We start from the raw sequence: 57,671 nt of genomic DNA, 5'->3' as shown, positions 1-57,671 counted from the left end.
CCCCTTATTACCTAAGCCTTGGTCACCTAAAGGTCATTAATGGCAGTGTATCTAAAATACTCGATGATAGGTTCAAAATGACGCCACCTTTTGGTCAACAAAAGTATGCGGTACCTAAGGGAATGGACATTAAAAATATGTCCTTGGAATACGGCATTATCAATGATTATGGTGGTTTAAGTGAAATTCAAACTGTTAACTTTTAGTATCTGTTTAACACTCTCTGCGGGAGCATGGACTGCTCCCGATACCGTTTCTCCCATCAATGACGAGAACGACTATCTTGGGTTTGCCGCGGGCTATCAGCCTACTAATGATTATTTTTCTCCTAACATCATATATGGAGTAAACATAACACCAGACTTGGTAGTTGAATCACGTCTTGGTTATAACAACACACAACTCGATAACAAACACCTGTTAGCTCGAATCTCCTTGTTTGGTCGCTCTCAACTCGATTCTGGCACTGCCCTACTATACGGACCATTCATTCAATATGAAGATGAAACGCATCCATTTAGAACCGGCTTTTCCAGTGTTATTAAACATCATTTAGACAGCGATGTGGCACTGTTTGGCGGTGTATCTGCGGTTATCAAAAAAGAATCGGATGTCAAAGTTCTTCCAGAATTTATATTGGGCATTACTTGGTCAATTCCTGGACCAGAGTCAACTCGCGCTAGACCTCTAGATCCCCGACCTGCTGTAATACAGCAGACATCTGAGAAAGTGGCAGTACAATCAACGCTCCCACCAGAAAGAGCCATTGTCGAAGCAACACATGTGTTCAAAGTAAACTCAAGCTATATAAGCAATGAAAAAGTGCTTAAAGAAAGTATCCAGTGTCTTCACCAACATCCAGATATGAGTATTCGAATTGTCAACAAGCACTCGATAGGCGGAACCGCGGCTTATAATAAATGGTTGGGGCAAAGAAGAGTAGAAAGATTGCGTGTTTTTTATACCGAAAATGGTATTGATAAACAAAGGATGGATATTAAGTCTTCATTTAAAGATCAAGATAAACTTGGCCAACCATTGGTACAGTTCTCGTATTTCGAAACAACCAAAGATAATTAGTACACTCTTCACTACCTCTATTCATACGTAACGTTAAAAGCCTACTTGATAGTAGGCTTTTAATTTCTCCTATGATGTTGGATTCCAAATGTCTTCACGTCAATTACCTGCTATCAGCCAATAATATCGTTGATTGTTTTAGATGATAGTATAAGCCAGACGTAATATGAGAATTAAATTCGATGTAGCCTAAGGATCATAATGACAGAAGATGTGATGATTGAAGCTCTAAAGACCATCAACAATCACTATCCGTGACTGTTGATGTAAGAAAGAAGAAACTAGTTATATCTAACCGTAATTTGCGTTTGAAAGCTAAAATTCCCGTATCCCGATGACGATCCCAATTGGAATTTAGCACGCATTGGAATAATGAAGTTGCTTCCTTGAGCATCGTTACTAAACTCGTACATTGTAGAGAACAACATCTGCGATTCCGCGCCAAGATTGTTGAAAATGTTCATTATCACCATCTGATTATTACCATTATATACCAATGTGCCTTTATCAGTACTAAGTGTCACATTAGTCATATTAACTGGCGTGACGGTTAACTGTACATTGTTTTGCATAACTGACTTATCTACACAATTAAGAGCTATATTAAAATAACTACTGACTTCATCTCGCACTCCTTTGACAAGCGCCGGAACTTCAACATTTGTAGGATGGGTTACATTGCAAGAAGCGTTATAAACCGGGATTGGGCCAGAATCAGGTATCGTGGTCGGGCTAAAATAGCCATAATCAATCGACGTGTTATATATAAAAGAAGCTAACCTAAATGGGTTTGCTAAGTTCAAAGTTACAGACGTTGCATCGCTAATCTCACCAGATTTGATGACATCAAACATTGGCTGACTAAAAGTCCCGCTTATATTTTGGTTATTTGTATAATCTGGCTTTTTGAACTGCTTGATTAGTAACTCATTATTGAAGCTTGCAACCATATGTACTAAGAATTTTGACTCCAAAACAATACCACTTACGTTACTTCTAAACCGTCCGTTACTGATAAAACTATTCCCAGCGCCTCTTGTCCCTACCTGAAGTACAACGCTATTGTTTGTAATAGAACTTGTCCTGCAGGAATAGTTAGCGGAAAATACTAGTTGTCCTAAGACCTCTCCATCCTTATATATATCATTGGAACTTGGTAAATTTACTCCGGTGTATGTGAGTTTCTGGTTTGAATAAGTACATTCTCCAAGACTAAGTGCAAAGACTTGATGGCCATATACTAATGGCATAAGAAAAAGTAATAACTTGATTATTTTCATAGAATCTAGGTCCGATTAAAGCCTCAGAATAGCCTTATATTATATATTCCGCGGACATAGGTTTAAGTGCGATTTTTCTTACTTGAGCGTCAGTATTTTCTCTACATTTAAACAATCAAAATGTCATGAATATTAAAAGGCTCCTAAAAATGTTAGGAGCCTATATTTCTGTTGTGCTTTAGCCCACGTGAGCTGGGTTATCAACTGACCGAGCCCAACAAACAAAACTACATTAGAAAGCGGTTTTAATCCCCAAACCTTAGTTGTAAACCACTAACCAACCAACCATTGGACCAAACGTTCAAACCTTTGACCTCCTGCCCCGCAAGCACTGGATGAAAAAGCACCCCAACTTGCTTAAAGAGTATGAGCCTCAAAATCCAGAGGAAATGCTAGTGAGTGATATCACTTACCTACAATCTGAGGAGGGGGTTCACTATCTATCATTGGTAACTTATGCGTTCAATCGAAAAATCATGGGATATGAGCTGAGCAAACAGATGTCGTACAGGCACTCGATATGGCCTTAAAGAATCGGAATATCATTGTTCGAGTATCCACCACTCTGACCGTGGCCTTCAGTATTGCTCAAGGGTTTATCAAGAAAAGCTGAAAGCGGGCGACATAAAATCGTCGATGACAGATGGATATGACTGCTATCAAAGTGCTTTAGCAGAAAGAGTGAATAGCATACTAAAGCAAGAGTTCTTACTTAATCGATGTAAGGAGCTCGAGGAGCTTAAATATCTCCTAAAAGAGTCAATCACTATCTATAACAGGATGAGGGCGCATCTCAGCCTCTGGATGAAAAAAGCCAACAGTGTCAGATGTTGGCTTGATGAAATACTGTCAACGTATTTTAGGTCGAGACATAATTATAGATTAAGGGGTGTAATTCATAATCATTTGAAGTATCGCTTGCTATAACATGCCTTAAAATAAACATTCTAAAGATTACGTATTACAAACTGTTGATCCCCTGAATTTGGTGAGCAGTCCCATAGAGTTAACGTTGGATTGCCTTCCGAATCTCGCCGATGCTGATCTACATCTAAACAACGACGTGCTCCACCTAATAAAGTTCGAATTGTCTTATCCGCCCCAAATTCCCACTTTTGGTTACTTCCACTATGACACTGATATGCAATCACAGGTTGACGATGCCCATTATGAGCCCCAAAAACATCCAAGCAGTAGTCAGTTCCTTCCACCTTAATTTGCTTTGTTACTCCATTATAAGTGAATGCCTGAGCACCACTTCCATGACAATTTCTCTCAATTATTAGATTATTCTTCGAACTTGCTCCACCTCTAAAATCAAAACAACCATTATAGAGGCTATTGTAGACCGAAATGGACTCGCTCTTGTTTATCGACACATTACCACTTTGCACCCACTGATTATTGATATAGGTAACGACTAAAGTTTCACCACGTTTAGGTGTGTAAGTTGTATCACCATTAACCACATTAAAGTGGTACGTAGATTTACGCTCAAACTTCAAACGGGTGAATTCTGGAACGCCCTCAGGAAGTACAAAGTTTCTAGTCCAATGCCCATCAGACGTGACCAGGTGTAGATCGCCCTTCTCAGTGATGAGTTTTTTTAATGCCAGGCTACTGTTTTCGAGACTGCGTAACAGCGTATTACCGTTGACTAGGTAAAAACTGTAGTTTTTATCTACGGAAATACTAAACGACTTTGCGCGATCATTTGGATAGACAGAGCCAGTCCAAAATCGTGCTTGGTTGTAAGTTCCGAGCTTACTGTTACCACTAAGGTCAGAGTATAAAGTAATCGTTAGACCCGGATGCATTGTGATGGTAGAGAGCGTACGCTGAAGTCCAGATTTCAGCGGGGTAAGTTCCTCGATTTTCTCTCCAACTTCTACACACTGGCTGATTGCTCGCTCGAATTCACCATAATGCAACGCATGGTGCTGAAAGAAACAACCATAAGTGTCATCTCTCTCAAGAAAAACGTGTTTACCCTTATCCCCAACTGTATTACCTAGGTAAGTAGCGGATTTATTCCATGTGTCGTTAATCGTTGAATTATGACCTGAAAAATTACCGACCGTTGCTCGGTACCCTGATTTGATAGTAAGGCTGCTCGAATCTACCAATCCATAATTTGCCATTAAGTGTGGAAACTTCGGAGAGGTCATATCCTTAGAATGGTTTATCTCTTCTTCATCGAAGCACTTCTTGTTGCCCTTATAATTGGGGTGCTGATACAAGCATAGGACAGATTCTTCAGGCTCCGGTTCTACAGGAGAACTATCAATTTCATAACTTGGTGTACATGATTCAATGTAAGTCGGCTCATCTAAATAGAAACCACCGACCGAACACGCTTTAATGGTCTTCATATTAGACTCAATAGACGGCAGCGTGAGGAAAATTGAAGGTTGGCTGTAGCTGATCATATTCATTACCACATGACCATGTTGATCGAGTTGTTCGGTGTAGTGAAAACCAAACCTTCCACTAATAATATCGAAGTTACTTATCGAGGTAGCAGGTTCCTCATATTTTAACGAATCATTATCGAGTACGCGCACCGTTAGATTAGCGGTATTTCCCGCAGTGAACTTAGGCGACGAAGCTGACCTTAACGCATGGCTAGTCGACCATGATTTCGAACAGGTTGCTGTTTGTTCACTTGACACACAAAAACGTATATCTTTCATCGAACTGTTGGGAATTAAATAAGGTTTCGTGGAAATAGTTTTTCCTTCTTTGTTCACCCATTTAAGTTCAATAAGCTTATCGCCGACATAGTTTGTTGCAAGCTCATTATTTATTCTACCTAACAATATTTCACTGTCTTCAACTTTACTTTCAATATCAACTGACATTGCGTAAGCACTTCCTAAAGGGCCAATTGCACCCAAGAGGAACAATAACGATGTTTTATTCATCATTAACTCCAATTTTGGTTTTATTATTTCCAAAGCTTTTAAAAAATCAGACGTAAATCTTTTATTTAGACTCATCTTTAACAATACAACTTAGATATCCGTTATAGACCTCGCTCGGGGCAATTTGGGTTGTATTGGTGCCTGAGATAGATACTGTTTCAGCCCAAGTAATTCCAGAAAAGGTAAACGGACCGTTAGTCGTTGTAGTATTGGTCCAATAATTAGTCATTCCAGGCCAGGTATCATCAAATATCGATGTGTTTTGAGCGAGAGACTTTAGTTCACTACTTGTTGGTGGGGTGGCGTTTGGCGAAATGTATTTACAGTAGCTTTCAACAAGATTGATACCTGTATTGGTCAAACGTGGTGATGCTACATACGTTTTACTTCCAACGGTTTCCTGCAGGTAGTTTTGACCAGGGAACAACAGAGTGAATTGCTCTTTTGTTGGCGGCTGTACCCAATTACCAAGGTTTTCCGGCCTTTCTGTTACAAGTCTAGTACTGCAAGACGAAGGTTCGATTGTCGGACTCGCCCCATGGGAAGATAAGCCAAAAGTGCAAAGACTAACCAAAGGTACCAATGAAAGGTTCAACTGTGAGATTGTTGTGTTATAACTTGTAGATTGATTGGAGGTATTATGAGTAAAACCTGGCAAACGAGAGGTTGACTGAAGTACTGTAGTATCAGACTTCAGTGTATAAAATAGATCTGTGACATATGGAGAGCCAGATGGTAATTCATCTATACTTGCTGCTCCAATGTAATCAACACTTAATTTGATTTTTACCGAGGTATCTTCGTCATTGATAATCTCTTCATTGGTTATAGTATTATTCACCTCCCAGTAATCATTAATATCGGTAATAGCTGCTCTGCTGCTTCGCTGCTGAACATTGTTATCACCAAATTTAGTAATTATCTTTAACGTATTTGAACAGTTAAAATCACCTTCTTCAATCAAACAGAGTTTTATGTCTTTATTTGCATCACTCTCACTTGGAGTATAAGCCACTCCCTTAGATTTGATTTTATCATCGACCATCCAAACATAGTCATTAATACTACCATCTTCTTTATAGTGATAGATTAAGTCTGAATTATCTGACGCAATAATAGGAAATCCTACAGTTGTAAACTCACCTCCTCTTGTTACTGATTCAATTTCAAGCCCATAAACTAAAGACGAACTTACTAAACTACCAAATACTAATATGTAGTTTCTCATACTTACCTCATATTTAAGATTCAATGTAAATCGAAACGACTTACATATCCAAGCTTAAACACAAGAAAATAACAAACCATCCTATTATTAGGTGTTAATTATTATTAGCTTAAAACAGAGATCAATATCACTTAATTGGCTTTAATATTTAAGTAGTAACTCTATTTATCAGATGTAGCTGACGATAAGAACAGACGCACTTTCGACTGTGCGCTCATTAAAGACTTCGATTTTTTCAGCTGTATACTCAACACAGTTATTTGATTTCTTTTGTTTCTTGACGGAGAAATCCCTTACATTTAACGCACAAGGTTCCTGCATGATCTTTCCTCTAAAGGTAATTTGGCCGTTAACAGGTTTGCTGTTCACTTTCGAAGCCTCGTCAATTGGATTATTTAACGTACTTTCTGACAGCGCAGATGTAGAGGTTAAAAGCAAAAACAATGATAAATACTTCATTTCTTACACTCCTTATATTTTTCCTACACCTATTATTTAGCAAACATTCTCACGTAAGCAAGTTATTTCTTACACATAAATAGATTAATAAATATTATTTTTCTCACAATTCACTAAGTAATTATTTAATATGAATATTTTTTGAGAGGAAATTAGTACTTATGTAGGAAGCAGATTACTGAAGTAATCTGCTTTAAAGAGATTGGATAGTAATGAAGAGAGTCGCCTTCCTAGGTATTAAAATGGCACTTCCACCTGCATCATCATGTCACCTTGATAGTCTTGATGCCAACGGTAGTCCAAGCGTAAACGTGGTTCTTTGCCTTTTTCACCAAAGCCAAAACCGAAATGAAGCCCCTGTGCCATCAGCCATTCTTGCATCGACATTTCGTCTTTATGGCGAGCGATTTCCTCAGGTACCCATAAACCAATACCAACAAAACTATTTTCTATGCTACCTGTTAGCACAGGTTCGGATTCTTGCGTAAGAAGCCATTGATCCCAATAAGAATCTTGTAGAGAGTTGATGGGAGGTTCGTCTTCTATTAAACCACCAAGCGTAATAACTTGGTTGCCAATATAGTTGAAGGGCTTAGAAATAAGCGAGCAGAAAGACTCTTCCTCCGTCGCTTTTAACACAACAGATTTGTTCGTTTTACTCTCACAAAATGCGAATGCGAGAGGACTATTCACCACTACCACTAAAGCAATACAACTCCATCTTGCTTTCATTTTTTTATTTTTCGTCCTTGTTATAATCTTTATCAATATAGCTTATGTGCGACCAAATGTTGAGCGACGCTAAGCGTCGTTAAGTGATCTACATTCAAACCTTGTGACAAACTATATCGTATCGTCGTCGAGCGGATCTTCACTTTTTCAGGGCAAGCGAGAATGGACCACCGCTCAACAATGTCTTGCGCTTTATAAAACTTACTAAAGCTGAAGAAATTGTCGGGACCAACAACAAAAGTTAGTTCAGCTTCTGGGTACCTTTTTTCTAACGCCTCTAATACAGCAAAAGTTGTCACCGAGGTACCTGGTTCGTAAAGAGACTCTTCAATGTTGGAACGTTCAACATTGGCTTGTCCAATGTCGGAGATAAACATGTCCACTAACTGACAACGTATGCTGTAATCGAGCATACTTTTTCCCCATGCATGAGAGATACTAGGAACTAATAATACTTTGTCAAAATGATTCAGAGATTGAATAACACTCTTATGGCCAAAGCTAGGGGGATTAAAAGCGCTACCAAATATCGCTATTTTTGTCATATGTATCTCAATAAATCGTCTCTCTGCATAGATTGACCCTAACTGTAACTTTTTTTCAGCGATTTTCGTAGGTATCATACGAGAAAATATTTTTTGCTTGCAGGAAAAGGGATCCCACATGGAACAACTAATTCGAGACGAAATGCGCGTGCTTCCGTCTATTGACCCACGCTTTGAGATTGAGCGCCGCGTTGCTTTTATCAAGTCAAAACTTCAGCAATCTGGCTGCAAATCGATCGTCCTGGGTATCAGTGGTGGTGTTGACTCAACAACTTGTGGTCGCCTTGCTCAACTTGCAGTGAATGAACTGAATGCAGAAAGCAATTCTAGCGACTATCAGTTTATCGCTGTTCGCCTACCTTATGGTGAACAAAAAGATGAAGACGAAGCACAACTAGCCTTATCTTTCATTGAACCAACTCATTCTGTTTCTGTGAACATTAAAGCGGGTGTTGACGGTTTGCACGCCGCTTCACATATTGCGCTAGAAGGCACAGGTCTACTTCCAGAAGAAAGCGCAAAAGTCGACTTCGTAAAAGGTAACGTAAAAGCTCGTGCTCGCATGGTTGCTCAGTATGAAATCGCAGGATACGTGGGTGGTTTAGTGCTAGGTACAGACCACTCGGCAGAAAACATTACTGGTTTCTACACCAAATTTGGCGACGGCGCTTGTGACCTTGCCCCGTTATTTGGCCTGAGCAAACGCCAAGTTCGTGAAGTAGCAGATACCCTTGGCGCGCCAGAGCAACTCGTTAAGAAAACACCAACTGCAGATCTGGAAGAACTCGCACCACAAAAAGCGGACGAAGATGCGCTCAACCTGACTTATGATCAGATTGACGATTTCCTCGAAGGTAAGCCTGTATCACAAGAAGTCAGCGATCGCCTCGTTGCCATTTATAAAGCAACACAGCATAAACGCGAGCCAATCCCAACGATCTACGACTAAGTTGATTTCCTTCATAGAGCCAGCAATTATTTGCTGGCTTTTTTTAACCCTGTGATTTACCTCTCTGAAATCAGATCTTGCCATCGCTCAACTTTTAATCAGCTTAAAGATGTGCCATTGTTATAACAGCACTAGTGATCACAAGTGCCGTTGGCGCCCAGAGTCACTTGTGCGAATGCCCAAGCGAAAACTATTGTTCACCAATAAAAGGGGTTGCTATGTTAGGCGAAGATCACTCTCTTCTGAAGGAATTTCCAGAGCATCAAGACGTTATTCATGCCCTTGCGGCAAGCGATGAAGGCTTTGCAGCTGACACGAAAAACTACAACGCGCTGGATAAAGAAATTCGTGTGTTAGAACTGAACGGTTCTCCTATCGAAGATACCGAAATGCATCAACTGAAACACAATAGAGCGGTACTAAAAGATTCGTTGCATCAACGTATAGTGAGTGCTTCAAAGTAGGCAATAAATAGAAAGTCGGTGCCAGTTGGACACTGGCACCAAACAGCCTCTCAATTCTTTATTTAACTGACAATATCCACATCTGTCTGTGGCACTGCACAACAGGCTAAAATCTTTCCTTCTGCAATTTCACTGTCTTGAATCGCCGGTACATCAGGTTGATGAACTAGGCCCGACTCTACCGTAACCTTACACGCGCCACAAAACCCCGCGCGGCAACTGTGAGCAACTGCAAGACCGGCTTTTTCTGCTTGCTCTAGAATCGTTTGCTGATTGTTCCCCTCAAACACCGTACCATCTAAACTAATTTGCACGGTTTTGACCACTTGTTCCGTTGCAGTAGCGACCCCAAAAGCCTCTTGGTGATAGTGATCTTCAGATAGTCCTTTCTTCAACATCAAGTTTTTGGCTTTTTGCATAAAACCGTCAGGTCCACAAACGAAAACTTGTCTCTCTGTCAGGTCGGCAATTTGTTTTAGATGAGACAAACTAAAACGTCCTTTTAACCCCTGCCAATCCTCTGATGGTTGTGTCAGTGCCAATATCACCGTGAGATTTTTATTTTGCTTCTCTAGGCTTTTCAACTCATTCGCAAACGGGATATCAGCGTAAGTTGAACATTGATGGTAGAACACCACATCTCGTATATCGTTTTGGTCGGTAAGGTCGCGTAGCATCGACATCATCGGAGTTACGCCACTTCCTGCAGATAGTAATAACAGCGGCTCATGTTCAGAGTTGGCAATATGGAATGAACCGTTAGGCTTATCAGCAATCAAGGTGTCACCTACTTGAAAATGGTCAAACAGCCAATTCGATACTTCTCCACCATCAACTCGTTTCACCGATATCGCTAAGCGCCCAGGACGACTTGGACTTGATGATAAGGTATACAAGCGCTTCACCGCTTTACCATCCATATTGAGTTCTATCGGTAGATGTTGGCCTGCTTTGTAGCTTGGCATTGCACCTTTCTGAGGCTCTAACCAAAAAGTTTCAAAATTCCTCGCGACATGCTCTCGCTCGACACAAACGAATTCTTGTTTATTCGCATCCAGATCCTCGTAGTACTCTTTGTCTTTGTATTCCAGTACTTCGATAGCATCACCAGTGCGAATCATGCCCTCATTCTTTGCCACAAGGTTTTGACCAAAGAACACGCCACCGCGTTCATTGGCACGGAAGCGTGAGAAGGTCGTTAGCGGTTCTTTACTGGCTCTGAATTCTGCTTTTTCGACATCAACCGTAGTTAGAATGCAACGCTCACATGGCTTTACAGCTTCAAACTCCACATCACCGATCTTAATTCTCTTCCATGAGTCCTCGATAAATGGCTCGTCTGAGTCAACCACTAAGTTGGTTCTGAATTGCTCCATACTATGTACTTCACTGCTTCGCTTATTCAATTCCGCTAGTGAACCGGAGCTAATGATGAGTAAAGGATAGCCGTCTGCAAAGCTCACATTATGACCCAGCTTTTCTCTTACCCGATTTGATTGCTCGCCAGTGAAAAGTAGCTCAACCCTTTGATTCAATACTTCACTGAACCAATCATCCGCTTCATCTGTTGTCGTGTAAGCAGAGAAACTGTCCGCCCATACCGTAGCGGCCGTATCCTGCATTTTAAATGTACTGTATTGCAGCTTTAAAGGAGGCAGTCCAGGGTAAGTGAAGATAATACCTGTTGGTAGAAGGCTGGATGACACTTTTACCATGTTAGGGTATTTGCGTGCGGTCACCATTGAACCATCCGCCAATGCCACCATAAAACGACGGTCAAAACAAAGCCCTTGTTTTTCGACCCATGAAGAGGAAAGAGAAATACCTCCAACTGACTTAACTGGATAGATATTGATTTGGGAAAGCAGAGTAGATTTTGCCACGACTGAGCCCTTTTTGTTATGTCCATTTGCAGAGCTCAATGTTAACGCCTTTTTGCACATTGTCCCAGAAACATAGTGAAATCTAAGTCGTTTTCCTCTATCATCCTGTCGCCTAAACGTAAGCGATTGCATTCACATTTTTCGCTGCCGTTTAGGCTCCGTTTCAAGAAGAATCTAACTTGGTGGGAGCCCAAATGACTACATTGACTATTACTCGTCCTGACGACTGGCACGTTCACCTTCGCGATGGCGAAGTACTAAAAGATACCGTTCGTGACATCAGTCGCTACAACGGCCGCGCATTGATCATGCCTAACACTATCCCACCGGTCACTGACACTGAAATGGCGCTAGCGTATAAAGCGCGCATCATGGCCGAAAAACCATCTGAGCAGTTTGAGCCTCTAATGGCGCTGTACCTAACTGACAACACCTCTCAAGAAGAAATTCGTAAAGCCAAAGCGGCAGGTGTGGTAGCAGCAAAGCTGTACCCAGCAGGTGCAACAACAAACTCAGATTCTGGCGTGACTTCAGCAAAGAACATCTACTCTGTTTTAGAGACAATGGAAGAAGTTGGAATGCTACTTTTGGTCCACGGTGAAGTGACGACTCACGACGTTGACATCTTCGACCGTGAAAAAGAGTTCCTCGATACGGTACTGGCTCCAATCGTTAACGACTTCCCTAACCTTAAGATTGTTCTTGAACATATTACGACAGCCGATGCCGCTCAGTTTGTTAAAAATGCTAACGACAACGTAGCAGCAACAATTACCGCACACCACTTGATGTATAACCGCAACCATATGCTTGTTGGCGGTATCAAGCCACACTTCTACTGCCTACCAATTCTAAAACGCGGTACGCATCAACAAGCGTTAGTAGAAGCGGCAACCAGCGGAAGTAAGAAGTTCTTCTTAGGTACTGACTCTGCACCACACGCTAAAGGCAAAAAAGAAGCCGCTTGTGGCTGTGCTGGCTCATACACCGCTCACGCAGCAGTAGAGCTATACGCAGAAGTATTCGAGCAAGAAGGCAAACTAGAGAATTTAGAAGCGTTCGCAAGCCACAACGGCCCAGACTTCTATGGACTACCACGTAACACAGACACTATCACGCTAGAGAAATTTGAATGGAACGTGCCAGAAACCATGCCATTCGGTAATGATATTGTTGTACCTATCCGTGGCGGTGAAACGGTCAACTGGCAAGTGAAGTAATTTTTACTAATGTACTAATCGTCAAGGCTCCCATTCTCAATGGGAGCCTTTTTTATTGATTAGGGAACGTTACTGAATGGGCAGAGACGTCATCCCAAAATGAATCGCTACTGGCAAAATTAAAGCTTGAATGAACAAGATAAAACTAACATTGCGGCTTTTTACTCGCACCAAAATCGGTGACAGTGCAAACAGCAGCAAACAGATTGCCGTTAAGGTGGAGTTGTCCAAATAGAGCCACAACACTAAATATCCACTTAACAAAGTGAGCGCTATGTTGGAGAATGCAAGCTTACGAGCTAAGGCGAGAATAAACATCACGCCAATAATTAAAAAGAGTGTCGTCATTTATTTTTTTGCAAATGATAATTATTACCATTTAATTCTAACGCTCTAGAACAAACTGTGCAACCTATTGATTTAAATCTATGACTAAAACTATTGCTATCGCCACTCCCTGTAAAGCCGCCTGTAAAAATGAAGGTGGCATGTGTTCTGGTTGCTTTCGTACCATGGACGAGTTGTCCGCATGGCGTTTAATGGAAGAAGAAGAACGCGATGACAAAATGCAGCAGTTAACAGGTTCTACAACCACACACGTTTGCCCCAAATGTGGAGAACCCGCTTATTGTGACATCTCGGCTGGCCACGATACCTGTTGGTGTTTTGAACTGGACAAGCGCGATACGTCTTCCATCGAAAAATCCAATCTGTGTTTGTGCCGAAAATGCCTCTCAACCCTACCTATTGAATAGACCCCCAAACGGGGTACTCAACTTCGCACCGTTAATGTTGCATTATTGTTAATTCCAAAATAGAGTAAATGCACAAACTTAATAAGGGATAACAATATGGAATTGTTGCTTAAGGACTACTCTGTCGTTACGGAGATCCCTGTCGCTTGGGGCGAAATGGATGCACTTAATCACGTCAATAACGTAGTGTATTTTCGATACTTTGAAACCGCGCGACTCGACTACTTCAGTCACATTAATCTAATGGAAGACATGGCAGTCACGAATATAGGCCCGGTACTTGGGGAAACCTATTGCCGCTATAAACTGCCTGTAACCTACCCCGATACATTACTTGTCGGATCTCGAATTACTGAGGTACAAGAAGACCGCTTTAAGATGGAATATCAAGTGGTCAGCAAGAAGCTTGGCAAAGTCACCACGACGGGGACAGCTACGATCGTCATGTTTGATTTCACCACCAATCAAAAAGCCCTGATTTCTGACAAACTCATGTCAGCGATTGAACAAGCAAACCGCGATTAAACGCCATCAAACGAACCGTTTGGACCGCTAGCTCAGTGGTCCGAAAATGATTTGTCACAATCTTCACACCATGCTCGTTGCACGTTAAACCTTGCAAAGCTATTCTTGCAGCACAAATAATATCGAGAATGGAAACCATGAAGAATCAGTTTCACTACCCTATCGGTACCCCAGGACAAAAATGGACTGAAGAAGAAGTTATCCAATGGCGCGAATCGACTACTGTAAAGCGTCTGTACAGCGAAGATGTACTCCCAAAGATCGCAGCGCTAAAAGATGCCTTCAATGTTGAGCAATATGGTGCGCTCTCGTATGATGTTGATCGATTTCCACTGTTCGTAATAAAAACCAAATCTTGGGATTCGCAGAAGCCTACGGTTCTTGTTACTGGTGGTGTTCATGGTTATGAGACTTCTGGCGTCCACGGTGCGCTTCAGTTCGCCAAAGAAAACGCCTCTCACTACGAGTCTCTGTTCAACATCGTTATCGCACCATGTGTCAGTCCTTGGGGCTATGAAACGATCAATCGTTGGAATCCTAATGCTGTCGACCCTAATCGTTCTTTTTACATAGATTCACCAGCAGAAGAGTCTGCGAACCTCATGGCGATGGTCGCATCGTTAGATACCTGTGTTTGGGCACATATCGATTTACATGAAACAACGGACACAGATGAAAGCGAGTTTCGACCAGCACTAGCAGCACGCGATGGTCTCGACTACATCGAGGACAATGTTCCTGACGGTTTCTATCTTGTCGGCAATACCGAGAATCCCGCAGATGAATTTCAAGCGACGATCATCCAACATGTAGAAAAAGTGACTCATATTGCCCCGCCAGACCAAAATGGCAATATTATTGGTTCTAATGTCGTTCAGCATGGCGTCATCAATTACCCGCTGAAAAAGCTCAGCCTTTGCACCGGCATGACGGATTGTGAGTACTCAACCACAACTGAAGTTTATCCAGACAGTCCAAAAGTCACCTCACAAGAGTGCAACGATGCTCAAGTGGCGTCTGTCATTGGGGCTTTGGAATATTTAAAGACGCATATGTAGTAATCTTCACTCGCGACTCTATAACCCAAGCCATGGCTTGGGTTTTCTATATTCGCGCTTATAACCAGCAAATTTACAAAACCATTGTTAAAAAGCCGCCAAAATAACCACTTAGTGTTTTCTATCTCCTAAAATAACGTTAGGCTATTTATCGTTACACCATAATAAGAATGAAAAATCTCACAAGGAAGTCTAACTCGTATGACATATCGCCGTATTATAAGTGTCATCGCTGCTATATCGTGCTCACTCACTGCAGTGGTGGCGCAAGGAGCGACACCAACTAACGTCAAGTCGCGTATTGACCGACAAGAAACTCCAGACAGAATTCGAGAATCCATGGTACTGCCTTACCTATTTAGTACAGAAACCATGGGGCTTAACGTCGGTGTCGGTGGCATGATAAAAGGTATCCACCAAGACCAGATGACCATAGGTGGCACTGTCTTTGGAGGTGAAACCAGTTATGCGCTTGCTGGAGGTGTTTGGAACTACATGATTCCGGGGACCGAACGTGTGTTCTTGAGCGCCTACGGCATGTTTGGGTATTACCCAAAACAACGTGCTTATACTTCAGGTAATGCCTATTACACCCCTCCTCGTCCCGGTAGCAATGGTTCGTCTAACTTGGATTATCTGGAAGCCGATGGCGCATCTAACTGGTTTGATATCAAGATGGAGTATGTGCTTCCTATTGGTGTAACCAGAGACAAAGGCCTCGTTGATTATGAGATCCGCAACGGTTTGTTAGTCTCAGAGCCTTCTGGCGGTAAAGAATGGAATCCATTGACCAGCGGCTCAACTATCTTTGTAGCTCGCCAGTTTAATCGATACCAATCTTTTGAGTTTCAACAAGGTGATGTCGACGGTGCGATTCATGCGATGGAGTTTGGCATACTCTACGATAATACCGACTTTGCCCCTAACCCTTCCTACGGTAGCCGACAATACATCGCAACTTCTCACGATTGGGGCTGGTTTGAGTCTAAAAAACAGTGGTCGTTCAACGAACTTGATATGAGTAAATACTTTTCGCTCGGCAAGTCTGACTGGGCATCACAACGAATCATCGCTATGAACTTCTGGACCGGTTATTCACCTACTTGGGAAGTAACGGATAACCCTAATGGCACTCAGTCTATAAAAGGAAATGCGCCTTATAATGAAGGTGCAACATTAGGTGGCTTTACTCGTATGCGCGGTTACGACAATAACCGATTCCACGACAAAGCCGTGATTTATGGCTCTGCAGAATATCGTTATACGTTAGCCTATAACCCTATCAAAGATATCTCTTGGTTGAATTTCTTGAGAGTAGACTGGATCCAACTTGTAGGCTTTGTTGAGGTAGGTCGCGTAGGTTCTGCCTACACGGCGAACGAACTTCTTACTGATCTCAAGTACGATGGCGGCGCGTCAGTTCGTGCATTGATGGCAGGATTGGTGGTTCGTGCCGATTTAGCGAAGTCTCCAGAAAGCACTAACTTCTGGATCATGGTTGATCATCCATTCTAAATGTTCATTCCGATAGCCAACACTATAGTTGGCTATCGATCCATTGAATAAATGTCCGGATTTTTGGTCTTTCTTCATGACCATTTAGACATACCAAATCATAAGTTTGACTAGTGCTCATTGAAGGATAAGGGCAAACCAACTCGCCTCTCTCAATATAGTCTTTAACGAAATAATACCTCCCCATCGCCAAGCCAAGTGAGTTCAGCGCTCCGGTCAGGTCTAACCCTCTATGCCCAACACAGTAAAAGTGCCTAAAGATATTGAGATCATAGTCGTGATATTTAATCCAGCGCTCCCAGACATTTGACCCTAATGCATGAATAAGATTGACCTCTTTCAGTCCATCTAGGCCACGTTCAAAGAGCTTAAATCGCTGAGCGTATTCAGGCGAGCAAATGGGAATATAGCGCTCACCAAAGAGAGGTTTGACGAAGCAGTCCTTTGGTTTCTCATCGCCATAATAAAACGCAATATCGACTTGGTCGTTCTCAAAGTTCTGTTGCTCTTCGTGGACAAGAATATTTACATTAAAGTTGGGATAGCGTTGATTAAAATCTTTGAGTCTTGGCACTAACCAAGACGCGGCAAAATTTGGCGAACTGGCGATCGTGATCTCCCCACTCATATCCGTCGATTTAATTTCTTCGATCTCACCAAAAATGGAGTGCAACGATTTTGAAAGCGTTTGGTGAAACCGTTCACCTTCCTCTGTAAGCCCCAGTTTCCTTGTGCCGCGGGTGAATAAATTAAACCCAAGCGACTTCTCAAGCACCTTAATTCGATGGCTCACAGCTCCCTGAGTCAAGTGTAATTCCTTTGCTGCAAGGGTAAAACTCAGTGCTTTTGCTGCGACATGAAAGGTATGCAGATTTCTCAATAAGGTTTGTTCATTCGCCATAGCACGGCCTCTACTTATTAAAAATTTTAATCCATAGTACCTGAAAATTAGTTTGTTCGCATCGATAAATAAGTTTCAAATATCAGCCAGAAAACGAATAAACACCCTGTCGTCGCAAGCAAATACAGGGCAAAAGTTCCGTGGATAATAAACACAAAGAGGTTTAAATGAACATACTCGGCTATATGCAAAAAGTAGGTAAGGCATTAATGGTTCCAGTGGCCACCCTGCCTGCCGCAGCAATTTTAATGGGGGTTGGCTATTGGTTGGATCCAACCGGCTGGGGCGCAGACAGTACACTTGCTGCGTTTTTAATTAAGTCCGGCGGTGCGATCATCGACAACATGGCAGTGTTGTTTGCCGTTGGTGTGGCATTTGGGTTAAGTAAGGACAAGAATGGCTCTGCTGCATTGTCTGGTTTTATCTGCTTCTTAGTACTGACAACTCTTCTTTCTCCAGAAACTGTGCAGCAACTTAAAGGTATTAGCGCTGACGAAGTTCCAGCAGCCTTTGGCAAAATCTCTAACCAATTTGTTGGTATTATTGTCGGTATAGTCTCTGCAGAAATCTACAATCGCTACTCAGGCGTAACGCTACCTAAAGCGTTGGCATTCTTCAGTGGAAAGCGCCTCGTTCCTATTCTGACTTCTATTGCGGGTATGCTGTTAGCCTTCGTACTGCTTTATGTCTGGCCAGTAGTGTATGACGCTCTTATCGTGTTCGGCGTTAAACTTCAATCTATGGGTGCAGTAGGCGCAGGTCTATTTGGCTTCTTTAACCGATTAATGCTAACCGTTGGCATGCACCACGCCCTGTACCCTGTTTTCTGGTTTGATGTCGTTGGCATTAATGACATTCCTAATTTCTTAGGCGGTGCGCAGTCTATTGCTAACGGAACAGCTACGGTTGGTGTAACTGGCATGTATCAAGCGGGCTTCTTCCCAATCATGATGTTTGGTCTTCCTGGTGCTGCCTTAGCGATTTACCACTGTGCAGATAAGAAAAACAAATCGGCTGTGTTCTCTATCATGCTTGCTGCTGCAATGGCCTCTTTCTTTACAGGAATTACTGAGCCACTAGAGTTTAGCTTTATGTTCCTAGCTCCAGGCCTGTATTTACTTCACGCCGTACTGACTGGTATTTCACTATATATTGCTGCAAGTATGCAGTGGATCGCAGGATTTGGCTTCTCTGCTGGTTTTGTTGACCTTGTCCTGTCTAGTCAAAACCCGCTTGCCGTTCAGTGGTATATGCTTATTGTGCAGGGCTTAGTGTTCTTTGCCATTTACTACTGTGTGTTCCGTTTCGCTATCTTGAAGTTCAACTTAAAAACACCAGGTCGCGGTGAAGACATAGCTCCTGAGCAAGAAGCAACGACAGGCGGTGATAAAGGTATCGAAGGCTTAACTCACCAGTATATTGAAGCCCTAGGTGGCAGTGACAATATTACTGAAGTAGACAATTGTATTACTCGCCTGCGCCTATCAGTAAAAGACTCTGGCATTGTGGACAAAGAAAAACTTAAACAACTTGGTGCTGCAGGGGTTGTTCCAGTTGGTAAGAACGGCATTCAAGTCATCATAGGGCTAGGAAAGGTCGACAAAGTCGCCGAGCAGATGAAAGTCGCCTTAGCACAATGATAACTTGCTCTTAAAGTAAACCCTTTCTCAATTTGTTGAATCACCTTCAACAGAGAAAAATCGGCGGTATCACCTTACCGCCTCCCCCTCGAAGTGCAGAGTCGCTTAGTCACCGACTTTGCACTTCTTTTTATTCTGTTAACCTACTAATTTCTAATATAAATATCCTCAGGATATTCAGGCCCATCAAATTTCGACTATTTCTATAAAATCTGCGCTAGTTTGCGATTCAAGCCTACTGTTACTCTTCAGCTAACGATAAAAGCACCTCTAAAGTGGTAGTCCAAGCGCATCGCTATCCCCCCGCGGTGATGCCACTGTTTCTTAAGATGTGCGGTCAAAAATATTATTAATCATTGTACGAGGTAGAGCATGTCTAACGCTTTCTATATTCCATCATTAAACCTTATGGGTATCGGCTGTCTTGAAGAAGCTGTTAACGCCATCAAATCGCATAGCTTTACTAAAGCTCTCATCGTAACCGACAAGGTTTTAAACGAACTGGGCGCAGTAAGTAAACTTACTACTTTGCTTGATAATGCAAACGTGGCGGCGGTTGTGTTTGATGAGACTAAACCAAACCCTACTATCGAGAACGTTAACGATGGCTTAGCACTACTAAAAAACAATCAGTGTGATTGTGTTATTTCATTCGGCGGCGGCTCCCCTCATGATTGCGCAAAAGGTATCGCATTGCTTGCGACTAACGGCGGCGAAATCAAAGACTACGAAGGTGTTGATGTATCAGCGAAGCCTCAGTTACCGCTGATCTCAATCAATACAACGGCGGGCACGGCTTCTGAAATGACGCGTTTCTGCATCATCACAGATGAGGCTCGCCACATCAAAATGGCGATTGTAGACAAGAACGTTACTCCAATTATCTCTGTAAACGATCCTGAGCTGATGCTGGCTAAGCCTGCGTCTCTTACAGCAGCAACCGGTATGGACGCACTTACGCACGCTATTGAAGCTTATGTGTCTATCGCAGCTACACCAGTTACGGATGCCGTTGCGATCAAAGCTATCGAAATGGTGCAAGCAAACCTTCGTGAAGCGGTGCAAAACGGTGACAATCTAACTGCACGTGACAACATGGCTTATGCGCAGTTTATGGCAGGTATGGCGTTTAACAATGCTTCACTGGGCTATGTTCACGCTATCGCTCACCAACTTGGTGGCTTCTACGACCTTCCTCATGGTGTATGTAACGCAATCTTGCTACCACACGTTCAGCAGTATAACGCTAAGGTAGTACCAGCACGCCTAGCTGACGTCGCACGCGCCATGAGTGTTGATACTAAAGACATGACTGATGAACAAGCAGCGAATGCAGGTCTTGACGCTATTCGTCAGTTATCTAAAGATGTCAACATTCCGGCTGGTCTTGAACAGCTTGGTGTGAAACGCGACGACTTCGATGTACTTGCGGAGAACGCGCTAAAAGACGCTTGTGGTTTCACCAACCCTAAACAAGCAAGCCACGAAGAAATCGTAGCCATCTTAGATTCAGCACTGTAAGTATTCGACACGTTTAACGTGCAACATCACAAAAATGCAGGCCAACCGATTGCCTGCATTTTTGCGTTTAAAAAGCTCCCGCCTTTCCTAACTCAGATCAATGTTACCTTCTTTTCACCTCCCTACTATGAGCTTTCAGGCGATAAAAACAGAAAGACGCATTATTTATGCATAAACTAAACAGCTTTAGTCGAGTGGCAGAACGTGAGTACGCACTATCTACTGGTAGCTTAAACCTACTCTATTACGATCTTCCAAAAGACTTCCACGATGAATACCGCTCTTACGATGCCCCTCGCCTGTGTACCATTTTAAAAGGCACCAAATCGGTGAGCGTCAATCAGTCGCAGAGCTTCCAATACAACCGTGACCAATTTGTTCTGTTACCACCTAATTCGAACATCTACATGAAGATGCCTGAGTACACCAAAGCACTGGTGTATGAATTCGATGAACAAATGATAGAAGGCGTCAGTCAACGTGTGGCTGATACTCTAGAAGTCGATTCGCCAACGGCGTTGGAGTCACAAAGATTCGCAGTCAACTCCATCGATAAAAGAATCGAGAAGCTGCACACTCGAATGCAGGAGATCCTTCGAGAGCAAGAAGCTTGTATGGATTTTCTGATCGATTTGACCGGACAAGAATTGGTGTTTGAGTTGCTGCGCAATAATACATGCCAAAGCATTATCTCGAACCATCGCTCTCATCCCATCAGTAAAGCGATTAGGATTATGAATTCACCGATGGGACTAAAGATGACGTTAGCCCAAGTAGCAGAAGAAGTGGGGTTGTCTCAGTCGAGTTTTTCGCAGAAATTTAAAGCAGCAACACAGCTAAGCCCTAAACAATATCTCACTCAAGTCAGACTGCAGTCTTCAAAACGAAGTCTCAACAAATTAAGTGTTACTGATGCGGCCTATGAAGCCGGATATGACAATATTTCTCACTACATACGGCTGTTTAAGAACGCTTATGGTCTAACTCCAAAGCAATACCAACGTTCGTTAATTCATGGCAGCCAATAAAAATGGTGCCTTAATCAAAAGGCACCTCCTGTTCTAACCTTCGCTAGAATACTATTCAATTTTATTTTTGTCTGAACTCCAGCGACGAAGTTCAAACCAAAACATCATAAAAGTCGCACCAATTATGAACGCCAAAATAAAACTGCGATCATCCATGACACACATGGCAACAATGTCTAGTGTGTCTTCCACTGGTTTACCTCAATTAAAAGTAATAGCTGGCCTGTATCCAACTGACAGTGTCTTTCTTGCTCACTTTATTGTCCGCGGTATGCTCTACTTTGAATCCTATGGAAGCATAATCAGTCACCATATAGCCGCCGCCAATTTCTATTTGTGGAACAAACTCTTTGGCGCGAGTAATGTATGTCGCTTTGGGGTTGGCATAGAGCCAGTGACCAGCATCAAATCCATACATCGCATAAAGACCGCCTTGAACTAGCGCCGAGTTTTTAAAGGACGATTTACCTTCTACCGCGATGTCGTGTTTGCTATCCATATAGCCACCGTAGAGCATTGGAAACACAGAGATATTAGGGGTAAGTTCGATCTTGTAGATAGCACCCGCTAGCGTCGTCGTGGCATTTCGATTTCCGATGACATCCAAGGAATAACCTAAGCCGTCGTTAACCTTAAAATAGCGAACGCGGTAATCTATATCTGTCTTGCCTTCAATATCTTTCTTGTCACCGATGCCTAAATCAGCGAAGACCATATGCCCTTGTCCCCAACCAAATACACTGTTGAGTTGAGTACGATCGTTTGATCTAGACAATCCAACCATTGAGAATAGAGCCGTCGGATCGCCATAGTTAATATCTTGAGCCGAAGCTTCTGGAGTGACATCTTTGTGGTGAGCCGATGCCACCTCATTTGCCGAAACGCCAGCAGTAATCAAACTTAGAGCGATGGCTGTTATAGTTTTATTCATAATTATACCTAATTAAACAAAAGTCCCTTTAATTAGGTCATCCATGGGATTCACAAGGCATTGCCAAAGTGATAAGAAGGGTCAACTACACGTAGAGAAGGTAGCGATATTTGATAGCTCAGCTTGTTCTACCAAATCGGCACACGATACGGTTTTGATGTCGTTAAGCTGACTGAGGTCGATTCGAATCTCACTGTACGTATCAAGGTTGCGCATCTTAAATGAGCCATTTTCGAAGTTGTAGGTGTATTGAATCCAAGTGGCATAAGTTTCACCGTTCGCTGGGTCAATAATGTCTTGAGGCACTAGATTCCCTGAATCGAATGTGGATTGAAGCTTACCTTCTGTCTGTGCCCAAGAAGCCTGTGGGTCAAACTTAACGTGAGCAGAGTTGTACAAGCCCCGCAGCATTCTTTCTGGGGATGAGATGGTAGAGCCGATGTTATAACCATTTTCGACATGGTTAAAGTCACCTACTTTTGTGGCATTTTCATCGTGATATTGTTGCAACGGCGCATTCGCCATCACTCGTAGGTTGTCGTTCACAGAACCGCGATGAACCACCATTTTGCCGCCTTCATTGAGCTCAAATAAAGCGATATCACCAGATTTGTCCTGCACCGAAATATGCAAGCCATGCTGGGTACCATGAATGCCATCGGCCCAAGCGAACTGGAATTCATTTGCTTCAAACGCAGCGACCGCTTCTCCCACCGTTTTAAAGTTCTGCGCCATAAAGGCTGCAGCATCACCCCAGTTAACTGCCGGAGCACCGGTGTCCTTATAATCCTTGATGAACGCCTGTGAATCGTACATATACAAAGTTGAAGCAGATAAACCTTGATTGTTGATGGCTTCACCCGATGTATCGACAAACACGGCGCGTTCTTCTAAGTTCAATGTAGGATACTTCACCGTCCATTTGGCCGCTGTTTTGTACGATGGAACCGCTTTGGTTGCCATCTCAGTGCCCGTTGGTGACATAATCGCATACGTGCCTAATTTCTGCCCCCAGTCGAGCGTCCTAACTTGGGACACACCATATGGCGTATCAAACGTCATGCGAGAACATGCGTTTGCAGTGCCCACTAATGCACTTGATGCTGTAGCCGCTAATGTAAGCGCGATAATTGTCTTCTTCATTTTCAACCCTCTAATATGTTCACGGTAGCAATACCGTGCTTTGTCGCCTGTTGATAGCGCGAACTTTAAGCGCTGAGTAGAAGTACATCAAAGTGATTAATATATAAATATCGAATAGATCAGTCAGAAAGAAGAAGTAGTAAGGTAGGAGAGATCAGCCCTTTCCCTCTGGCTTACAGCACCAAAGGGAAAGGCTAGTTTATTGATTACAATGAATTAAAATCAAAAACCATCACAACAATCATATTGCTGTTGTGTTTTGATTTTCTTTAACTGGAAAGTACACTCGTTTCAGTTTGCTAAAAGCTTTGCCTATATCTTCAAGAATCACATATAAGCACGGAACGGCAATGAGAGTCACGATGGTGGCGTACATCACTGCAAAGCCTAAAGCAACCGCCATAGGTTTAACAAACGCCGCCTGAAGACTGGTCTCAAACATGATGGGTAACACCCCAAAGAACGTAGTGATAGAGGTCAGCGTTATCGCCCTAAACCTTGCGCAGCCAGCTTCAACCACGGCTTGCTTTGCACAATCACACCGCGCTTTGATTTGGTTGACGTAATCAGTCATTACTAACGAGTCATTAATCACAACCCCCGCCGCCGCAATCAAACCAAATGTGGACATCATGCTCATGTCAAGTCCATAGAAATAGTGCCCCCATATCGCACCCGTTAGGCTAAACGGAATAACAGACATAATGATAAACGGCTGGGCATAACTTTTTAATGGCACAGCCAATAGAATGTAAACCGTTATCATCCCTGCGATAAAGAACACTATCTGCTCTGCTTTTTGCTTTTGCTGTTCCTCAATGGTGCCACCTAACTCAGTTTTAACTTCAGGGAATTGAGCGCGCAGTTCCGGAAGCACATTATCTTCAATATTCTTCACTGCTCTATCGGGTTCGATCACCGCTTCGTCAATAGAACCATAGATATAAACCGTTCTAAAACCATTCTCACGTCGTATTTGGTTGATGCCCGGCTTACTGGTGATGTTAACCACATCGCCCAACATCACTTTTTTGCCTGATGGAGTATTAATCAAGGCATAGCGCAGTGAAGAGAACGCTTCTCGGGTCAACTTAGGGTAGCGAACCATTACCCTGACTTCTTCAGTATTCCGAAGTACTCGCTGCGCTTCTCCGCCATAAAAGCTGCCTCCAACCTGCGATGCTACATTAGCTAGATCCAGTCCGAGATCATAAGCCACAGGTTTTAGCGAAAGTTGTACTTCGCGACTGCCCGTATCCATCGAAGAGCTGATATCAAACAACCCCATCTGGAGCTGAAGCTTTGAAATAAGCTCACGTCCAGCGGCATTCAGCACTTCCATATCAGGGCCGTACAGCAAATAACCAAACTCATCGCCCTCTTCGCCACCAGCTACATTGTCGTTAATAACAATGGATTTTAGACCAACAATCGTCGGCATTTTTTCACGCCAGCGACGAGAGAGCTCAAACGCATCGACTGGACGCACGTCTTCATCAACAAGAGGAAGGATGATCATACCCTCGGTGCGACTGGTGTTAATCGTCATCATGTCGCGAATAACAGGCTGCCCGTACTCTTGCTCTATATCCTTGTCGACCTCACTCACCACTTTTTCAAGAGTGAGTAAGGCATCAATCGTTTGTTCATCGGATGCATTACTATTCATCTCAATTTTGATCATTGGGAAGTCAGACGGAACTTTAGGACTTGGGATCATACGCACGTGGCCTGACGTCAGCATTGCCGCACTGATAACCAAAATTGCGATAAATCCAGCCATCACAGACCAACGCCACTCCACACACCACGACACGGTGCGCTTGTAAGGCCCATTAACAAAACGGAAAAATGAGCGATTGAAACGGGCGCGATAACTGTTCTCTTTGACTGGGGTAAACTTGGTATGAGCCAAATGCGCTGGAAGGATGAGTTTTGACTCTATCAAGCTGAAAATCAAACAGAAAATAACAACGATAGAGAGACCATAGAAAAAAGCTTTCTCTGGCCCAGTAGAGAATAAGAACGGAACAAACACGGCAATCGTTGTCAGTACCCCGAATGTTGCAGGGGTTGCGACACGCTGAGCTCCGCGCACGACATTAGTGACCCCTCCCCCTTCTTTTTCAACCTCGGTGTAGACACTTTCTCCTATGACGATGGCGTCATCTACCACAATACCTAGCACCATGATAAACGCGAACAGTGTGATGATATTGATACTGACATCAAACAGCGGCATCAGCATAACCGCTCCCAAGAAACAGACCGGTAAACCAACCATAACCCACATAGCTAAGCGGAATCGCAGGAAAATGGTCAGCAAAACCGCTACCAAAACCGCACCTTGCAACAGGTTCTTAAGCATCATATCCAGTCGAGCATTCAGATAGAACGTCATATCCATTAAGGTGTTGAGCTGAATACCATGAGGCAACGTTTGATTTCTTGCGTCAATAAAGCGCTTCACCGTCTCGGCGACAGGCACCATATTTTGGGTTTTGGTTGCCTTAACCGTCAAATAGATGCCGTTCTCACCGGAATACTTAAAGTAGTGCTGCCCTTCAGTAAACTCGTCTTTAATTTTGGCAATATCACCCAACAAGACCTTGGAGCCATTGGCGCCGACTTTGACTGGTATCTGCCGAAATTCAAAACCGTCGTAGTACTGGTTCTCAATTCGAATCGACACTAAACCCGTGCTAGTCCTGACTTGTCCTGCGGAAAAATTTGCCGAGTATTTTTGAATCGCCGCCACTACATCATCGAGCGTCAGATCATAGGTTCGTAGCTCATCAGGGTGAATTTCAATTCCAATTTCATCGGGTGGGGAGCTGACTTCAACCAAAGAAACGTCATTAAGCTGTAATAGTTCTTTCTCTACCTGCTTTGCAATGGTTTTCAGCTCTGATAACGACGTATTGCCCGACAGCACCATACCAATAACGTCTTGCTTAAACTCTATCTGCGTGACCTTAATCGGCTCCATCGCCTTGGGAAAACTAGCTATGGCATCGACTCGCTGCTTTACCTTATCCAGTACTTCCATAAGGTTTGCCTTGGTATCAATTTCCAAGGTTACCGCACCGCCACCGCGATAAGCGTCAGTCACCGCTTTTTTAATCTCGGTGACATCTTTCAGAGACTCTTCTACTTTGATTAGGATCGTCTCCTCTATTTCCTGAGCAGAAACCCCTGGGTAAGATGCTGTCACATTAATGTAGTTGATTTCAAAATTTGGGAACATCTGGCGCTGAATCAGAAAGTAACTGACGGTTCCCATGATCAAGATAAACGCCATCAGAAGGTTGGCGGCTACCGAGTTATTGGCAAAAAGGGCGATGATGCCGCGTTGAGTGGACTTACTCACTGGCTTCTCCTTGGTTTGCCAATACCTCTGAATTACTATTCGAGCGAATCACCGACATTCCAATTTGCGGGAACTCAGGCACCGTCAATACCAATTCATCGCCTGATTTCACACCAGAATCGATAAAGAAGTTGGCCTGCTCTTCACGCAAAACATGGACACTTTTAGGAACGAGCTTATCTTCTTGATCAACAATCCAGACTCGCTCATCAGTGACCAACTCTTGCGGCACTTTAAACAGGTTTGGGATCTGTTTACCGTTGAAAACCACTTCAACATACGAACCAAAAGGTAATGGTTTGGCATCCGTTGTCAGCGCATAAGGGTCCTTGATTCGAATCACCAGATTTGCCATACGCGTAGCACTATCTACCACTCCTAGATCTCGCATGATCACACCATCCCGAACTGAGTTAGTGCGACCTTTAGAAATGACGTCGGCTTTCACTCCTACAATATTGTCAGGTAAGAAAGGCGCATCGAAGCCTGCAATGGGTACCATCACCTCTGCAGATTCAATGTTATTCAGCTCCGCAACTTGTGCGCCCGAAGTAATGTACTGACCAACACCTATACTTCTGGAGACCACCAACGCATCATAAGGCGCTTCAACTTCGCAGTTGGCAAGATCACGATTGGCTCTGCGTAATGCAGCCTGCGCTGATTTAACGCTGGCCTCAGCACTTAGCACTTGAGGAATACGCAGATAGAGGTCCGAGACTTGGGTATCTTTAATTTTCTTTGCCTGCCTTTCGGCAACTTTCGCCTTAGCACGCTCTTCAATTAGCGCCGCTTGCGCCTGCGCGAGTTGTGCTTGGGCTTGCAGCACCGCTGCTTGGTAGTTGTCTTTTTCGATGGTGAAGAGAATTTCGCCGCGCTTTACCACGCCGCCTGCCACAAAGTTCGGATGCCAACTGGTAACTTCACCGGAAACTTGTGTTGATAACGCAGTGCGCTCAAGTGGCACTACCTCACCAAAACTTGAGATTTGCACCTGATGATTTTCGGCTTGCAGGATTTGGGTTTTAACTCTTGGGACGGTGTCGACTTGTTTCTGGTCTTCAATTTCTGGAGCCGTTTGCTCCACGAGCATAAAGCCACCAGCGGCCACACCTAAAATCGCGAATGGTAGAATCCATTTAATACTGCGCTTGAACATAGCTTCCCTTGATTTATATTCTTCTGCTTTGATTATTGTACGTAATTTCAGCTAGAGAAACTGTAAGGAAACCTCATCTTTTTCTGTGTTTGTGTGAAGAGCAGCAATATAAACAAGAAGGTATGCATCACAACATACCTTCATTCGATGGGATTATGAGTGCGACAGCGAATCACATTTAGCGGCGCAGATAAAATCGTTTTGGTGTAATCCTTTAATTGAGTGGCTCCACCAAGTCACGGTTACCTTCCCCCACTCTAAAAGAATTGCAGGGTGATGAAACTCATCTTCTGCTAACTCAGCAATCTTATTAGAAAAGGCCCAAGCCAACTTGAAGTTCTTAAAACCAAACTGTTTTTCTAACTGAGGAATGCCATCTCTCTCGATAATGCTCCAGCCGTTCAGTTCTGTCAGTAGTTGTTGCTGTTCTTCCTTCGTTAATGCCAGTGCATCGCTACTACACGCTTCACAGCGCAGTTCATTAAGCATGAGTCTTATCCTTTGGTTCAAATAGTGGTGGCAACAATCCAGCGTTCATCGCTCGATTAACGTCTTCGGTGAGCTCGTCCGATCGTAGTTGGTATAGTTGGTCAATATCGTCCAGCACAAAGTAGGTCGGCTGCATGATATCAATGCGGTACGGTGTTCTTAACACGGTATCCAAGTCGAAAGCTTGGCGCAGTGGCCGTTCATCATCTAACGCATAGAGAGTTTCTCCCGGTGAAGAGAGAATTCCACCGCCGTAAATTTTGGTTAGACCGTTTTGTTCCACTAAACCAAACTCAACGGTAAACCAGTACAGTCGAGCCAAATATACTCGCTGCTTGGCGTCAGCATCACTGCCTAGCTTGCCGTAGATTCGAGTAAATTCTGCAAATTGCGGATTGGTCAACATGGCACAATGACCAAATATTTCATGAAAGAAGTCGGGCTCTTGCAAGTAGTCAAATTCTTCTCTCGAACGCAAAAACGTTGCAACAGGAAACTTGCGGTCGGCCAATAACGCGAAAAAACGGTCAAAATCAATAAGCGCTGGCACTGGCTCCACTTGCCACCCCGTTTCTCTATGTAGCACTCGGTTAATCTCAGGTAGCTGCGGAACACGATCCAGGGGCAGATCTAGTAAGTCTAAGCCGTGCAAATACTCCTGACACGCTCTGTCTTTAATCAAATCGAGCTGTCGAACAACCAAGTCATGCCATATCTGATCTTCCTCGCTGCTCCACTCCACAAAACCGAGTTCGTTCACAGGTTTTGATACGTACTGAGTCATCTCGTCACCATTAACAACTTTGTTACATTAAGCCTATGTGCGGAAAATTTTGCTGACAATGATTGAATCAGACTCTAACGCGCATTGTGGTGTAACAATTTATTTACATTTAAACGAATTCTTTCGACTTATCAATATATTGTTTTCAGCTCCCTCTATTTGACGTATTGAGGATTCGCACCAAAACTTAATCACAATTCATCGCATTAAGTACAAAGGAAGCGCATGCCAAATAACGACATGGATCACATCCCACTCTGGTCGCCTTCTCCCGAGCGAGTCGAGGATTCTCATCTCAAAGCCTTTATGCAAGTACTGGAACAACAAGGACTCAACTTTAGTGATTATGCTCATTTGCATCAGTGGTCCATTAGCCAGCCAGAGTCCTTTTGGGATGAAGTATGGGATTATTGTGGTGTAGTTGGAGACAAACATGCGCCGAATTGTCAGTTGGGTTCGCCAAAATGGGATAAACCCGTCGTCGCTCGCGACCTGCTCTGGTTCCCCAATGCGACACTAAATTATGCTGAAAACCTCCTGGCTTACGGCAAGGCTCACCCCTCTGAACTTGCCATTTACTTTCAGAACGAAAATCGCCAGTCGTCTCTCCTCACTTGGCAGCAGTTAATTGAACAGGTTTCTGTTGTTCAACAATGGCTTATTGAATCGGGTATTACTGAAGGTGATGTCGTAGCGGGTTATTTGCCACATATTCCTCATACGATTATCGCCATGCTCGCGACGACCAGTTTGGGGGCGATTTGGACTTCCACCTCTCCCGATTTCGGAGTGGATAGTGTTATCGAACGGTTTGGGCAAGTTGAACCTAAAATCCTATTCTGCTGCGACGGTTACCATTTCAATGGCAAGGCTTTCGGAATGATTGAGAAAAATCAAAGTCTTATCGACGCTCTGCCTTCGATTAACCAAGCTTGCCTAATTCGTTATGCCGACCAGCACGATACCCAAATGGAAAACACCTTAGATTGGGACTTCCTAGCACAGCGTTTCTCCCCTATGTCTGTCACATTCCATCGCGTTAAGTTTAACGCACCTTTGTTCGTTCTCTACTCTTCGGGAACAACAGGTAAACCCAAATGTATTGTGCATTCTGTCGGTGGCACCACTATCAACCACTTGAAAGAACATCAACTTCATTGCGACATAAAAGAAAAGGACAAGGTGTTTTACTACACAACTTGTGGTTGGATGATGTGGAACTGGCAAGTATCTGCATTGGCATCGGGAGCAACGTTGGTGATATTTGATGGCAGCCCTGTTTATCCCAAAGTAAACACCCTTTGGCAACTCGCTCATGAGGCGGAAGTTACACTGTTTGGCACATCTGCAAAGTACCTTGAAACTTTACAAAAGCTCCACTATCAACCCAATGAACACTTCACTTTATCACGGCTCAAAACGCTGTGTTCAACGGGTTCCGTTCTTTATCCACAGCAGTTTGATTTCGTCTATGACGCGATAAAACCAGACTTGCATCTGGCTTCTATATCAGGGGGAACCGATATTTGTGGCTGTTTTGTCTTGGGTAACCCGGTGTCCCCAGTCTATGGAGGAGAATGCCAAGCGCCGGGACTAGGACTTGATGTAAAAGTATTCAACGAACAAGGTTATAGTGTTATTGAACAACGTGGAGAACTGGTATGTCGCAACAGTTTTCCCAATCAACCCATTGGTTTTTGGAACGATAAAGGCGAACGCTATCACAATGCGTATTGGGCTGAATTCTCAGGAGTTTGGAATCATGGCGACGATGTGATGCAGAGCCCTGCTGGCGGCATGACCTTTTTTGGTCGAAGTGACGCTACTCTTAATCCGGGAGGCGTTCGTATCGGAACAGCGGAAATATACCAGCAAGTGAACCAATTGGAGGAAGTCAGTGACGCTATCGCGGTTAGTCGGGTCCAAGATGGCAATGAAACCGTGGTCCTATTTGTTCAACTTAGCAGCACGGCCACGCTCGATGACGCATTAAAACAACGCATTAAACAAACCCTGAAGACACACTGCTCTCCACGTCATGTCCCATCCGAGATCTACCCGATCAGCGAAGTACCACGAACCAAGTCAGGCAAGCTAGTAGAGCTGGCGGTCAAGCAAACGCTACATGGTCAGCCGGTCAAGAACCAAGGCGCGATTGCCAACCCCTGGGTTTTAGAAGAAGTGAAAAGCCACGTTGTATAACGTAACTTCAAGGTTTGGTCACTTATCACTAGACACTCATACGCAAAGCGAAGAAAAAGAATAATGTTCATCTCAGATGCGGGAATCACAACCAGAGTTTGGTTTATACCTATCAATACGACAAAGGGGATCATCTCCCCCTCATCTCATACCGAATTGGTTTCTAGCTTATTTCCAGCCCGCTTAACGCGGGCTTTTTGTTTAAGTTAGCGCTGTAGGAAAATCGGGTAAACAGCGGCTGGATGTCCCTGCTTTATCGCTTCCAACATAGCGCCAAAGTAAGGCATAGAATGGATGAAAAACTTCTTATATCCCAAACATAAATGATTCAGTCCTGGCTCAAGGTCGACCGTCATGGCCGTTCGTTCTTTTGGACATCCCCCATTACACATAGGACGGAAGTGACAATCACGACACTGTTTTGGTAGAGATTTGAGCTTATTAACCCCAAAATCGATCTGTTGTTGAGAAGAAACCACAGAGCCTAGGTCAATGACATCAATATCACCCACCTTGTAGTCTTCATAGCTGTAATGATCACAAGAGTATACGCTGCCATCGTGTTCAAGCATCATTTGCTGGCCACACGTTTCTGAGTGAAAACACATTTGACTTGGCTGTCCTGCTAAAATGCCAAGCGTATTCTCAAAAAACTGAATAAAGACTTTGCCCACATCGTTTTTGCGCCACTCATCAAACACATCACACAGAAAGTGTCCCCATTGATGAGGCGTTAACGACCAGTCTTTATCACTTCGCTTGTCCAATGGATGCTCCACACAGGGCTGAAACTGGATAACACTCGCCCCTAACGCCTTTAGTTTGAGGTAAGTCGCCTTACCTAAATGAGCGTTATCGCTATGGACGACCGTCAGTGTATTGAACTGAACCTTGTACTTTTTCAATAACTCCAATCCACGCAGGACTCGAGAATATGTGGGGTTTCCTTTTATGTCAGGACGACCATGATTGTGATTAAGTTCGTCGCCATCAATACTCAGTCCGATTAGAAAGTTATTCTCTTTAAAGAACTTTGCCCACTTCTCATTGATGAGCGTGCCATTACTCTGGAAGGTATTCGTAATAGTCATCCCTAGACGAGCGTGCTTTTTTTGTAACTTTACAGCCAACTGATAAAAGTCTAATCCGCGCAAGGCGGGTTCACCACCCTGCCAGCTAAAGTCGACAAATTTGATGTGTTTAGGTTGCGCGGCAATATACTGTTGAACATACTTCTCAAGCATTGCTTCAGACATCTGCATCGTTGCACCCGGTTGATAACGTTCTTCTTTTCTTAAATAGTAGCAATAGTGACAATCTAGGTTGCACTTGGAGCCAACGGGCTTAACTAGAAGATGAAATGGATGTTTGGATGAAGTGCTCATTACTCGCTCCCGTTCGATTTTTTGCTATTATCGAACGGAAGCGCCTGAGCCTCTACTAGGATCTTTCCTAACTGAACTCCTCAAGCTCCAACAAAATCAGGTCAGACCAGATTACGACCGTGAGCCCATGCAATTAACTCTGACGCACTTTTGAGGTTGAGTTGCTCCATCATTTTGTATTTATGGTACTCCACCGTTTTTGATGAAATGTTCAGCTCTAACGCCACTTTTTTAGCAGACAGTCCCTGAGCTAGTAGCTTGAGAATGTCCAACTGACGCGCACTGAGGTCTGTCTTCTGTTCAATGATCGATTTCAGTTCATCGGGCACATAGGTCTCACCTGTCAAGACCATTTCTATGGTTTTGGCTAACTCAAATCCCGCTTGGTGTTTTAATACATAACCATCAGCACCATATTCAAACGCGGCCTTAACAATTTCTGGTTCGTCATGCATAGATAAGCACACGATGGCGCTGTTCTCGGAGCTACGTTTAAGCAATGAAATGGTCGTGTTTAGCTGCATGCCTGGCATGGAGATATCCGTAATCACCAGATCGGGCTGATGCTGTTTAACCAGCTGCACCATCTCGTTAGCATCAGAAGCTATGCCCACCACTTGATGCGTCAGTTCAACCAAACGTGCGATACCTTCGCTAACTATTTGATGATCATCAGCTATGACAACTGTCGCCATTTTTATTCCTCTTCACAAACCAATATTAGTGAGATTCTGACCCCTGGTTTAACACCAGTTGATTCGATAGACATCGTTGCGCCAATCAGCTCACTACGTTCTACCATGGACTGCAACCCGAGTGAAGGAGAGTTCATTTCAATTCCGTGCAGCGAAAAGCCGACTCCATTATCTTCAATCAATAATTCTGCCTTCTTATCTTTGATTCTTCTCAAAATGACATCCACATGAGAAGCATCGGCATGCTTGACCACATTAGAGAGAGACTCCTGTATAATTCGGTAGATGTGCAAAGACACCTCATCGTCAAACACAACCGTACGATCAAGCTCAATACTCATCGCTATCTGGCTACGCTCACTCACTTGCTTTACATGTGATTCGATTGCAGCGTGTAAACCCACACGTTCAATCACCACGGGATGAAGATGCCGAGACAGTTGCTGAATATCACGAGTAATCTCAGACAGCCCTTTCGCACATTGTGCTATCATAGACCTCGACTGATCATCACACATCGCTGCCGCTAACCCCATTTCAATCCCCAAAGAAGCAAGGCGCTGACTAAAATCATCATGTAAGTCACGAGCAATGTTTCTTCGCTCTCGCTCCCGCTCCCCAATGATACGACGGTTTCTTGCAGCAACTTCTTGTTGACTGCGCCTAAGCTGTTCATAGTGTGTCACTCGAGCAATACTGGACGCGATGATATTGCCTAACAAGGTGGCAGAATGAACAAAGTCATCATCAAAGCGGCCAGTTGAGGTAAAGTTAGCGCAAGCCATTAACCCCCATGGCTTTCCCATCGCACTAATCGGAACCAGAATATGTCTAAGCGGTCTCTCCTGCTGTAGTTGCATCGCTAGATCCAATAGAGCTGGTGAGTCATCGCTGCACACCACTTCACCCTTTTCTATCAATGCTCGGTAGGCTAAAACGACGGAGGCTGGAATGTGTTTTTGTACGGGAGGAATGCCAACTCCAATAGATTCATGGTGTCGCCAGTTTTCAACAATCGCATGATCAAGAGGCAAACACGACAACCGGTCAGCACCTAGAAAATCGCGACATTCATCGAGTACTTCCGCAATGACACTGTCCATATCGGCTGTCGGAGAGTCCAGCAATTTACCCGAAATAGAAATCAAAACATCTTTAATTTGTTCCACTAATTCAACCTTTTAAGAACCTAGCCTCAACATTAAACAGTGTACCCGCAATCCCGTAAAATTGCCGACTTTGTGCCCCACAATTGGCATACAGTTAGGAAATCTCCTAGTTCATTTGGCCACCAATCGCCTAGATACTATGCCTGTCTTATCTTAGGAGCCCATTATGAAAAACTTTTCTAAAAGCTTAGTCAGTAAATCCATACTCGGTGTGGCTGCCGCCGCAACATTAGGTGTAGCACCCGCTTTGGCTAAGAATACGTCAGAAAAACCCAATATCTTAGTGATCATGGCCGACGACATCGGCTGGTCGAATACTTCCGCTTACAACATGGGAATGATGGGTTATAAAACACCTAACATCGACCGTATTGCCAATGAAGGCATGCTGTTTACCGATCACTATGGTCAGCCAAGCTCAACTGCTGGGCGCGCTGCGTTCTTAACGGGTCAATTACCAATACGTACGGGTCTGCTTAACGTCGGTTTACCGGGCTCACCTGTTGGTCTTCACCCAGAAGATCCTACCCTTGCTGAAGTTCTTAAAGACCAAGGTTACTTCAACGTTCAACTAGGTAAAAACCACCTTGGTGACCAAGAGCACATGATGCCGCACCGTCGCGGTTTCGACTTCTTCTACGGTAACCTCTACCACCTTAATGCAGAAGAAGAGCCTGAGAATGAAGATTATCCACAAGATCCTGCATTCCTTGAACGCTTTGGACCTCGTGGAATTGTAACGGGAACGCCTGACGGCCCAACTGAATCAGCAGGGCCACTGACCCGCAAGCGAATGGAGACCATTGACCGTGAGCTAACCGATATGGCGCTCGACTATCTTGATGATTTCGCCAAGACCGATGAACCCTTCTTCATGTGGTACAACCCATCACGTATGCACGTTTGGACTCACCTAAGTGATGAATGGAAAGGCAAAACAGGTTACGGTCTTTACGCCGATGGCATGGCAGAGCTTGACCACTATGTAGGTCAAATTCTTGATAAGCTGGAAGAAACAGGACAAAAAGACAACACCGTGGTGATCTTTACCACAGATAACGGCGCCGAAAAAGTAACGTGGCCAGATGGTGGTAACACGCCATTTAAGGGAGAGAAAGGTTTGACGACTGAAGGTGGTGTACGCGTGCCATTTATGGTCAGCTGGCCTGGCCATATTCCTGCGGGCTCCGTCAACAACGGAATTCAGTCACACGAAGACCTCTTCACGACATTAGCCTCCATAGCGGGTGAAAAGGACGTACAAGAGAACTTCAAGAAAAAACACGACGTGTTTATTGATGGTTATGACCATCGTCAAGCGTGGTTCAATAACGAAGACACCACTCGTAACGAAATCTTCTACTTTGCCGAAACGGGTAACTTGGAAGCGGTACGCGTAGGCAAGATTAAAGCGCAGTTTATCGAACCACTTGAAGATAGTTGGTTTGCTCCACGCCTAACCACGACTTGGCCTGTACTCTACGACCTACGTACTGACCCATATGAAGAAGCACCAGAGCACTCTGGTATGTACATCAAATGGATGGCGGAACGTATGTTTAACTTCGTGCCAATTCAGGTAGAAGTTGCAGAGCTACTGAAAACGTTCCACGAGTTCCCACTTCGTCAAGAACCAACATCGTTCAACCTTGAACGCGTTATTCAGACTTTGCCATACCGTCCAGATACCCAACAATCTGGTAACTAGTGTTTCGGCACCCATAATACTCATTGATAATCAAGGATGTACTTCAGTGCATCCTTTCTTTCTACGACAACGCTCTCTTCCCCATCGTTAATTAGGAATAGTCCTAGTGACCTCGCTTCTTCAACTTAGATAAGCTAGCACCATCATATTTCGACCGCGTCTAAGTGGTTTCCATCCATTAAAGCAAATTACAGAGGTGGTTTAATGACGGTATCAACACAGAATTTCATTACGCTACAACAACAAATAAACCAACGTGTACTTGGTCAAGAGAAGTCCGTTGAACAGCTCACCATTGCCTTGCTTGCGGGTGGACATGTTTTACTTCAAGGCCTACCTGGCCTCGCGAAAACTCGCAGTGCGAGCGTCATGGCGGCACAACTCGACTCAACCTTGAATAGAATCCAATTTACTCCTGATATGTTGCCTGCGGATATCACCGGTAGTGAGCTCTATGACAGCCATACACAATCGCTCACCTTCAAAAAGGGGCCGGTTTTCTCTCATCTCGTTCTTGCCGATGAGATCAATCGTGCACCAGCAAAAGTCCAATCGGCCTTGCTTGAGGCCATGGCAGAATCACAGGTCTCTGTGGCAGGGACAACCCATCCTCTGCCTAGTTTATTTATGGTGCTCGCAACACAAAACCCTATTGAACAAGAAGGCACCTACCCGCTACCCGAAGCGCAAATGGATCGTTTCCTAATGCAAATCATCATCGACTACCCAGACAAGCAAGCTGAAAAGCGGATGCTCCAAATGCTACGTAGAGAGAATCTGTTAATTCAAGAAAGTGACTCAAAACTCAGTGTTGACCACGTTTTAAAAGCTCGATATCTCGTTGATCAAGTCCATGTTTCGGATCAGGTCGATCAATACATCGTTGATCTAGTAGACGCGACTCGATATCCAACACTCTACGACGTCGAATTAGCTCAGTGGATAGAACAAGGAGCAAGCCCGAGAGCATCAATCGCTCTCGACAAATGTGCACGTGCCCACGCTTGGTTGAACGGCCAAGACCATGTCACACCTGACAATGTTCGTGCAGTTGCTCATTCCGTGCTTCGCCATCGACTTGTCATCACGTTTTCATCTCAACACCAAGGTGTGAACGCCGAACACGTCGTAAACAAACTTCTAGACTGTGTGGCTTTTGCCTAGTCATGGAGGAAAATAGATGAGTGATTATCGAGTGTATCCTACCATCGAACGACTTAGTGAGCTCAGCCGCTTAGGTCGAACGTTATCATGGCATCCACCCTACCAACGTCTCACTCCATTGACAGGAAAACACCGCAGCCAGCAACGTGGTAGAGGATTGGACTTTATTGAACTACGACATTATTACCAAGGTGATGATGTTCGCTGCATCGACTGGAAAGTGACGCAAAGAACCGGTCAACCTTACCTTCGAGTCTATTCTGAAGAGCGAGACAAAAACATCGCACTGCTGGTAGATTTACGTACACGTATGTTTTTCGCTTCGGACGGAGCAATGAAGTCGGCAATCGCCAGTGAAACAGCGGCGATTATCGCAGGCTCCATTGTGCAAGGTGGCGATCGTATGGGAGCACTCATCCTTACCGATAGTGGTATAGCGTCGCTGCCATTTCGACGAGGAGAAAAAGCATTGCTAGCACTCCTCACCGAGCTCGTTCACTGCAATTCGCGACTCCCTGACTGGTCAGCACCTTCTTCTGAATGTTCCTTGTATGATGGCTTAAGCCAACTAAGCGCAATGACTTTAAAAGAAAGCCAGTGTTTCATTATTAGCGATTTTAGTGACTACCAAGTAAATGAGAAACATTCGATCATTGATGCTCTCGCTAAACGTAATAGTTTAATCGGTCTTAGAATTTCAGACCCCTTAGAAATTAAGTTTCCAGGACATAGCTTAGTCATTGGCAACACTGACCAACAGGTGGAGCTCAAGCAAAGCCGACCTCAAGCTCGAGAGAAGTTCGAGCATTACATTACCCAACATAGACAAGCGCTTAACGACCATTTCTTGCGTCACCAATTAGCCTTGCTAGATTTCACGACTCATCAAGATGCTTGGCTCCAAATGCAAGCTAAAACAAAACAATAGGTTGTTATGATGAAGGCATCACAGGGCCAAATCGTTGAGTTTGGCAGTCACTTAATCCATCGAGCTGAGTGGATCACGCCACCCGATGCCGTATCGTGGTTTCCGCAAACCACGCTGTGGAAGCTTGTGGCATTCTCATGTCTACTGCTCATCATTGGCTACGTTATTTATCGCATTCATCAATACCTATCGCGGGCTTACCTTCGAGATGCGTGGACCTTATATCAAAATTACGCTTCTGAGAGAAAAATCAACAGAATCGCAACGCTTCTGAAGCGGCTGGCTCATCAACATTGGCCTGAAGAATCAATCGGCACTATGAACACCGCTGAATTCGCTGAGTTTATAGCTCAACGAACCAATAACTGTCTCACATACGCTCAGGTCATCGAACTGGTGCAAACCAGCTATTGTCTTAAGCCCAATGTCAGCTCAACGACACTGGATGCTGTCCATCGATGGTTTCAGGAGGTCACATGCTAACCTTCACCTACCCTTGGTTTGGTCTACTGGTTTTACTTCCCGTTATTATGCGTGCCACTCCAACACATCTCACTAGACAAACGGCACTTCGCTTTAGTCATTTCGATAAGTTCATTGAAGTCACAGGATCGACGCCAAGGAGCGGAGCGGTAGTGATACGCCCTTCTTGGTGGCAGCGCGCACTAACCATGCTCACCTTTTTGAGTTTAGTATTGGCAGCAACGAAGCCTGTATGGGTTGGAGAGCCCATTGCTATAGAGAAAAGTGGCCGTGAAATGATGGTCGCCGTTGACCTCTCAGGTTCCATGGAGGCGAAAGACTTTGTTGACCAACAAGGCATCAATGTTCGACGTATTGATGGCGTAAAATTGCTGCTGGAATCCTTTTTACAACAGAGAGCCGGCGACCGTGTCGGCCTCATCGCCTTTGGTGATGAGGCATACTTGCAAGCGCCCGTAACCGAAGACTTCGATACGCTCTCTTTGCTGTTGGAGCAAATGGACGTGCGTATGGCGGGCGCAGGGACCGCGCTGGGAGATGCGATTGGTGTCGCAGTTAACCACTTTGAGCATTCCGAATCAAACAACAAAGTATTATTGCTGCTCACAGATGGTAAAGATACCACCAGCCAATTTCCCCCTGTCGATGCCGCTCATTTCGCAGGAGAGCGTGGTATTACGATTTATCCTATTGCAATTGGTGATGCTACCAACGTGGGTGAAGAAGCCATTGATCTGGAGATGTTAGCCCGTATCGCCAGCTACACTGGTGGACAAGTTTTTGAAGCTTTAGATGGTGACGCCTTAGCGGCGGTCTATCAAACGCTGAATGAGCTGGAAGCCTCTCTTTTTGAAAGTGATGTCATTCGCCCTAAATTCGAGCTCTATTTCTGGCCTCTTCTTTTCATAACCATCTTGAACTTACTGGCGTTAACGTTCGTCGCTACCCGCACCCTGTACCACACGAGAAAAGGAGCAAACAATGGCTGAGTTTCATTTTATTCGTCCTTGGTGCCTGTTGTTGATTGTCCCGATGTTATGGGTCTTCTATGCCTTTCGCAAAGCACAGCAAACCAAGCATACACTGCCCATCGCTTCTCACCTGGCACCTTACCTTAATGCTGACGGGAAAGATAAGCATTGGTTTGCACCCAAACATTTGCTGCCTGGTATACTGACGTTGCTGATTGTCATTATTGCAGGTCCAACGTGGCAACCTGAGCCAGACTCTCATGCTAAAAACCAATCGCCACTCTATTTTGTTATAGACCTATCAAACTCCATGAGTGAATCCGATCTAGCTCCTAGTCGATTGGAAAACAGTAAACTTAAGTTGGAACAGCTGCTCACCTATAAAACCGATGGCGCTGTTGGCGCTTACGTTTACGCAGGAAGTGCTCACCTACTTATTCCCGCGACAGAAGACCGAGACGTTTTAGCGCTTTACCTGTCTTCCCTATCTACACACTTAATACCAAGACAGGGCAAAAACCTAGCGGCTGTTTTCGAACAATTGCAGCAATCTCACGATAGTAAAGATATACCTGCCAGTATCATTGTCGTTACCGATGGACTAGATAACAGTGGCATTCATGCTTTAAACCAATATACCGACCTCCATCAAGACCAGATTTTAGTATGGAAATTTGGTTATCAAGAGACATTGACACCACCGCGTGATGTTCGTTTTTTACAAAACACGCCTGACGATAGCGATATTGCTAGTATCCAACGCTGGATAGATAGCTTTAGCTACTTTGACCCTCAAGATGAAGATATTCAGTGGCAAGAAGCCGGGGTTTACCTAGTGTTACCGACATTAGTGCTGAGCTTACTTTGGTTCCGTCGAGGCTGGAGTATACGCTGGGTTCCAAGCATACTCGTGGGAGCGGTTTATCTCGGAGCCATAATGCCGACTGACGGTTATGCCGCAGATAACACATCACCAACCTGTGATTCATTGATGATGCGCTTATTGATGACCGAAGACCAACAAGGTCAGTGGTTCTATCGCCAAGGTAACTACGCTTGCGCGGCTAAAACCTTCGTCGAACCTCAATGGAAGATCCAAGCTTTGATGAAAAATGGGCAGTGGGAATGGGCGCTCACCATGCTTAATCAGCAACCAGATTCGGTTTCCAAACGCTTCAATACGGCAATGAGTTTTCTACACATTCAACGCTTTCGTTCGGCAGAGCATTGGTTTAACAGGGTGTTGGAACTGAATCCAGAGCACACGCAAGCCCAGCAAAACCTTAAACTCCTTGAAGAGATATTTGATTTGATGGCTGACCGAGCTCAAGGGCAAGGTACTGCAGGTGAAGACATGACAGCCGACGTAATTTCCAGCCTCGAAGAAGATATGGGTATCGATGAGCCAGAAGAACGCTCTGACTTCATCAACAGCGCTGATCTCATGGCTGAAGAACACCTAACCAAAATTTGGTTAGAACAGGTCAAATCGAATCCTGAAGTTTTTCTAAGAAATAAGTTCGCTATCCAACTACAGAAACAAACGGAGGTAGCGCAATGAACGCCTTCCTTGTAAGCAATTTGACATTAAATCGACGTACGATACACAAACCTTTCATTTCTATTTTAAGTGCGATTTTGTGCATCCTTCCGCTGTCATCACTTCAAGCCTCAACATCGGTCTATGACCCGCTCACCTCACTGCAAGACATAGATAACGCTGAACGTGCACGAGGTTGGCAAGCAAACTGGCGACTGAGTAATACCGAACTAACTGAACGAACCCGCCACACTCTATACCTTGAAGTTTCGCACTACGCCCCTATCGACCAAGTGATTCATGTTGAGCATGTTGCGGAGCGCGATCTCCTTTTTGAGCAAATTTCAAACTTTTGGCAATATGGCCGAACTCAGTTAAACGGGCGAACACTGGCCACGGCAACGCTAAAGTTCGATCTGTACCCCACTCGTGCAGGGAATTACATTCTGCCATCCGTCGAGTTGCGCGTAGGCAGTGGAGACTCCTCTTTTACCTTTCGTTCACAGCCTTTGACTGTTGATGTATTAGCTTTACCCGTTGCCAGCCGCGGCAAACTTGTCGCACCAAATGTTACTATCGCTCAGAGCGTTTCAGATAATGATCTCACCGCAGGAGGCGCACTCACTCGGACTATTTCGGTAGATGTGGACGACTTACCCGGACACTATATCGCCGAATTACCGTTTATCACACAAGTAGAAGGGGTTGAAGTTCGAACTGGCAATACACGCACTCGCAGCGACGCGTTTCGCGGCAACCTTATCGGCACCAGAACAACCGACATTCACTATCGCTTCCCTATGGCTGGCGACTTCACACTGCCAGCGATGACCTTTGATTGGTGGGATACACAAACGAATACGCTAAAGCACATAGAATTAGCGCCGATTCAAGTTACCGTCACCCCAGCACCTCCGCTCCCTTGGGCTCAGCGTGTTGATATCGCTATAGGTAATCTAAAACAGGCCCTGTTGGCACACCGCCACACCCTAGTCATTGTGTTACTCGCCCTTGCGGCTGTTGCTCGCACGAGGCCAATGTTACAACGTCACATAAATCAATTAAAACTGCGCATTGTCGCCATCCAACACCATGCTTATTGCCAGCAAATTAAAACTATCATCCGAATCATGGTCTATCCACAAAAGAAGTTAAGCACTTACCTTTACCGCTATTTTGCAGAAATTGGGGTTTATGATCTTGTCCATCACCAAGAATTACAAGCTGCTATCTATCATTCTCAGCAAGGCGAACTCCGATTTAAACGATGTATACTGGCAAGAAAGATGCTCCGCCACCTTAAAAGCCAAACCCTTTCTCGCTATCGATTGCGAGAACTCAATACGTCCTCAACCCCAAAAGTACCACCTATTAACTAGGGATCTTCCTAGTTAATGGCAACCATAAATGCAGGTACTATGACAGCGATAAGTGTTAATGAATGGGTAAGATCTAATGAAAATTCTCAACATATTGGTAATGAGTAGCGCTCTTCTTACAGCTAACCTGAGTTACGCCAACGAAGCAACAAAGCCTACTACCGCCTCTAGTGCAGCGCCGATAGTCATAACTGGTGATCACATTCAGCCGCTATCTGACACACACTGGCGAATCAAGGTTTCTTACTCTGAGGCCGTTAAAGTTCGTTGTGTCGCTTTCTCAGATAACGATGAAGCCATTGCGATTGATTCAATCGCTGTGATCCCTCCCTACTCCGTCTCCAATATGTATACACGAAAAGATGATCCAAAAATCCAAAAAGTGACCTGTTGGATTACTTCTACGCGAGAAGAAGACTTAGCCCAAGACTATATCAAGCACAGCACCTAGTAACCCTTATCAGTTACTAGGTTATCATTAACTGAATATGAACCTACTGCTCAGTAATGGTTAAGCCTCCTCTCTGCATAATCCAATCATCAACACATAGAAAGGATTGGATTATGAAACCTCTTAGCATCGTCATTATCACTCTCAATGAAGAGAAACGCATCGCTCGCCTACTAAGCGACTTAAGCAGTCAAACTTACCAAGGTTTCGAAGTCATTGTCGTCGATTCCAACAGCGACGACCTTACCTGTGAGGTCGCACAAAAATACCATCAAGCACTACCTGCCCTAACCATTCACAAAATGGAGCAGCGCGGAGTGAGCTTAGGCCGCAATACGGGTGCCAACCTTGCCCAAAACGAACGTTTACTCTTTCTAGACGCCGATGTCCGTCTTGATAAGGACTTCCTAGATAAAGCAACGGCAAAACTTGAAGATGAAAAACTGGAAGTGGCCGGTGTTTACATGGGTTCACGTAATCTCGCGCCTGCTTATAAAGCCGGTTACGGACTATTTAACGCAGGCTTGTTTACCACGCAGTTCTTTTTCCCAACCGCTGTAGGCGCATGTATCTTCTCTACCAAACGCGCACATGACGAAATCGGCGGATTTGATGAAAGTATCGTGCTGTGCGAAGACTGTAACTACGTCAAAAAAGCCGCTAAGACATGGCGCTTTAGATTCTTACCACTGAGCTTCCAGTTTGACCCACGCCGCCTTGAGCAAGATGGCTTCTTCAAAATGGGATTCACTTATTTCAAAGCCAATGTTCGCCGATTTTTCTTTGGAGAAATGCGCAACAACGAGATGGAATACAAGTTCGGTCACTACCAACAGCAGTAACACTGAACCAATCAAAACGACAGAATCTAAGGACGTAAGGAATCGTTATGTTTGAGACATTGGGACTGTTTCTCGGCTCTTTCTTTGACGCAGTCATTGGCCCTAACCTCGTGGTTCCGGGAGAACCCTTTATGATTGCCGCGGGATATCAACTTTATAGCGGTGGATATCTCGCTGTTATCGCGGTACTAATTGGCGGCTTACTCGGTGATCAACTGAGCTTCTTTATTGGCCGTCATTATGGTTTTGGCGCACAAAAGAGGTTACTTCGCTGGCAACCCAAAATACGCAGACCGCTAGCTCGATGTCGCCTTCTTATGAACCGCAATTCATTCTGGGTGATTGCCTTTGCAAGGCTACTAGGCCCTATCGCTTGGGTTGTGCCATTTATGGCAGGGACCAACCATATTCGTTGGCGTAAATTTTCTCTGTATGCCTTGATAGGTTTATTGTTGGGTGTGGGGCAATTTGTTGTTTGGGGCTACCTGTTAGCCGCTGGTGTGGACAACGTGCCAGTGTTAGGTGAGATGGCGACCTTCATCTCAGAACACAAATACACGTTAGGACTAAGCATAGCGTCCTTAGCTCTATTCTATTTTGGTCTTAAAAAGCAGTGGCGTTATGCTTGGCTGAAAGCGAGCAGCTTTTTGCTAGTAGGCATGCTGGCCCTCAACTACTCGCACTTTTTTTGGTTCAGCGACGATACCGTCGTCACCACCACTACCGACACTCAAAACAAGGTGGTTGATGTCAAAGGACTCAACTTTAAGGTTTTTGCGGGTCAGTCATCGATTTACTCAGCTCAAGCAGTAAACGTGGTCTATTTGGGTGAAACTCCCAAGAACCTAATGCAGCAGCTAGGGTGGATTGAAAATAAAACATTCTCGCGCAGCGAGCTTGAATTCTCCGACTACGTCAATTTGCTGAAAACCAAAACACCACCAGTCTCCGATTTGATGTGGAACGGGCAGCCACAAGATCTTGCGTTCCAATTACCGGGAACGCTAACTAAGCGCTCGCATATTCGCTGGTGGAATGCGGGTATAGACAAGCAAACCCGAGAAACGGTATGGGTGGGTGCACTCAGCTATGATAATGGCCTAACGATCACACCCTATGGTGGTATTATCACCATCTTGCACAGCGTGGCTCCTGATGTCGATTCCGAGCGCGACAAGCTTAAGCAAGATGTATTTCGACTAAACGCTCAATGGAATGCCGAGAATCTTAAACTCGCTACTGTGACAGCCAAAAACGACAGTCACGATTATTATACCGATGGCAAGGTTCTTGTTGTGTCTCAGCAAATCCCTCTTGAGAGTTTTACGAGTGTCTTCTAATGTGCTGGGAATACACTGCAAACTAGTAGTTCGTCTAAGTCACTCGAATATCTTCAAGTAGGGCATCAGATTCATCCAATTTCGACTAACACTCTGAATCTTAATGTTTAAAGGCTGCCACTTTCCCTCTGAAGTTATTCTTGAAACTATCCGTTATTATCTAGCTTACAAACTCACTCATGGAGAGATTGCAGAAATACAGAAGGAGCGTGGCGTCACCGTTGACCATGCACCTATCAACCAGTGGGTCATTAGATCTACGCCGATTTTGGAGAATAAAGTCAGACACCAAATGAAGTCGATATCGAGCTCGTGGCAGATGGACGAGACGGACATCAAAATCAAAGGCTAATGATTTTATTACTCTCGAGCCGTTGGTAAATTTGATGACGTTATCGATTATTATCTGAATCCAACTCGTGATGAAGCAGTAACTAAAGACTTTCTATATAAGGCGATAGCTCAAAACGACTTACCAGAGAACGTGGTGATTGATGGTAGCAAAAGCAACTATGCCGCCTTTATGCGATAAGTATTCTGTTCTGGCTTAATGCCTCAACAATTTTGTTTAGGTCGTCGGCCTTTAGCACTTGTCCAGATTCAAATGTTGCTAGTTCTGCGTTTGCTATGCTCGCAAGCATGGCAACTAAAGTGGCGTATCTTTTCATGATCGTTATCTTCTTTGTTGGAGTAAGCATCATGAAAAAATAGGGTAGTCTCTGACCAGCGCATCACGATGCAAGTAGGCTTTTACACCCATTTCAGCGAAAACTCCAATGTGAGTTGTTAGCCCTTTCTCCATAAAGGCTAACAACTATGCTTTATGTTTTAAAGGCCTTTTATTCAAGGCCATAAATTTGTTATTCCGACATTTTCGGCACTACATACTTCTTACCACAACTGTATAGTTGCAATTCTTTCTGCCACTAAACTGAGTGACATAAACGCATTAGTTTGAAAAGGTGCGGTATCTGAATCACTAGCAATAGTAATTTCAACTTTGCACGTATCATAGACGCTCATCAGACTACTTAACGACTCATTCCATCGACCACTTAAACTTGTTTGGTAATGTCCCATCGTAACGTATTGTTCACCTTTTGAAAGGTCTGGAACAAAACCACCAATTGTGGAGTGTAATGATTGATTTTTACACTCCAAAAATTCACCTCTGTGGTAATACGAGTGATTGGTTTGTGGTGACCACGATAAATCCATCGAATCACCGTCAAAAGATTGCGTCAGTTCAAAGGGGAGAGGTAACTCCGTTGCGGTTAAGCTTGAAACTAACGCCTGATCTCGATGCCATTCAACAATATATTCACTGCCACTCGATGGAATGTTAGCGGCATAACTCCTGAGTGTGCCATCTTCGAAATAATCGGGTTCTAACTGATACCTCAGACCATCCACGACAATAGATAATTTGTCAGCTTCGTCGAGCTCAACAGGATAAGGAGACGCTTGTGCTCGCGCGTAGGCGATGACTTCCATATTGCGAGAGGACTGATTTGTTATTGAAAAATCAACATCCAATTCATCTGTTGAATATTGACCGCTAGTATTCTTGGGTTGTGTTGGCGATGTACTGTCGCCACTACCCCCGCCACCACAACCGAACAGAGCTAAGGTGGTTGTTATCAAAACAATGATAGTTTTCATTTTACTTCCTTGAAATAGAGCCAAGGTAGATGCCTTGGCTCTGTTGCATCAAAACTATGACTTCTTATGGTTGTTGAGTATTGGGCGTACTTTTCGTGTAGCAAACCAGTAACCAAACCATATTAAAGGGAATGTAGCTAAAGCTCTCCAAAGATTGTTTATCCCAAAGGCTTGGAATATATATACAACCCCAAAAAGATAACCAAATGATGCCGCAATATACGGTATCAATAATGAGTACTTTTCTCGTATTGGTTTTAAAGCTGAAGCGAACGTTACCAACGCTATATATCCCCCGCCAGATAGGGCCGCTAAGATATAATCTTCTTTTACTATGAGAATACCCACAGCACACCAAAACCCGTAATAAATGACAGGGGTATCCCATTTCTCATCTTGTTTAGTCACACTTCACCACCGTATTACAACCAACAGATACTGCATCGTTCACCGTACCCACATTATCTACCGTCTGCTTAATAACAGGCGAGCCAAAGTATAAGGTATCGTCAATGACTCCTCCGACTTTACCTGCAGGCCCTGTCATCATGCCGATAAAGTTAGACCAGCTGGAGTCTAAGTACCAAGCAGATATCGCCATACCTAGCCCCACACCTGGATTTAAAGCACCGACACCGATAGCCATGTTGGAGAGGACTCCAGCTCCGATTTTAGCGGTTTCCTCTGGGGTCGTTTCTAAGTAGTCAGACATTGTTTGCCTCGCTTCTTCCGCAAGGAAGTAGGCGTCGGAGCATTGATATGTCACTACACGCCAGCTCGGCCCAAACTAGCGTGTAATGACATAAATAACATGGGTTATGCTTAGGTACTATTGCTTTCTTATTAGAAAAGCCCCCTTAGTTTTTATTAACGATAATATAAATATAGGAAGGGGGATGTAAACAATCGACCAAATCAACAATAACGGAACAGAGAAGCCAAATGCATAAAATGGTAAAAAACTAACATATGTTATCATGTAATAACCGAAGAACATTATCATTTTGAATCTATAAGCCCTTTGATCTACATAAAATGACATATAAAAAAACACAAAGCTAATTAAAAAATAAATGATTGTCATAACGACATCCAAATTATGGCCTTTATCTCTTCCTAAAAAATCTAAAAAAACAGCTAGGGAATTGAAAGTAAAAAACACACAAAATGATATTATATATAACCATCTAATCATTTACTGCTCTCCATTTTCCTTTGGAAGGATTGTAGGTTGCATACAGCCACACAATACTTTTTATTATTGAAATATCTTTCTGAAAACGTCCAAAAATAGACGGCTGTATCTACCTCTTTAGGTATAGGTAAATCCTGAAGTTCCATAACTTTTTTACCACCACCATAAACATCATTTAAAGCTTGTGTTACCTCATCACCACCTCTTCCATACAATGTCCCTTGTAATGCACAAGATTGAACGTCATATGATGAACACCCATAAGATGTATCAGGGTTTAGTCCGGCAGCCTTAAGAGCTGCATTTTCTCTATTTTGCCAAATCCCATCTGGACGTTTTGCCATTTGTGAATTTTGAGAATAGCTTTCTTTACCCATCTCGTTATACAAATACACCGTGATGACACTAATCGCAGAGCGTAATACCGCATCACGACTGCTCGCCCCACTGGCCACTGCCGCGATTCCTGACACCGCAACGATGCCTCCCACTTGAGCGACTTGGCTTTGCTGGAAGTTCTCATGAACCACTGAACCTCCAAGCTTACCTATGGTGCCACTGATAAAGCCCTGACGGAAGGAGCCACCTCGCAGTTCATTGAAACCACCTTGAACTACACCATGAGCAAGAGGTAATGCTCCCTTTAAGCTACCAGAGCTCGAATTAAATGGGCTATGAGTACCATGTGCGACGCCATAAGTGATGCCCGCAGATAAACCGCCTAACACGCCTGCTTGAAGGGCTGAGCCCATATCCCCGGTAGCAATCACATTGGAGGTAAAGGAGACTGTGGCACCACTGGCCATAGCCGCTTCCATGCTTGCCATACCAGAGAATATTTCCCCAGCCCCAAAGCCCATCATAATCGACCCTATGACCATGCCCACTGTTCGAATCATGGGGTTGTCAAACGTCGACGCAAACAGCGCAATGGCCGCCCCTACCACAAATTGCCAGTAATGGCCGGTTGGGTCGTTGTATTTCACCGGATTGTTTAACACATAGGCATAGCGGTTGTAGCTTTGTGATAGTCCTGGGTCTGGTACCATGCTGTCGGCACTCAAGAAGCGTCCAATCACCGGGTCATACAAACGCGCATTCATGTTAATGAGCGTACTTTGACCTCCCACACTCTGGTGTCCCGTGAACCCGCGCATTTCTGCATTGGTAAAGAGTGGATTAGCGTCAAGCTCAGCTGCGGTAATGGACTCACCAAACGGCGTATACCCACGTTCTAGCTGAACTTGGCCATTAGGGTCAGTGATAAGATCGGCACTGCCCAGCGCATCACGATGCAAGTACGCAGTACGGTCAATTTGCTTTTCACTGCCTTTGAGTGTTTTGATGTGCTCGGCGACGGCGACACCATCCGCGAACAGGCGATGACGCATGGTGGTGGTTTTATTACCACTGGCGTCTGTGGTCACGTCCAACTCATACTCCGGGCTTATCACATAGGTGGTGATGCCATTGGTGGTACGTTTGATTTGCTCTTTCTCACTGCCGTACTCGTAGTTTGTCACCACACCATTATCGTTAACACGGGTCGCTTTATTAAACGAATTCCAAGATAAAGTTCGACCGCGTCCAGTGGTCATATTGCCGTTAGCATCATACGTATAGCCACCGTTAAGCTGACCATTCTCTTTCACATCAAACTGGCCTTGTGACGACTTGTAAGTCAGGTTGCCGTAGACATCATAACGATAATCTCGAGTGGCATAACTGGCGGTGTTATTGTCGCTGTACTGCCAACCTATCAGACGGTCGAACTCATCGTACTGGTAGTGCTCTTCTTGACGACGAACCTCACCGACTTTTTCAATCACATTATTGCGCGCATCAAAAGTATAACGAAGGTCTCTAAGGTATTGATTACCCATGCCTGTAGTAATACGTTTGGTAGTGCCACGCGCCCGGTCAAGCTCTCTGCGAGTTAAAAGACCATTGCCAAAGAGCTCACCCGATACTCTCCCAAACACATCACGACTGGTCGCGAGCCACACAATTTCATCGGTCTCATCGTCCAATCTGGCATCGAGCGCGGTTTGAATCGCTTTCTCCGCTTCCACCAAGTCTTCGAGTTCAGCAGTCATGGCAGCCAGTGTGTCGGTTTGGCTTCGAGCTAACGACGCATAGTGGTTAGCTTGTGCCAACAGTTTATCTGCCTGAGCTTTCGCTTGATTCGCGTGGTGCTGGTAATGATTGGCCTGCGACTGCTTTTGATGCGCTTGCGCGGAGTAGTTATTAGCAATCGCTTGGTAGTGTGCCGCCCACTGATTGTAGACTTGTGTGAAGTTAATCGACGAGCTAGGACCTGAATAGCAGAATCCGCCTAATTTACCACCCGGTGGAACACAGAAGTTTTGATGTACCATCCAAGCTGGGATTCTATCCACTTTATTTTCCCAACTGGTGCAATTGCCTTTCCAGTTCTTGTTAGTGCAACGACTGAACTTATAGTATGCGTACCCATTTTCAGTCTTGTAGTGGGTGAAAACTGTATTACCAAACCGGTGCCAATACGCGTTAGCTTTGTTTCGGTAATGTTGGGCTTGAACAGCATTCACATGCGCCGCATGAAATAGACCACTCGCTTCGCTGCTGAGTGCGTTTGCTTGCGCTTGATAACCGGAGTACTGTGACAACAATTGCATTGCTGCTTGTCGCAATCGCTCAGATTCTTCGATGTAAAAGAGCGCACTTTGCTCAAGCTCATGCGCTTTCACTTCAAGCTCAATGATACGCTCTGCGGTGGCTTGAAGCGCTTCTTCTAACTGAATGTACTGCGCGTCCCAAATCTCCGAGTAAGGAATGCTAAGGCGTTTCAATGCCCCATTGATATCATAACGTCGGTCGATGTTCAGCCCTGACGGGTAGGTCACACGGTCTAGACGACCCTCATTATCGTAGTGATATTGAGTAAGGTAATCTATACCATCGAGCGTTAAGGTCATGGACGTTTTACGGCCTTGACTGTTATAGGTGTAGCGGCGCTGACTGTTTGGGTTGTTGGTGTTATCCAGCTGCCCTTTACTTTGTGCGTCATACGTCCATTCAGTGCGCCCTTCAGGGCGGACTTCTGCGACTTTTCGACCTAGCTTGTCGTACTCAAAGCGCACTTTTTGGCCTTTGGCGTCTTGTTGCCAGATGAGCTCTCCGAACGCATTGTAGCCATAGGTCCAGTTACCCGTTGCAGGGTCGTTGAGCTGTATTTTGTTTCCCAGCTCATCGTACGCCAGTGTGGTAATAAGGCCGTTAGCATCCGTGCGAATGAGTTGCCCTTCGGCATCATAATAGTAATACAGTGTCGAGGTGCCATTTTCTTGGACGCTCACCGTTTGCCCGTTCGCGTTCATTGTGTCGACTTTATCGCTCCCCCCTGGCAAGGTGGTCGTCACTGTGAGCCCCGAGAAATGGGTCTTGGCGTCCAGCGTTTGTCCATCTTCCATTGGTTTGCGCTGCAAGGTAACGTGTCCCAAAGCATCAAACTCACTGCGCATCCAGTAGGTCGCATCACCGGCAAACAGTCCCTCAAAGTAAGGAACAGTTTCACCAATGCGTTGACCCCACTTATCGTAGGCGATATCGACCATCACCCATTTATTGTTACTGTTAAGCTGCTTGGTGCGGACCTCTCGACCAAATCGATCAAAATAGGTAACACCTTTGGCCCCTTGTGAAGTTTCTGTGGTCACCATAAACACACTGCGGTCACCGAGCACCATGTTAAATTGGTCTAAGCCAGCATCGGCACCATCACTCCAATGGTAAGCCGTCTTTACCCACTGCCCATTCGCATCCGTGCGCTTGGCTTCTCGACAAAATGCATCGTACTCAAAGGTGGCACTTAAGCCATTGGCATCCGTGATTCTTGAGGGCAGTGCACACAGTACGTCGTATTGAGTGGTTACGCTGTGGCCTAATGCATTGGTGTGCTTTATGACACGGCCAAAGGCATCATATTGAGTTTGACTTGAGCGTGACTCGCCACTGCCCGATACCCGTTCACTGGTTCGAAACCCATTAGCATTGTAAGTAAACGCATGGGTGAGCGCCAAAGCATGGTCAGGGGCTTTGATTTGCTCAATGAGCGCGCCAGTTTGAGACTCGTAGTGGAACTCACTTCGCCTTGATTGTGTGTCACTGCCATTAGACTTGGTGACCACGATGCTTGTCGGCTTGCCAATAAGCCAGCGCGCTGCATCATGCTGATACGTGGTGGTGGTCTGCTCTTGAAACTCGGGACCACTACTCCCTTGTGTCACCACCGTGGTATCACTTGGGTACCCATAAGCATCATACCCTTGATACGAAGTAGTGGTTTGTGTAAGCAGGTTGCCATTCAAATCCCAGGTTGTGTTTTGCTGCTCACGCAGCACTGGCCATATTTTTCCTTGCATGGGTGAGGGCAGAGTCTGGTATTGATAGTGCGTGTAGGACGTACGTTGCTGACCTGTTGTGATCGCAACGCTTGATACATACGGCGTCTTGTCCTCATGAAAATCAAACGTCGTCAGCAAAGTTTGACGCCCATCATCAGAACTAATGGCACCAAAACCCAATATACCATCATCGATATCAGCATAATAACCAGAGTAGTGATAGCTTGTGGTGTTAATCCCACCAATCCCATCATCTTGGGTAATATGGCTCACCACTGTGCGGTTAGGCGCAAGACCAATTAGATCGGCTTTCGAACTTCGTGGTGTAAATACAGTGACATCACCCGTCATGCCGTACTTAAAGGTGGTGGTAACACCAAGACCTGATGTGACGGATTTAAGTTTTGCTAAAGGCTCGTACTCATACGACAAACACGCCAGGCCATCCATGGAGCGATAGCAATCGCCAGTTAAGCCATCCCCATTGGCATCAATACCAGCTTTAAAGGGGCCATAGGCATGATTTACCGCGGTGGAGCGAACCGTCATGGTGAGACCAAAAAATCGGCGTACCCAGTTGCCATGAGAGCTACTTTCCGTAATAAACTCCAAATCGGGGTGAATGTTCGCCATCACCTCCGGCTTTGAGAAAGTCGTCCCGTTGCCATACGCGCACATCAACCGCTCACCCAGGATGTAACACATATCAGCTAAACCATCGAGGTTACGGTCATGCCAGGTGACGGAGGTTTCTAAAATGCGGCCATCCACACTGTTGGCCCAGTCATTCTCATCCAGACTCACGCGCTCTGTGGCGGTCTGTAATGTAGCACCGGTATTCTGATGACACACATAACGATTGCCGTTTCGATAACAGAGCTCAGGTAAACCATCGCTATTGAGATCACTTAATGTGAAAGTGCGAGCCAGCTGCTCCACTTGGTCGACATCACGGTCATACTGCGATTGACTGGGTGAGGTGCTTGCCGTGTGGTTAAGCCCCATTGGGAGCCCGCTCGCCCATTTCACGGCCGGACCGAACGCCAGTAGGCCATTCGACATTCCTGTACCTTCCGCACAATACCACTCCCCATCTAGCCTCATGCCACACAGGTCGACAAACCCATTGCCATTGATGTCCACGAACTGAGGGGAAGGAAGGTTAACGGGCTCGTAATCCGTGTAAGGTGAGCGCGGTTTATACGTTTTTTCTAAAGGAAAGCCTTGAGTGGTCAGCGTAAACTCATTTGAGAGACCGTTACTGGTATTTCTCGCGCAAACCACTTGTGACGCTTCGATGCGGCACACGTCCGGCAACCCATCTCGGTTGACATCCAAAAGGCGCACCGCCTCATCAATGGTGAAATTCCTGCTCCAATAACGTCCAGGCTCAAAACGTTGATTGTTTTGGTTTAGTGCACAGAAGAAGCCTTGTTCGTTAAAAGCGCACACATCCAAACGGCCACTATTGTTGATGTCGATGAAAGAGAGCGACGCATGATGCTGAGGCTCACTCCACTCACTCCCTTGGAAGTCTGAGCTCCATAACCTAGCTGCGCCAAATTGCCCCAGGCCAGTGTTTTCTTTACACCAGAGTCCATTGTCGAGATAACACATATCTTGACGACCATTTTGATTGATATCCCCGGCAATGAATCCTTTAAAATCCGTGTTGCTCACCAGAGTGCTTTGCAGCGGCTCGACATGCGCATACGGGTTGCTCTCCCACTCAAAACGGTGAGCCGGTAAACAGCTGCCATCACTGCCGCAGGTTTGCACCGAAGCAAGCCGAGTATAAGATTGCGCGGCAGAGTCGATAGCGTCATAACGAAGCGATATGGTGCGGACCGATTGACTCTTTCGCTCAATACGGATGGTATTGAGTTTTTGAGCTAAGGTGCGAGATTGACCAAACTGATACGATGTCAGCACGTCAGGGCGAGTGCCATAGTCCATCTCGATAGCGATATCAGCATAACGAATCGCCTCCAGATAAGTAAAACCTTGGTCTTGACGATAGTGGTACGTGATCGCGTTAGTAAAGCGGTCCGATTGCTTGGAAAGTTTCCACTCTAGAGTATGACCTTGAGCTTGTGTGCGAGCACTCGTTTGTTCGCCATAATCAGAGATAAGCCCATCGGCCGAATACACTCGCCAAGAAGACGGCCCAGAAGGTTCACTGCCCACTGCGACAACTTTGGTTTGTGAGGTTGTCGACAGCCGATATTCGCTTCCCGCACGACCAAGTTTTCCAGAAGTCAGAAACAGCCGTTCACCATCTAAGCAATAGACATCCGAGTTATCGAGATGCACTCCACCTTGTTGCCCATCGTCTATTTGGTTTTGTACACAGCGGCTGATGCTCGACAATCCAGTGAGCTGTACACCGAGTCCAAGCGGTCCATTTCCAGAGCCTTGGGTATAGCGAAGCCCCAAATGTGGCGTCACATCATTCACGCCTTCTGGGACAGGAAAGTGCATTTGATAACCGGCTCGCCCTTGAGTTGCGCTGGCCTCGCCAGTGAGTTCACCAACCGCATCCGCTAACACCATTGCCGGTGTTACGAGCCCACTTAAGACCATTCCTAGTAATAATCGTATCATGGCATCCCCCTTATTGACTTAAGCGCTCAAACCGCTGCTCAATGTCAATTAAATTGGTCTCGATACGCTCCACCTTTTGCTCTAATGCAACTTGTGCATCACTGCGTTTTTCTGGGTTTTGCAATGTTGGGTCGTACGCCAACAGGACACCTTCTTCTTCCAAGTCGGTTAGAATTTGGCTGGCTCTGGCTAACATCAGTGAAGGTGACTCACCTTGTGACAACGCTTCCTGAGTTTCTCTGTCGAGCTCAGCAAGGCTTTGTGTAATGTCGTCATTAAAGGCATTTAGCTCTGCGATGGCCAACGCTTGTCGACGCTCGTTCTCAGAGTCATAACGCTCAGTTTGAGCCTGAGAATTCTCGTTATTTGGCGCATCCTGCCAATCAAGTGGCGGTTGTGATACATGAGAAGAGGCCGTGTTAGCCGGTTTGCCAATTCTTTGTTGCGATAGCGGAGTAGAGTCTTGAAAAAGCCCCACTCCCACGATGAGGGCCACACCGAGTCCGGTACCAGCACCTAACCAACGAGGGTTCATAATTGTTTTCCTTCATTCTGATTTAAAAATAAAGCGCGTTTGCGCAAAACGTTGGCGAGGGACCAACAGCGTCGTCATGATGACGCCAAGGAAAAGCCACCCTAGCCAATCGCTACCCCAAGTGGTGTATCTCGTCTGAGATAGCGAAATAGGAACATCAACATCGAGTGCAGCGGTGTGCGCCTTAGGCGTCTTATGCGCGACCACTCGTCCTTGAGAATCAATGAATGCCGTAAACCCTTGATTAGTTGAATAAAGGAGAGGTTTACCCACTTCGGCTGCACGCACTTGGGCAAGCCTCAGTAAAAATCGTTTTACCCATAGAGTATGTGTCCAAGCCACGTCACCAAGCAGCACCAAAACACCGCTTGATATGTCGCGCAAGGAGCGCGAAAACACATCGGACTGAAAGGCGTCATAACAAATCGCAAGCGTGACCGTGCTGTCTCCTATAGAAAGGAAAGCCGATGAGTGAAGCCCTGATACTAAGTCTTGGCCTCGAGATAACGGGAGGGATTGGAATAATTGGCGAAACCATGGTGGACGAGCCTCACCAAAAGGCACCGGATGCTGCTTATAATAGACAGGTTTTGCATCACGGCTTTGAAAAATGACATTGTGAAGATGCTGGCCATTTCGAAACAGTCCTCCATAGAGTGCCGTCGTACCGGCGCGCGCGAGTGCTTCAAAAGATGGCGCTATCCACTTGTCCACATCCTGATAGGCCACCGACAACGTCGACTCTGGCCAAATCACCAACGATGGTGCGCCTGCGCCCAATGATAAGGCCGTAAATTGCTCTACTCGCGCAATCACTCGTCCTTTAGAACGCTTCTCTTCATCGGAGAAATCGCCATGAATGAGGCGCACTGATATCGTCTCAGTGTCTATCTTTGGAGTGGTCAGTAACGAGTTACCCCCCCACAGAGCCAGTAACACCATAGAAAGAATAAGAAGCATGGTGATATGAAATTGGAGCAATCGAATGATGGCAAAGGCACTGAGACTAGCGATACCGTAAACCAGAAAAGCACCGCCGACGCTACCAATGGTGCTGAGCCAGCCTGAAAACCCAACATCCAACACAAGCAGCCCAGGATTGAGCCACGCGAAAGAAAAGTCAGTATGCTCTCTTGCCATATCAAGCAAAGTGAGAAAAAAAGGAAGGACGAAAAACGTTCGCTTGACTGACAGGTGATGAGTAAGTAATGGAGGCAGCAAGAAACTCGCCGCCAATATCAGAATTAAGACAGGCCACAGCACATACTGTATCCAAATGGCTTCACCGTATTCACCGTGAAGGTAATCTCGCACCCACCATAAGGATGTGCCGTAAAAGCCAAACCCTGCCGTAAACCACAACCTAAGGCGCCCCCAGAATGAGGCGCAGTGATGGTTTGCGAGCATGAGGGCACACCAAGCTATCAGTACAAACCACAGCGCATAGTGT

50 protein-coding genes and 1 pseudogene (2 of these 51 cut by a window edge) are annotated in these 57,671 nt (G+C 44.9%); 25 read left to right on the top strand and 26 right to left on the bottom strand.

Annotated elements, in window-relative coordinates:
• Nucleotides 1-206: the 3' end of a fimbrial biogenesis chaperone gene (locus AWH66_RS01435; RefSeq protein ID WP_031496453.1), read on the top strand. Its footprint begins 502 nt before the window's first position; only the last 206 of its 708 coding nucleotides appear in the window; its start codon lies off the left edge, out of view; it ends in the stop codon at nucleotides 204-206.
• A complete protein-coding gene (locus AWH66_RS01430) occupies nucleotides 181-1,080 on the top strand; it encodes an OmpA family protein (protein ID WP_063604935.1) in 900 nt (299 codons plus the stop codon). The genes AWH66_RS01435 and AWH66_RS01430 overlap by 26 nt, the downstream gene beginning before the upstream one ends.
• Before the next feature lie 281 nt (nucleotides 1,081-1,361).
• Here the strand turns inward: AWH66_RS01430 and AWH66_RS01425 are convergent, their stop codons facing one another.
• On the bottom strand, nucleotides 1,362-2,360 hold the full coding sequence (locus AWH66_RS01425; protein ID WP_063604934.1) for a hypothetical protein: 999 nt from the start codon (nucleotides 2,358-2,360) through the stop codon (nucleotides 1,362-1,364).
• A gap of 326 nt (nucleotides 2,361-2,686) precedes the next feature.
• On the opposite strand from AWH66_RS01425, the pseudogene AWH66_RS25280 reads away from it, so the two are divergent.
• Nucleotides 2,687-3,185 (top strand): annotated as a pseudogene (locus tag AWH66_RS25280) (DDE-type integrase/transposase/recombinase); the annotation flags it as partial.
• Nucleotides 3,186-3,307: 122 nt separating this feature from the next.
• Here the strand turns inward: AWH66_RS25280 and AWH66_RS01420 are convergent.
• The 5 genes from AWH66_RS01420 to AWH66_RS01400 form a co-directional block, all read right to left on the bottom strand.
• Nucleotides 3,308-5,359, bottom strand: a complete 2,052-nt coding sequence (locus tag AWH66_RS01420) for an RICIN domain-containing protein (protein ID WP_240495584.1) — start codon at nucleotides 5,357-5,359, stop codon at nucleotides 3,308-3,310.
• Nucleotides 5,346-6,512 (bottom strand): hypothetical protein, encoded by a 1,167-nt coding sequence (locus tag AWH66_RS01415; RefSeq protein ID WP_063604932.1) that lies wholly within the window; start codon nucleotides 6,510-6,512, stop codon nucleotides 5,346-5,348. Before AWH66_RS01415 ends, AWH66_RS01420 begins: the two co-directional genes overlap by 14 nt.
• A 168-nt stretch (nucleotides 6,513-6,680) precedes the next feature.
• A complete protein-coding gene (locus AWH66_RS01410; RefSeq protein ID WP_063604931.1) occupies nucleotides 6,681-6,971 on the bottom strand; it encodes a hypothetical protein in 291 nt (96 codons plus the stop codon).
• 237 nt (nucleotides 6,972-7,208) lie between these two features.
• Complete coding sequence (locus AWH66_RS01405) at nucleotides 7,209-7,703, bottom strand: hypothetical protein (protein ID WP_063604930.1); 495 nt, start codon at nucleotides 7,701-7,703, stop codon at nucleotides 7,209-7,211.
• Between the two features lie 32 nt (nucleotides 7,704-7,735).
• Nucleotides 7,736-8,248, bottom strand: a complete 513-nt coding sequence (locus tag AWH66_RS01400) for a nicotinate-nicotinamide nucleotide adenylyltransferase (protein ID WP_038222203.1) — start codon at nucleotides 8,246-8,248, stop codon at nucleotides 7,736-7,738.
• 118 nt (nucleotides 8,249-8,366) lie between these two features.
• On the opposite strand from AWH66_RS01400, the gene nadE reads away from it, so the two are divergent.
• Together nadE and AWH66_RS01390 are read left to right on the top strand one after the other, a co-directional pair.
• On the top strand, nucleotides 8,367-9,197 hold the full coding sequence (nadE, locus tag AWH66_RS01395; RefSeq protein WP_063604929.1) for an ammonia-dependent NAD(+) synthetase: 831 nt from the start codon (nucleotides 8,367-8,369) through the stop codon (nucleotides 9,195-9,197).
• 218 nt (nucleotides 9,198-9,415) lie between these two features.
• Nucleotides 9,416-9,661 carry an HP1242/YdcH family protein gene (locus tag AWH66_RS01390; RefSeq protein ID WP_006070919.1) on the top strand — a complete coding sequence of 82 codons (246 nt, stop codon included), beginning with the start codon at nucleotides 9,416-9,418 and terminating at the stop codon, nucleotides 9,659-9,661.
• A gap of 62 nt (nucleotides 9,662-9,723) precedes the next feature.
• Here AWH66_RS01390 and AWH66_RS01385 read toward each other — a convergent pair whose 3' ends face one another.
• Nucleotides 9,724-11,604 carry an MOSC N-terminal beta barrel domain-containing protein gene (locus AWH66_RS01385; RefSeq protein WP_420882855.1) on the bottom strand — a complete coding sequence of 627 codons (1,881 nt, stop codon included), beginning with the start codon at nucleotides 11,602-11,604 and terminating at the stop codon, nucleotides 9,724-9,726.
• A gap of 134 nt (nucleotides 11,605-11,738) precedes the next feature.
• Between AWH66_RS01385 and pyrC the strand changes: the two genes are divergently transcribed.
• Nucleotides 11,739-12,764 carry a dihydroorotase gene (gene pyrC, locus AWH66_RS01380; protein ID WP_063604928.1) on the top strand — a complete coding sequence of 342 codons (1,026 nt, stop codon included), beginning with the start codon at nucleotides 11,739-11,741 and terminating at the stop codon, nucleotides 12,762-12,764.
• A 69-nt stretch (nucleotides 12,765-12,833) separates the two neighbouring features.
• Here the strand turns inward: pyrC and AWH66_RS01375 are convergent, their stop codons facing one another.
• Nucleotides 12,834-13,112, bottom strand: a complete 279-nt coding sequence (locus tag AWH66_RS01375) for a hypothetical protein (protein WP_063604927.1) — start codon at nucleotides 13,110-13,112, stop codon at nucleotides 12,834-12,836.
• Nucleotides 13,113-13,210: 98 nt separating this feature from the next.
• On the opposite strand from AWH66_RS01375, the gene AWH66_RS01370 reads away from it, so the two are divergent.
• From AWH66_RS01370 to AWH66_RS01355, 4 genes are all read left to right on the top strand, one after another.
• Entirely contained in the window at nucleotides 13,211-13,519 is a 309-nt protein-coding gene (locus AWH66_RS01370; RefSeq protein WP_063605158.1) for a cysteine-rich CWC family protein, read from the top strand.
• A gap of 96 nt (nucleotides 13,520-13,615) precedes the next feature.
• The gene (locus tag AWH66_RS01365; protein WP_063604926.1) at nucleotides 13,616-14,044 is read left to right on the top strand and encodes an acyl-CoA thioesterase; all 429 of its coding nucleotides are present in this window, start codon (nucleotides 13,616-13,618) and stop codon (nucleotides 14,042-14,044) included.
• Between the two features lie 137 nt (nucleotides 14,045-14,181).
• Entirely contained in the window at nucleotides 14,182-15,102 is a 921-nt protein-coding gene (locus AWH66_RS01360) for a M14 family metallopeptidase (RefSeq protein ID WP_063604925.1), read from the top strand.
• Nucleotides 15,103-15,303: 201 nt separating this feature from the next.
• Entirely contained in the window at nucleotides 15,304-16,617 is a 1,314-nt protein-coding gene (locus AWH66_RS01355; protein ID WP_206360030.1) for a BamA/TamA family outer membrane protein, read from the top strand.
• Between the two features lie 22 nt (nucleotides 16,618-16,639).
• Here the strand turns inward: AWH66_RS01355 and AWH66_RS01350 are convergent, their stop codons facing one another.
• On the bottom strand, nucleotides 16,640-17,518 hold the full coding sequence (locus AWH66_RS01350; RefSeq protein WP_063604924.1) for a LysR substrate-binding domain-containing protein: 879 nt from the start codon (nucleotides 17,516-17,518) through the stop codon (nucleotides 16,640-16,642).
• Nucleotides 17,519-17,685: 167 nt separating this feature from the next.
• Here AWH66_RS01350 and nagE point away from each other — a divergent pair, with 167 nt between their 5' ends.
• From nagE to AWH66_RS01335, 3 genes are all read left to right on the top strand, one after another.
• The gene (gene nagE / locus AWH66_RS01345; RefSeq protein WP_063604923.1) at nucleotides 17,686-19,158 is read left to right on the top strand and encodes an N-acetylglucosamine-specific PTS transporter subunit IIBC; all 1,473 of its coding nucleotides are present in this window, start codon (nucleotides 17,686-17,688) and stop codon (nucleotides 19,156-19,158) included.
• Between the two features lie 372 nt (nucleotides 19,159-19,530).
• Nucleotides 19,531-20,679 carry an L-threonine dehydrogenase gene (gene yiaY / locus AWH66_RS01340; RefSeq protein WP_063604922.1) on the top strand — a complete coding sequence of 383 codons (1,149 nt, stop codon included), beginning with the start codon at nucleotides 19,531-19,533 and terminating at the stop codon, nucleotides 20,677-20,679.
• Between the two features lie 167 nt (nucleotides 20,680-20,846).
• Entirely contained in the window at nucleotides 20,847-21,707 is an 861-nt protein-coding gene (locus AWH66_RS01335; protein ID WP_063604921.1) for an AraC family transcriptional regulator, read from the top strand.
• Nucleotides 21,708-21,758: 51 nt separating this feature from the next.
• Here AWH66_RS01335 and AWH66_RS25835 read toward each other — a convergent pair whose 3' ends face one another.
• From AWH66_RS25835 to phhA, 7 genes are all read right to left on the bottom strand, one after another.
• The gene (locus tag AWH66_RS25835; RefSeq protein ID WP_167360920.1) at nucleotides 21,759-21,899 is read right to left on the bottom strand and encodes a hypothetical protein; all 141 of its coding nucleotides are present in this window, start codon (nucleotides 21,897-21,899) and stop codon (nucleotides 21,759-21,761) included.
• Nucleotides 21,900-21,912: 13 nt separating this feature from the next.
• On the bottom strand, nucleotides 21,913-22,638 hold the full coding sequence (locus AWH66_RS01330) for a hypothetical protein (RefSeq protein WP_063604920.1): 726 nt from the start codon (nucleotides 22,636-22,638) through the stop codon (nucleotides 21,913-21,915).
• 81 nt (nucleotides 22,639-22,719) lie between these two features.
• Entirely contained in the window at nucleotides 22,720-23,781 is a 1,062-nt protein-coding gene (locus AWH66_RS01325; protein ID WP_063604919.1) for a linear amide C-N hydrolase, read from the bottom strand.
• Between the two features lie 241 nt (nucleotides 23,782-24,022).
• Nucleotides 24,023-27,151: an efflux RND transporter permease subunit gene (locus AWH66_RS01320; RefSeq protein WP_063604918.1), complete on the bottom strand. Its 3,129-nt coding sequence runs from the start codon at nucleotides 27,149-27,151 to the stop codon at nucleotides 24,023-24,025.
• Entirely contained in the window at nucleotides 27,144-28,310 is a 1,167-nt protein-coding gene (locus tag AWH66_RS01315; RefSeq protein ID WP_063604917.1) for an efflux RND transporter periplasmic adaptor subunit, read from the bottom strand. The genes AWH66_RS01320 and AWH66_RS01315 overlap by 8 nt, the downstream gene beginning before the upstream one ends.
• Nucleotides 28,311-28,463: 153 nt before the next feature.
• Nucleotides 28,464-28,799: a 4a-hydroxytetrahydrobiopterin dehydratase gene (locus tag AWH66_RS01310; protein WP_063604916.1), complete on the bottom strand. Its 336-nt coding sequence runs from the start codon at nucleotides 28,797-28,799 to the stop codon at nucleotides 28,464-28,466.
• Nucleotides 28,792-29,583 carry a phenylalanine 4-monooxygenase gene (gene phhA, locus AWH66_RS01305; RefSeq protein WP_063604915.1) on the bottom strand — a complete coding sequence of 264 codons (792 nt, stop codon included), beginning with the start codon at nucleotides 29,581-29,583 and terminating at the stop codon, nucleotides 28,792-28,794. The genes AWH66_RS01310 and phhA overlap by 8 nt, the downstream gene beginning before the upstream one ends.
• Before the next feature lie 225 nt (nucleotides 29,584-29,808).
• On the opposite strand from phhA, the gene AWH66_RS01300 reads away from it, so the two are divergent.
• A complete protein-coding gene (locus tag AWH66_RS01300; protein ID WP_063604914.1) occupies nucleotides 29,809-31,785 on the top strand; it encodes an acetoacetate--CoA ligase in 1,977 nt (658 codons plus the stop codon).
• A 206-nt stretch (nucleotides 31,786-31,991) separates the two neighbouring features.
• Here AWH66_RS01300 and AWH66_RS01295 read toward each other — a convergent pair whose 3' ends face one another.
• The 3 genes from AWH66_RS01295 to AWH66_RS01285 all read right to left on the bottom strand — a co-directional run bounded on the left by AWH66_RS01295 (nucleotide 31,992) and on the right by AWH66_RS01285 (nucleotide 35,034).
• Entirely contained in the window at nucleotides 31,992-33,170 is a 1,179-nt protein-coding gene (locus AWH66_RS01295; RefSeq protein WP_063604913.1) for an anaerobic sulfatase maturase, read from the bottom strand.
• A 101-nt stretch (nucleotides 33,171-33,271) separates the two neighbouring features.
• Nucleotides 33,272-33,865: a response regulator gene (locus AWH66_RS01290; RefSeq protein WP_063604912.1), complete on the bottom strand. Its 594-nt coding sequence runs from the start codon at nucleotides 33,863-33,865 to the stop codon at nucleotides 33,272-33,274.
• 2 nt (nucleotides 33,866-33,867) lie between these two features.
• Nucleotides 33,868-35,034 (bottom strand): GAF domain-containing sensor histidine kinase, encoded by a 1,167-nt coding sequence (locus AWH66_RS01285; RefSeq protein ID WP_063604911.1) that lies wholly within the window; start codon nucleotides 35,032-35,034, stop codon nucleotides 33,868-33,870.
• A 166-nt stretch (nucleotides 35,035-35,200) separates the two neighbouring features.
• Between AWH66_RS01285 and AWH66_RS01280 the strand changes: the two genes are divergently transcribed.
• The 11 genes from AWH66_RS01280 (at nucleotide 35,201) to AWH66_RS01230 (ending at nucleotide 46,192) form a co-directional block, all read left to right on the top strand.
• Nucleotides 35,201-36,742 carry an arylsulfatase gene (locus AWH66_RS01280; protein ID WP_063604910.1) on the top strand — a complete coding sequence of 514 codons (1,542 nt, stop codon included), beginning with the start codon at nucleotides 35,201-35,203 and terminating at the stop codon, nucleotides 36,740-36,742.
• A 204-nt stretch (nucleotides 36,743-36,946) separates the two neighbouring features.
• Nucleotides 36,947-37,906 carry an AAA family ATPase gene (locus AWH66_RS01275; RefSeq protein WP_063604909.1) on the top strand — a complete coding sequence of 320 codons (960 nt, stop codon included), beginning with the start codon at nucleotides 36,947-36,949 and terminating at the stop codon, nucleotides 37,904-37,906.
• Nucleotides 37,907-37,922: 16 nt separating this feature from the next.
• Nucleotides 37,923-38,834, top strand: a complete 912-nt coding sequence (locus AWH66_RS01270) for a DUF58 domain-containing protein (RefSeq protein ID WP_063604908.1) — start codon at nucleotides 37,923-37,925, stop codon at nucleotides 38,832-38,834.
• 6 nt (nucleotides 38,835-38,840) lie between these two features.
• Nucleotides 38,841-39,317 carry a DUF4381 domain-containing protein gene (locus AWH66_RS01265; RefSeq protein ID WP_083399920.1) on the top strand — a complete coding sequence of 159 codons (477 nt, stop codon included), beginning with the start codon at nucleotides 38,841-38,843 and terminating at the stop codon, nucleotides 39,315-39,317.
• Nucleotides 39,311-40,306, top strand: a complete 996-nt coding sequence (locus tag AWH66_RS01260) for a VWA domain-containing protein (protein WP_063604906.1) — start codon at nucleotides 39,311-39,313, stop codon at nucleotides 40,304-40,306. Before AWH66_RS01265 ends, AWH66_RS01260 begins: the two co-directional genes overlap by 7 nt.
• The gene (locus tag AWH66_RS01255) at nucleotides 40,299-41,849 is read left to right on the top strand and encodes a vWA domain-containing protein (protein ID WP_063604905.1); all 1,551 of its coding nucleotides are present in this window, start codon (nucleotides 40,299-40,301) and stop codon (nucleotides 41,847-41,849) included. The genes AWH66_RS01260 and AWH66_RS01255 overlap by 8 nt, the downstream gene beginning before the upstream one ends.
• On the top strand, nucleotides 41,846-43,207 hold the full coding sequence (locus AWH66_RS01250; RefSeq protein ID WP_063604904.1) for a BatD family protein: 1,362 nt from the start codon (nucleotides 41,846-41,848) through the stop codon (nucleotides 43,205-43,207). Before AWH66_RS01255 ends, AWH66_RS01250 begins: the two co-directional genes overlap by 4 nt.
• 76 nt (nucleotides 43,208-43,283) lie before the next feature.
• The gene (locus AWH66_RS01245) at nucleotides 43,284-43,658 is read left to right on the top strand and encodes a hypothetical protein (RefSeq protein ID WP_063604903.1); all 375 of its coding nucleotides are present in this window, start codon (nucleotides 43,284-43,286) and stop codon (nucleotides 43,656-43,658) included.
• Nucleotides 43,659-43,771: 113 nt separating this feature from the next.
• On the top strand, nucleotides 43,772-44,500 hold the full coding sequence (locus tag AWH66_RS01240) for a glycosyltransferase family 2 protein (RefSeq protein WP_063604902.1): 729 nt from the start codon (nucleotides 43,772-43,774) through the stop codon (nucleotides 44,498-44,500).
• A 47-nt stretch (nucleotides 44,501-44,547) separates the two neighbouring features.
• Nucleotides 44,548-45,840 carry an LssY C-terminal domain-containing protein gene (locus tag AWH66_RS01235; protein ID WP_063604901.1) on the top strand — a complete coding sequence of 431 codons (1,293 nt, stop codon included), beginning with the start codon at nucleotides 44,548-44,550 and terminating at the stop codon, nucleotides 45,838-45,840.
• A 103-nt stretch (nucleotides 45,841-45,943) separates the two neighbouring features.
• On the top strand, nucleotides 45,944-46,192 hold the full coding sequence (locus tag AWH66_RS01230; protein ID WP_063604900.1) for an IS6 family transposase: 249 nt from the start codon (nucleotides 45,944-45,946) through the stop codon (nucleotides 46,190-46,192).
• A 169-nt stretch (nucleotides 46,193-46,361) separates the two neighbouring features.
• On the opposite strand, the gene AWH66_RS25830 is transcribed toward AWH66_RS01230, so the two are convergent.
• From AWH66_RS25830 to lnt, 7 genes are all read right to left on the bottom strand, one after another.
• Nucleotides 46,362-46,508 carry a hypothetical protein gene (locus AWH66_RS25830; RefSeq protein ID WP_167360919.1) on the bottom strand — a complete coding sequence of 49 codons (147 nt, stop codon included), beginning with the start codon at nucleotides 46,506-46,508 and terminating at the stop codon, nucleotides 46,362-46,364.
• Between the two features lie 223 nt (nucleotides 46,509-46,731).
• A complete protein-coding gene (locus AWH66_RS01220) occupies nucleotides 46,732-47,502 on the bottom strand; it encodes a hypothetical protein (protein WP_063604899.1) in 771 nt (256 codons plus the stop codon).
• A gap of 54 nt (nucleotides 47,503-47,556) precedes the next feature.
• Complete coding sequence (locus AWH66_RS01215; RefSeq protein ID WP_063604898.1) at nucleotides 47,557-47,910, bottom strand: hypothetical protein; 354 nt, start codon at nucleotides 47,908-47,910, stop codon at nucleotides 47,557-47,559.
• A complete protein-coding gene (locus AWH66_RS01210; RefSeq protein ID WP_063604897.1) occupies nucleotides 47,903-48,214 on the bottom strand; it encodes a hypothetical protein in 312 nt (103 codons plus the stop codon). Before AWH66_RS01210 ends, AWH66_RS01215 begins: the two co-directional genes overlap by 8 nt.
• A gap of 479 nt (nucleotides 48,215-48,693) precedes the next feature.
• Nucleotides 48,694-55,686, bottom strand: coding sequence for an RHS repeat-associated core domain-containing protein (locus AWH66_RS01200; RefSeq protein WP_240495583.1), 6,993 nt, complete (start codon nucleotides 55,684-55,686; stop codon nucleotides 48,694-48,696).
• A 10-nt stretch (nucleotides 55,687-55,696) separates the two neighbouring features.
• The gene (locus AWH66_RS01195) at nucleotides 55,697-56,221 is read right to left on the bottom strand and encodes a hypothetical protein (protein WP_063604895.1); all 525 of its coding nucleotides are present in this window, start codon (nucleotides 56,219-56,221) and stop codon (nucleotides 55,697-55,699) included.
• A 12-nt stretch (nucleotides 56,222-56,233) separates the two neighbouring features.
• Nucleotides 56,234-57,671: the 3' portion of an apolipoprotein N-acyltransferase gene (lnt, locus tag AWH66_RS01190; protein ID WP_240495582.1), read on the bottom strand. The gene runs 50 nt beyond the window's last position; the window shows 1,438 of its 1,488 coding nt (coding positions 51-1,488); its start codon lies beyond the right edge, outside the window; it ends in the stop codon at nucleotides 56,234-56,236.

The organism is Vibrio barjaei (assembly GCF_001639065.2).
GTDB classification, from domain to species: domain Bacteria; phylum Pseudomonadota; class Gammaproteobacteria; order Enterobacterales; family Vibrionaceae; genus Vibrio; species Vibrio barjaei.
The sequence above is the reverse complement of the archived record's forward strand: the minus strand, read 5'-3'. Positions and strand labels throughout refer to the sequence as shown.

Coding starts and splice junctions, on each gene's coding strand:
- AWH66_RS01425 (WP_063604934.1), bottom strand. CDS start 2,360: ATGAAAATAATCAAGTTATTACTTTTTCTTATGCCATTAGTATATGGC.
- AWH66_RS01420 (WP_240495584.1), bottom strand. CDS start 5,359: ATGAGTCTAAATAAAAGATTTACGTCTGATTTTTTAAAAGCTTTGGAA.
- AWH66_RS01415 (WP_063604932.1), bottom strand. CDS start 6,512: ATGAGAAACTACATATTAGTATTTGGTAGTTTAGTAAGTTCGTCTTTA.
- AWH66_RS01410 (WP_063604931.1), bottom strand. CDS start 6,971: ATGAAGTATTTATCATTGTTTTTGCTTTTAACCTCTACATCTGCGCTG.
- AWH66_RS01405 (WP_063604930.1), bottom strand. CDS start 7,703: ATGAAAGCAAGATGGAGTTGTATTGCTTTAGTGGTAGTGGTGAATAGT.
- AWH66_RS01400 (WP_038222203.1), bottom strand. CDS start 8,248: ATGACAAAAATAGCGATATTTGGTAGCGCTTTTAATCCCCCTAGCTTT.
- nadE (WP_063604929.1), top strand. CDS start 8,367: ATGGAACAACTAATTCGAGACGAAATGCGCGTGCTTCCGTCTATTGAC.
- AWH66_RS01390 (WP_006070919.1), top strand. CDS start 9,416: ATGTTAGGCGAAGATCACTCTCTTCTGAAGGAATTTCCAGAGCATCAA.
- AWH66_RS01385 (WP_420882855.1), bottom strand. CDS start 11,604: ATGTGCAAAAAGGCGTTAACATTGAGCTCTGCAAATGGACATAACAAA.
- pyrC (WP_063604928.1), top strand. CDS start 11,739: ATGACTACATTGACTATTACTCGTCCTGACGACTGGCACGTTCACCTT.
- AWH66_RS01375 (WP_063604927.1), bottom strand. CDS start 13,112: ATGACGACACTCTTTTTAATTATTGGCGTGATGTTTATTCTCGCCTTA.
- AWH66_RS01365 (WP_063604926.1), top strand. CDS start 13,616: ATGGAATTGTTGCTTAAGGACTACTCTGTCGTTACGGAGATCCCTGTC.
- AWH66_RS01360 (WP_063604925.1), top strand. CDS start 14,182: ATGAAGAATCAGTTTCACTACCCTATCGGTACCCCAGGACAAAAATGG.
- AWH66_RS01355 (WP_206360030.1), top strand. CDS start 15,304: ATGACATATCGCCGTATTATAAGTGTCATCGCTGCTATATCGTGCTCA.
- AWH66_RS01350 (WP_063604924.1), bottom strand. CDS start 17,518: ATGGCGAATGAACAAACCTTATTGAGAAATCTGCATACCTTTCATGTC.
- nagE (WP_063604923.1), top strand. CDS start 17,686: ATGAACATACTCGGCTATATGCAAAAAGTAGGTAAGGCATTAATGGTT.
- yiaY (WP_063604922.1), top strand. CDS start 19,531: ATGTCTAACGCTTTCTATATTCCATCATTAAACCTTATGGGTATCGGC.
- AWH66_RS01335 (WP_063604921.1), top strand. CDS start 20,847: ATGCATAAACTAAACAGCTTTAGTCGAGTGGCAGAACGTGAGTACGCA.
- AWH66_RS01330 (WP_063604920.1), bottom strand. CDS start 22,638: ATGAATAAAACTATAACAGCCATCGCTCTAAGTTTGATTACTGCTGGC.
- AWH66_RS01325 (WP_063604919.1), bottom strand. CDS start 23,781: ATGAAGAAGACAATTATCGCGCTTACATTAGCGGCTACAGCATCAAGT.
- AWH66_RS01315 (WP_063604917.1), bottom strand. CDS start 28,310: ATGTTCAAGCGCAGTATTAAATGGATTCTACCATTCGCGATTTTAGGT.
- AWH66_RS01310 (WP_063604916.1), bottom strand. CDS start 28,799: ATGCTTAATGAACTGCGCTGTGAAGCGTGTAGTAGCGATGCACTGGCA.
- phhA (WP_063604915.1), bottom strand. CDS start 29,583: ATGACTCAGTACGTATCAAAACCTGTGAACGAACTCGGTTTTGTGGAG.
- AWH66_RS01300 (WP_063604914.1), top strand. CDS start 29,809: ATGCCAAATAACGACATGGATCACATCCCACTCTGGTCGCCTTCTCCC.
- AWH66_RS01295 (WP_063604913.1), bottom strand. CDS start 33,170: ATGAGCACTTCATCCAAACATCCATTTCATCTTCTAGTTAAGCCCGTT.
- AWH66_RS01290 (WP_063604912.1), bottom strand. CDS start 33,865: ATGGCGACAGTTGTCATAGCTGATGATCATCAAATAGTTAGCGAAGGT.
- AWH66_RS01280 (WP_063604910.1), top strand. CDS start 35,201: ATGAAAAACTTTTCTAAAAGCTTAGTCAGTAAATCCATACTCGGTGTG.
- AWH66_RS01275 (WP_063604909.1), top strand. CDS start 36,947: ATGACGGTATCAACACAGAATTTCATTACGCTACAACAACAAATAAAC.
- AWH66_RS01270 (WP_063604908.1), top strand. CDS start 37,923: ATGAGTGATTATCGAGTGTATCCTACCATCGAACGACTTAGTGAGCTC.
- AWH66_RS01265 (WP_083399920.1), top strand. CDS start 38,841: ATGATGAAGGCATCACAGGGCCAAATCGTTGAGTTTGGCAGTCACTTA.
- AWH66_RS01260 (WP_063604906.1), top strand. CDS start 39,311: ATGCTAACCTTCACCTACCCTTGGTTTGGTCTACTGGTTTTACTTCCC.
- AWH66_RS01255 (WP_063604905.1), top strand. CDS start 40,299: ATGGCTGAGTTTCATTTTATTCGTCCTTGGTGCCTGTTGTTGATTGTC.
- AWH66_RS01250 (WP_063604904.1), top strand. CDS start 41,846: ATGAACGCCTTCCTTGTAAGCAATTTGACATTAAATCGACGTACGATA.
- AWH66_RS01245 (WP_063604903.1), top strand. CDS start 43,284: ATGAAAATTCTCAACATATTGGTAATGAGTAGCGCTCTTCTTACAGCT.
- AWH66_RS01240 (WP_063604902.1), top strand. CDS start 43,772: ATGAAACCTCTTAGCATCGTCATTATCACTCTCAATGAAGAGAAACGC.
- AWH66_RS01235 (WP_063604901.1), top strand. CDS start 44,548: ATGTTTGAGACATTGGGACTGTTTCTCGGCTCTTTCTTTGACGCAGTC.
- AWH66_RS01230 (WP_063604900.1), top strand. CDS start 45,944: ATGTTTAAAGGCTGCCACTTTCCCTCTGAAGTTATTCTTGAAACTATC.
- AWH66_RS25830 (WP_167360919.1), bottom strand. CDS start 46,508: ATGAAAAGATACGCCACTTTAGTTGCCATGCTTGCGAGCATAGCAAAC.
- AWH66_RS01220 (WP_063604899.1), bottom strand. CDS start 47,502: ATGAAAACTATCATTGTTTTGATAACAACCACCTTAGCTCTGTTCGGT.
- AWH66_RS01210 (WP_063604897.1), bottom strand. CDS start 48,214: ATGTCTGACTACTTAGAAACGACCCCAGAGGAAACCGCTAAAATCGGA.
- AWH66_RS01200 (WP_240495583.1), bottom strand. CDS start 55,686: ATGATACGATTATTACTAGGAATGGTCTTAAGTGGGCTCGTAACACCG.
- AWH66_RS01195 (WP_063604895.1), bottom strand. CDS start 56,221: ATGAACCCTCGTTGGTTAGGTGCTGGTACCGGACTCGGTGTGGCCCTC.